Origin of the sequence: Pseudomonas sp. B7(2017) (assembly GCF_002112745.1) — a bacterium.
Taxonomy (GTDB): domain Bacteria; phylum Pseudomonadota; class Gammaproteobacteria; order Pseudomonadales; family Pseudomonadaceae; genus Aquipseudomonas; species Aquipseudomonas ekonensis.
In genome coordinates, this window is sequence record NZ_NEIP01000011.1 from 115,453 (window position 1) to 157,036 (window position 41,584).

Below are 41,584 nucleotides of genomic sequence, written 5' to 3' on the forward strand. Positions count from 1 at the left end.
CGCCATCGCCAGCAGGCTGGCTCCCACAAGGGATCCGGGGCAGCCACAAATGCACTGCACACCCCAAAAACCTGTGGGAGCTAGCTTGCTAGCGATGAGGCCCGAACTGTCGGCATCTCTGTTGCCTGCTCCACCGCCATCGCCAGCAGGCTGGCTCCCACAAGGGATCCGGGGCAGCCACAAATGCACTGCACACCCCAAAAACCTGTGGGAGCTAGCTTGCTAGCGATGAGGCCCGAACTGTCGGCATCTCTGTTGCCTGCTCCACCGCCATCGCCAGCAGGCTGGCTCCCACAAGGGATCCGGGGCAGCCACAAATGCACTGCACACCCCAAAAACCTGTGGGAGCTAGCTTGCTAGCGATGAGGCCCGAACTGTCGGCATCTCTGTTGCCTGCTCCACCGCCATCGCCAGCAGGCTGGCTCCCACAAGGGATCCGGGGCAGCCACAAATGCCCTGCACACCCCAAAACCTGTGGGAGCCAGCCTGCTGGCGATGAGGCCGGCACTGCCGACATCTACGATGCCGGCAGTGCGCGAATGAACGGTGACGCGCAGGTCAGGCCTGGTTCTGCTTGGCCTTCAGGTTGCGCGCATACCACGGCCGCTGCGGCACGCGCCGGAACAGTTCGGCGAGCTTCTTCTCGTCTTCGCCGAAGGTGATGCGCAGCGCCAGTTTCATGGTCTCCGGATCCATCTCCACCGACTTGCCCACCTGCAGCCCCGGCGTGGTGCTGCAGCCATGGGTGGTCGGCCCCAGCCACGGATCGGCCACCTCGACCCAACGCCCTTGCGCAAACCACTGCACACCGTTGACCTCAAGCCGCTCGACCTGGCCCGGATGGAAGCGCTCATGAGCCCGGAACCAATCCTCGACGCGGTCGTCGATCCAGCCGTGGAAATGCCAGAACACCGGGTTCACATGGGAAGAGAACGGATCGCCGAGGAAGTCGTTCTCCGGCGCGAACCAGCGGGCGGCGAAGTCGTCCAGGTCCCGGGCCAGCGGCACCGGCTGACCGTTGGACGGATCCCGCGGCACCGAGGCCCAGCGCATGTGCAGCCAGTCGTGCAGGCCCAGTTCCATCTCCGAGCCCAACTGGCCCAGGGTCAGCTTCGACAGGTACTGCGGATCGCGGTACTGCGATTCCCAGACCTCGAAATTGCTCTGGTACGTCTCGGCCGTCTTGATGTCGCTGACCCACTGGCTGTACTCGTCATCGCCTTCGGCCAGCCAGGTCGGCGGCAGCGCGGTGCCGTCGTGGTTGTCGAAGTAGCGGGCGAAGCCCTGGCGGTCACGCACCAGCTCCGGCTGCGGCAGCGGGAAGAATGCCCAAGACGGCAAATCCTGCATGGAGCGGGCCGTGCCGAGCATGTGCCGGTGCATGAAGAAGAAGTCGATCCCCGAGCCGTTGCGGTCCTTGCGGGTTCCGCGGGCGTCACGCTCGCGGTCACGCGGCCCGGGCTGCCAGCCGAGGCCGCGCAGGGCGTTGCGCTTGTCCTCGGACAAGGTGTGCCACTTGTCCCGGGTCGCATGCCAGACCTGATGGAACAGGCGATGCTCGGGCGACACCAGCCAGGCCAGCAGCGTCGGGTTCAGCGGCGTGCGCTGGCGCGCCTCCGGGAACAGGCACTTGACCGCGATGAAGCGGTGATCCTGGGCCGGCAGCGCCAGCGAACGGTCCAGCCGCTGCACCGTGCCGCTGAGGCTGCCGCTGCCGGCATTGCCGAAATCGGCCCAGACCTCGTCGAGCACCATGTTCAGTTCATAGTCGACTCGCCCGCCCGCGCCGATCAGGCGCCAGCTGAGCATCGAGGCGTCGGCCCCGGCCAGGTCGCCGAGAATTCGGTAACGGGGTGTTTCATCCGAGCGCAGACGCTCCGGCGTGTCGAGAAAGCCGCACACGCCCCGGCCTTTCTGGCCGATGTCCAGAAACACTTCGAGCCCCTTGGGCGGCAACCCTTCGAGGCCGGCGTCGGCCCCCGTGAAACGGATCTTCCAGACCCCGCGCAGCGCATTGGCCAGACGCTGCCCGGCCACGTCGGCCACGTCGAACGACGCCTCGCCGGGGGTGACCGTCGGATCCGGCTTCGTCCATTCGCGATGCCCGAAATAGGCCGCCGGTACGGCAGCGCCGGTCAGCGCCAGGCCTGCCATGAACCATCGTCGAGAAATTCTCATTGCCCTACCTGTGTCAGCCTTGAAGCAGGCCTTATCCCAGCAAGAACGTTTGCTGCGCGGACAAATTTACGGTGCGCGCGCGAATGGGCCGCCGCACCTCCCCCCCTGTGGGAGCGAGCCTGCTCGCGATGGCGATGCATCAGCCACCTCGATGTCACCGACAGACCCTCATCGCGAGCAGGCTCGCTCCCATAAGGACCACCGCGCCGGGCACTTCGCCGGCCGGCCTAAATTCCGTCGCCGACCGCTCGTTCTTCCCAGATAGCGAAGGCCTCTGCGCCTGCATCCCGACAGCGAACCTGACTGAGACGGCAATGACAAAACCACGTTCGAAAAAGGCTCTTTTCATCGGCCTGCCGCTGGCCCTGGCGGTTGCCGCCGGCGCCGGCTTCGCGGTCTGGGACACTTTCTTCAAGGACAATCCCGGCTACCCGCACAAAGTGATGCAACAGGCCGAGGCGCTGCACGAGCACATGCTGTCGTTCGACAGCCACATCACCATCACCCAGGGCTTCGGCACCACCGGCAACGAGATCGACAAGGACGGCAGCGAGCAGTTCGACCTGGTCAAGGCCAACCGCGGGCGGCTGTCGGGCGCGGCGCTGACCATCTTCGGCTGGCCGGAGATCTGGAACGGCGCCAACGCCCCGCACCGCCCCACCGCCGGCTTCGTCGACGAGGCGCGCAACCAGCAGGAAATCCGCTACAAGATCATTTCCGGCATGGTGCGCGACTTCCCCAACCAGGTCGGCATCGCCTACACCGCCAACGATTTCCGCCGCCTGCACGGCGAAGGCAAGTTCGCGATCTTCATCAGCATGCTCAACGCCTACCCGCTGGGCCACGACCTGAACCAGCTGGACCTGTGGACCGCCCGCGGCATGCGCATGTTCGGCTTCAGCTACATCGGCAACAACGACTGGGCCGACTCCTCGCGGCCGCTGCCGTTCTTCAACGACTCGCCCGACGCCCTCGACGGCCTCTCGGACCTGGGCAAGCAGGCGGTCAAGCGCCTGAACGACCTGGGCGTGATCATCGACGTCTCGCAAATGTCCACCAAGGCCCTGGAACAGGTCGCCCAACTGAGCCGTACGCCGCTGGTGGCGTCGCACTCGGCGCCGCGGGCCATGGTCGACATTCCGCGCAACCTCAGCGACAAGGAACTGCAACTGATCAAGAACAGCGGCGGCGTGGTGCAGATCGTCGGCTTCTCGCAGTACCTGCGCCCGCTGACCCAGCAGACCCAGGACAAGCTCAACGAACTGCGCAAGCGCTTCGACCTGCCGCCGCTGCCGAACCTGGCCGTGGCCCTGATGCCGGGCGACCCGATCATCGCCGCGTGGCCCGAACAACGCTTCGGCGAGTACGCCGGCCAGCTCTACGCGATCCTCGAAGAGGAACCCAAGGCCAGCCTCAAGGATCTGGGCGACGCCATCGACTACACCGTGCGCAAGATCGGCATCGACCACGTCGGCATCAGTTCCGACTTCAACGAGGGCGGCGGCGTCAAAGGCTGGGAGAACGTCGGCGAGATCCGCAACGTGACCGCCGAACTGCTGTCGCGCGGCTACTCCGAGGCGGACATCGCCAAACTGTGGGGCGGCAACTTCCTGCGGGTGTGGGATCAGGTCGAGAAATCCGCCAGGCCTGCGCTGGCCCAGAACCGGGAAGCCGCCAAGCCATGAGCAACCGTCGCGAATTCCTGAAACAGGCCGGGCTGCTGGCCGCCGCACTGCCGCTGGGCGCCGGCCTGCCGGAACTGGCCGCCGCTGCCCAGTCGCCGGCATCGGCACCGACATTGGGTGACAAGTGGACGCAGTTGCGGCAGCTGTTCGACCAGGATCCGGATTACCTGCACTTCTCCAACTTTCTGGTGACCACCCACCCGCGCCCGGTGCGCGATGCCATCGCCCTGCACCGGGCGGCGATCGACAAGAACCCCGGCCTGTCGATGGACTGGGACCTGGGCGTCACCGAGCAGCGCGAGGAAGAAGTCCGTGCCTGGGCCGGCAAGTACGTGCAGGCCGACGCCCGGCAGATCGCCCTGACCGGCAGCACCACCCAGGGGCTGGCGATGATCTACGGCGGCGTGCGGGTGCGCGCCGACCAGGAGATCCTCACCACCGAACACGAGCATTACGCCACCCACACCATCCTTGAGCTGCGCACCGAGCGCGAAGGCACCCGGGTGCGCAAGATCCGCCTGTTCGACGACCCGCAGAAAATCGACAAGGCACAGCTGCTGGCCACCATCGACCGCAGCATCCGCCCCGAAACCCGCGTGCTGGGCATGTGCTGGGTGCACTCGGGCAGCGGCGTGAAACTGCCGCTGCCCGACATCGGCGCCCTCGTCGACAAGCACAACCGTGGCCGCAGCGAGGCCGACCGCATCGTTTACGTGGTGGACGGCGTGCACGGCTTCGGCGTGGAAGACCTGAGCTTCCCGGCGATGAACTGCGACTTCTTCATCGCCGGCACCCACAAGTGGATGTTCGGCCCGCGCGGCACCGGGATCGTGGTCAGCCGCACGCCGGAGGTGAAGTACGTCACCCCGATCATTCCGACGTTTTCCGAAGCCGAGCATTTCTCCACCACCATGACCCCCGGCGGCTTCCACGCCTTCGAGCACCGCTGGGCCTTGAGCGAGGCGTTCAAGCTGCACCTGCGGCTGGGCAAGGCCGATGTGCAGGCGCGCATCCACGCCCTCAACAGCTACCTCAAGCAACGCCTGCTGCAGCGGCCGCAGATCGAACTGGTCACGCCGCTGAGCCCGGCGTTCTCCGCCGGCTTCACCTTCTTCCGGGTCAAGGGCAAGGACAGCGACAAGGTCGCCGCGCACCTGATGGCCAACCGGGTGGTGGCCGACGCCGTGCACCGTGACGTGGGCCCGGTGATCCGCACCGCGCCGGGGCTGCTCAACGACGAGGCGCAGATCGACCGCCTGCTGGCCGTGCTCGACCGGGCCCTGTGACCCCGCCCTTCCCGCTTCCTTTTGGCGATTTCCTTTTTTGAGAGGCATGAAATGAACCGCGAACCGCGACGTTTTTCCCTGAAGGCCCTGCCGGCCCTGGCGCTGACCGCCCTGGCCGCCGCCCTCCTGCCGGGCGCCGCCCAAGCCGCCACCCCGCCGGCGCCGGGCAAGGTGTTCAAGGACTGCAAGGACTGCCCGGAAATGGTCGTGCTGCCCACCGGCACTTTCACCATGGGCACCCCGGACGATGAGGTCGGCCGCGAACCCGACGAAGGCCCGATGCACGAGGTGACGTTCGCCAAGCCGCTGGCCATCAGCCGCTTCCAGGTGCTCAAGGGCGAATGGTTCGCCTACCTCCAAGAGACCGGCTACCGCATGCCCGACGGCGACGACCGCCCGGGCCGCGCATGCAAGGCCGGGATTCCGGACTACGCAGGCAGCGACCCGCGCAAGCAGTACACCGACCGCCACCCGGCGGTGTGCATGGACTTCGCCGAGGCCAACGCCTACGTGGCGTGGCTGTCGAAGAAGACCGGCAAGCAGTACCGCCTGGTCAGCGAGTCCCTGCGCGAATACGCCGCCCGCGGCGGCACCGCAGGACCGTTCCCGTTCCCGTTCGATGAAGGCAAGGAATACAGCATCGCCAAGCACGCCAACACCTACGGCGCGGCGGACGGCTACAACTTCACCGCCCCGGCCGGCAGCTTCCCGGCCAACGCCTTCGGCGTGTACGACATGCACGGCAACGTCTACGAGTGGACCGCCGACTGCTACAACGAGAACTACGTCGGCGCGCCGAACGACGGCAGCGCCTGGCAGACCGGCAAGTGCGAGTTCAAGCGCATCCGCGGCAACGACTGGGGCGAAGCGCCGGTGTTCTCCCGCTCCGGCAACCGCAACGCGCTGGTGCCGACCGAGCGCGGCGACTGGATCGGCTTCCGCGTCGCCCGGGACCTGTGAGCCCGCAGCACCGCTAAATTAACCCTCTCTCCAGTCGTTCTACAGGTGGGCGCGATCCGTTGCGGCGCGCCCCCGCCCTCTTCTACGTCACCCAGGCGAAGCCGCCACCGCTGTCGGCCTTCGCCGCTTTTTCAAGCAGGGAACCTCCATGAGCAAACCAACACGCGGGGTGATCAATGAATTGTTCGCCCTGCTCAAACCCTTTCGGCTGATCGTCGCCGGCTCGATCCTGCTCGGCATGGTCGGTGGCCTGAGCGTCACCGCCCTGCTGGCGACGATCAACGGCGCCCTGCACGACGAAGGCGGCCTGACCAGCACCGTGGTCGCCGCCTTCGCCGGCCTGTGCCTGCTGGCGCTGGCCAGCTCGATCTTCTCCGACATCGGCACCAACTTCGTCGGCCAGCACATCATCGCCAAGCTGCGCAAAGAGCTGGGCGAAAAGGTGCTGTCGGCGCCCATCGAGCAGATCGAACGCTACCGCAGCCATCGCCTGATCCCGGTGCTGACCCACGACGTCGACACCATCAGCGACTTCGCCTTCGCCTTCGCGCCGCTGGCCATTTCCCTGACCGTCACCCTCGGCTGCATGGGCTACCTGGCGATGCTGTCGTGGCCGATGTTCCTGTTGATGGCGGCGGCGATCCTGATCGGCACCGTCATCCAGTACATCGCCCGCGGGCGCGGCATGCAGGGCTTCATGAAGGCCCGCGACCACGAGGACGAGCTGCAGAAGCACTACAACGCCGTCGCCGAAGGCGCCAAGGAACTGCGCATCCACCGCCCGCGCCGGCACCGCATGTTCGTTTCCGGCATCAAGGCCACCGCCGACCGCATCTGCGACACCCAGGTGCGCTCGGTAAACATCTTCGTGGTCGCCAAGACCCTGGGCTCGATGCTGTTCTTCGTGGTGATCGGCCTGGCGCTGGCCCTGCAATCGCTGTGGCCGAGCGCCGACAAGGCCGTGATGAGCGGCTTCGTGCTGGTGCTGCTGTACATGAAAGGCCCGCTGGAGCACATCATCGGCACCTTGCCGATCGTCAGCCGCGCGCAGATCGCGTTCCGCCGCATCGCCGAACTGTCCGAGCAGTTCTCCTCGCCGGAGCCGCACCTGCTGCTCAGCGACCAAGGCAACCGCAAGACGCCGGTGCACAGCCTGGAGCTGTCCGACGTGTCGTACAGCTTCCCCACCGTGGAAGGCGCCGCGCCGTTCCGCCTGGGCCCCGTGAACCTGAAGATCGAACAGGGCGACATCATCTTCATCGTCGGCGAGAACGGCTGCGGCAAGACCACGCTGATCAAGCTGCTGCTGGGCCTGTACGCGCCGCAGCAAGGCGAGATCCGCCTCAACGGCCAACCGGTCACCGCCCTCACCCGCGACGACTACCGCCAACTGTTCACCACCATCTTCGCCGACTACTACCTGTTCGACGATGTGGTGCAGGGCGACACGCACATTCCCGACGACGCCAACAAATACCTGCAGCGCCTGGAGATCGCCCACAAGGTCAGCGTGCGCGACGGCTCGTTCACCACCACCGACCTGTCCACCGGCCAGCGCAAGCGCCTGGCGCTGATCAACGCCTGGCTCGAAGAGCGTCCGGTGCTGGTGTTCGACGAGTGGGCCGCCGACCAGGACCCGACCTTCCGCCGGATCTTCTACACGGAACTGCTGCCGGACCTGAAGCGCCTGGGCAAGACCATCATCGTCATCTCCCACGACGACCGTTACTTCGACATCGCCGACCAACTGGTGCGCATGAACGCCGGCAAAGTGGTCACCGAGCCGCAACCCGCCTGACTGTGAAACATTCGTAAAAAAAGTGCGTTGAGCCTTTCCGGTTTTCCGGAGGCTCAACGTCTTACTTACAGTTAATAGAAATAGTTCTCAGTCAACACTTTGAAGAGTAGAAGAACAATGCCCGCACCGCACGGACTCCACCCGCTCGCCAAGGCTCTGCTGATCCGCCGCTCCTTCCGCCCGACGCTTCCGGCACTTTGCGCGCTGGCCATGACCCTGCCGATGGCCGGCATGGCCCAGGCCGCCGCCGTGGCGATCGACATTCCTGCCCAGTCGCTGGGGAGCGCCTTGCAGGAATTCGGCCGCCAGACCAACCTGCAAGTGCTCTACAGCCCGGACGAAGTCAGTGGCCTGCGCAGCACCGCCGTCAGCGGCAACCTGGAACCGACCGCCGCCATGGCGCAACTGCTGCAAGGCACGGACATCGCCTACAGCGTCCAGGGCAACAGCGTCGCGTTGCGCGTGCGCAGCAGCGGCGCCAGCCTGGACCTGGCGCCGACCAGCATCACCGCCGTACAGGAATCGGCCTGGGGCCCGGTCGACGGGATCGTGGCCAAGCGCAGCGCCACCGGCACCAAGACCGACACTCCGCTCAACGAGATCCCGCAGACCATCAACGTCGTCACCCAGGACGAAATCAAGATGCGCGGCTCGCAGTCGGTCACCGAGGCCCTGCGCTACACCGCGGGCATGACCGGCGGCGGCTTCTCCGACCGGGTGAAGATCTTCGACGAACCGACCTCCCGCGGCTTCTCGCCGACCCCGCTGTACCTCGACGGCCTGCACCTGCCCTACGGCGGCGGCAGCACCGGCGGCTCGCTGCAGATCGACCCGTACACCCTGGAGCGCATCGAAGTGCTCAAGGGCCCGGCGTCGGTGCTGTACGGCCAGAACCAGCCCGGCGGCATCGTCAACATGGTCGGCAAGCGCCCGACCGCCACGCCGCTGCACGAAGTGATCATCGGCGGCGGCAGCTATGACCGCAAATACGGCGCCTTCGACCTCGGCGGCCCGATCGACGACCAGGGCGAGTTCCTCTACCGCCTCACCGGCGTGATCAACGACAGCAACTCGCAGATCGACCACGCCGACCAGAACCGCATGCTGCTCGCGCCGAGCCTGACCTGGCTGCCGAACGACAGCACCAGCCTCACCGTCTACGGCCAGTACCAGAAAGACCGCGACACCCCCGAGGCGCAAGGCCTGCCGGCCGACGGCACCGTGCACCGCAGCGCGAACGGCCGCATCAGCCGCAGCCTGTTCCTCGGCGAGCCGGGCCTGAACAAGTACGACCGCGAGCAGTTCGTGGTCGGCTACGAGCTGGCCCACGAGCTCAACGACGTCTGGACCCTCAAGCAGAACGCCCGCTACGCCGACCTCAACGACCGCTACGTCGCGCCGCTGCACGGCTACTCGTTCCTGCCCAACCCCAACACCGGCATCAATGACGGCAGCTACCAGACCCGCTACGGCGTGGACTGGGCCCAGCACAACACGGTCTACGGCATCGATAACATCGCCCAGGCCAAGTTCAAGACCGGCGACGTGGACCACACCCTGCTGCTGGGCGTGGACTACTACCACTTCAACTCCAAGTTCCTCGGCCGCTACGACCGCACCGGCCCCGCCATCGACCTGTACAACCCGGTCTACGGCAGCCAGTTCAACTTCCGCCAGCCGTACAAGTGGGACAACACCGTCAAGCAGACCGGCCTGTACACCCAGGACCAGATGCGCTGGAACCAGTGGTTCCTGACCCTGGGCGGCCGCTACGACTGGGCCGAGACCATCAACAAGGAACCGCTGGGCGGCAACCGTTCCAACATCAAGGACGAGAAGTTCACCGGCCGCGCCGGCTTCGGCTACGAATTCGAGAACGGCATGACGCCGTACGTGAGCTACGCCGAGTCGTTCCTGCCGCAGACCGGCGCCGACCTCAACGGCCGCGGGTTCGAACCGACCGAGGGCAAGCAGTACGAAGTCGGCATCAAGTACGAGCCGAAGTCCATCGACGGCTTCATCCAGCTGTCGGCGTACCAGATCGACCAGAACAACATGCTCACCAACGACCTGCTCAACCCTGGCTTCAGCATCCAGAGCGGTTCGGTGCGTTCGCGCGGCGTTGAGCTGGAAGGCAAGGTCAACGTGACCCAGAACGTGCGCGTGCTGGCGTCCGTGTCGCGCAACCAGATCAAATGGCGCAGCGTGAACGACGGCCGCGAAGGCCGCACCCTGGCCATGAGCCCGCCGCTGACCGCGTCGGCCTGGATCAACTACGACTTCGACCTCTCCACCTCGCTGGCCGGTCTGGGCATGGGCCTGGGCACCCGCTACGTGCGCAGCAGCTACGGCTCGGACTACGAAGAGGACTCCTTCCAGATCCCGTCGTACACCGTGTATGACGCCATGGTCTCCTACGACCTGGAAAAATCGCCGCTGCACATCAAAGGCGTGAAAGTGAAGATGAACCTGGAAAACCTCACCGACGAGAAATACGTCGCCAGCTGCAACAGCACGCTGGACTGCTACTACGGCGAAGGCCGCACCATGACCGCCGACGTGACCTACAACTGGTAACACGCCCCGCGTCATGCAAAACGCCGGCATCTGCCGGCGTTTTGCTGTCTGCGATTCCACCGGCCACAAAAGCCCCGCCCACAAAAAAGGCCGCTGTCAGCGGCCTTCTCCGTCCCTCAACATGCAGCCTACAGGCCGAATACCGCCCTCAACCGCTCGGCGATGTGCTGCTGCGCCTCTTCGGCCTCATCGACGATCGCGCCCATGCGCATGAAGTCGTGGGTCATGCCCTCGTAGACCTTCAGCTCCACCGCCACCCCCGCCGCCTGCAGATGACGGGCATACGCCACGCCCTCGTCGTGCAGCGGATCGCATTCGGCCAACACCAGCAGCACCGGCGCCACCTGCGCCGACGGCTCGCCCAAAAGCGGCGAGAAGCGCGGGTCGAGGCGGTCTTCGGCGCTGCGCTGGTAATGGCTGTAGAACCACTCCAGGGACGCCTTCTCCAGCAGATAGCCCTCGGCGTAACGCTCGATGGTCGGCGTGCTGCGGCTGGCGTCGGTGACCGGATAGATCAGCACCTGCAACAGGGGCCGCACCGGCGCCTGGGTCAGTTGCGCGGCCAGCACCGTCGCCAGGCTGCCGCCGACGCTGTCGCCGGCGATCGCCAGGCGGGCGGTGTCGATGCCCAGGTCCTGGGCGCTGCCCACCAGCCAGTCCCAGGCGTCCCGCGCATCGTCGGCGGCGGTCGGGAAACGGACCGCCGGCGCCAGCCGGTAAGCCACCGACAGCACCACGCAACCGGCCATCGACGCCAATGCCCGGCACAGCGAGTCATGGGAATCGAGACTGCCGACCACGTAGCCGCCGCCATGGAAGTACAGCAGCGCCGGGCGCTTGGCCCCAGGCTGTAGCGGTTGGTCGCTGTAGATCCGCGCATCCAGCAGCGCGCCGTCGCGCACCGGCAAGCGCAGCTCGTCGACGACGGCGAGGTCTTCGCCGCCGGCGTCCATCAGCAGCGACGATTGATCGAACTGCTCACGGGCCTGCTCCGGGGTCAGCTCATGCATGCCCACGCGCTTGCCGCTGGCCCGGCCGTTGCCGACCAGTTGCAGGAACGCGGCGATATCAGGATTCAACGACATTCAATTCTCCAAACCGAACGGGCGCCATGGGCGCCCGTTCGGTGTTTCCGGTTTCAGGACAGGTTTCAGGACATGACTACAGGTTCAACGATCTCACCGAGCATTTCTTCAGCCTCCGACAGGAAAGTTTCATGGCGCGGGATCTCGAAGTGCCCGCAATCGAGCCATTCCCCGCCCATGCCCGGCTGCTCCAGTTGCGCCGCCAGTTCCATGGCCTCCTCTTCCCGGCCCAGCGTCCACCAGCACACCGGCGAGACGGCCAGCGGCGGGCAGCGCTCCAGCTCCAGCGACAAGCGCTTGAGCCGGCGCGCGACGCTGAACACATGGGCCAGTTCATCGGCGCCCAGGGCCACGTAGGTCGATGCCCCACGCTCGGCCCCCAGGGCGGCCTCGAACACCGCCCGCACCGCCTGCGCCGACTCTTCGCCGTCGATGGCCGCGCCCGCAGCCGCCTGCGGCAGGGTCACCCGCAGGAAGTCGCGCAGGTCGGCCTGCCAGTCGTCCACCGCCCCGGCGTTCACGGCCGCCGACGGCACGAAGCTGTCCACCAGGCCGACGAACTCGACCTGCTGGCCGGCCTGCTCCAACTGCGCGGCCATCAGCATCGCCAGCGTCCCGCCCAGCGACCAGCCCAACAGGTGATACGGCCCCTGCGGCTGCTTCGCGCGGATCTGCGCCACGTAGTCGCTGGCCATGCGCTCCAGCGACACATCGCTGAAGGCCGGGTCCAGCAGCATCCGCGACTGGATCGCCAGCACCTGGCGCCGACCGCCCAGACGACGGGCCAACGGCTCGTAGTCGAACACCGTGCCGAAGCCTGCGTGAATGCAGAACAGCGGCACCCGGCCCTTGACCTCGGCGTTCATCGCCAGCAGCCCGGAGGCCTTTTCGGCGCTGCTCTGAACGCTGGCCACCAGTTCCGCGATGCTCGGCTTCTGCATCAGGTCGCGCAGCTTCAGGCTCAGGCCCTGGGCCTTCAGCACGCGGCTGCGCGCCACCACTTGCAGGCTCAGGATCGAATCGCCGCCCAGCTCGAAGAAGTTGTCGGTCAGGCCGACGCGTTCGATCTTCAGCACGTCCTGCCAGATGCCCGCCAAGGCCTTTTCCAGCTCGGTGCGCGGCGCCACGTAGTCCTGACGCTGTTCGGCGCCAGGATCCGGCAATGCCTTGCGGTCGAGCTTGCCGTTCGGGGTGAGCGGCATGCGTTCGAGCAGCATCAGGTGCGCAGGCACCATGTAGTCCGGCAGGCTGGCCTTGAGCTGTTCGCGCAGGCGTTCGCACAAACCGTCCGCCGGTGCATCGGCGGCGGCCAGCACATAGCCGAGCAATTGCTTGCCGCCGGCGCCTTCGCGGGCCACCACGGCGGCGTCGCGCACGCCCGGCAGTTGCTTGAGCCGCGCCTCGACCTCACCCAGCTCGATGCGGAAACCGCGGATCTTCACCTGATGGTCGATCCGGCCCAGGTAGTCGACGGTGCCGTCCGCCCGTTGGCGCACCAGGTCGCCGGTGCGGTACAGACGACTGCCGTCGGCGCTGAACGGGTTGGCCACGAAGCGCTCGGCGGTGCCGCCGGCGCGTCCCAGGTAACCCCGGGCCAACGCGCCGCCCAGGTACAGTTCGCCCGCCACCCCGACCGGCAAGCGGTTGAGGTCGCTGTCGAGCACATACCCGCTGCGCTCACCGACCACGCTGCCGATCGGCGCGTACGCCGCCCCGCACGCATCCTGCGCGCCGGCCTTCCAGATCAGCGGCGTGACCACGGTTTCGGTCGGGCCGTAGCCGTTGATGATGTACTGCGGCTTGAGCGCACGCTTGGCCAGTTCGAAGCTCGCCACCGGCACCGCGTCGCCGCCGAAGCAGTAGATGCGCACCGGCGGCGGGTTGCCGTCCTGCTCGGCGTGTTCGGCCAACTGCTGCAGGTAGACCGGCGGGAACGCCGCCACGGTCACGCCGTGCCGGTGCATCGCGTTGTAGGTCTGCTCGGCGGTCCACAGGCTGTCGTCCCGGATCAGCAGGCGCGCACCGTGGGTCAGCGTGGTCAGCCAGCGCTCATGGGCGCCGTCGAAGGCGAACGACATGAAGTGCAGCTCGCAGTCCGCTTCGCTCATTTCGTAGCGCTCGCCGATGGCCCGGCAATGCATCGCCAGCGGCCCATGGGCGACACCGACGCCCTTGGGCAGGCCGGTGGAGCCGGAGGTGTAGATCACGTAGGCCAGGTTGCCCGGCTGCACCGCGACCGTTGGCGCGCGGTCCGGCCGGTCGCCCAGCGCCAGGCGGTCCAGCTCCAGCACCCGCAGGCCGTCCTGCACCGGCATCACCTGCCGCAACCCCGAATCGCTGAGCAGCAACGCGATGCCCGAATCGCGCATCAGGTAGCTCAGGCGCTCACGCGGGTACGTCGCGTCCAGCGGCACATAGGCGCCACCGGCCTTGAGCACCGCCAGCAGGGCGACGATCATGTTTTCGCTGCGCGGCAGCGCCACGCCGACCCGCACTTCCGGGCCGACGCCTTCGGCGATCAGCGCATGGGCCAGGCGGTTGGCCCGGGCCTCGATCTGGCCGTAGCTGAAGGCCTGGTCATTGAACACCACGGCGGTCTGCTCGCTGCGCTGGATCGCCCACTGCGCGATGCGCTCATGCACCGCCGGTGCCGGCGGTTGTGGCGCGGCTTCGGCCGGCGCCACAGCCTGGGCGGTCGGCAGACCGATGCGGCCCAGCGGTTGCGCGGCGTCATGCGCCAACGCTTCCAGCAGCCCTTCCATGTCGCTGCGGATGCCTTCCACGGTCGCCCGGTCGAAGTGCTCGCGCAGGAACATGTATTCGATCACCAGACCGTCTTCGAGCGTGACCATCAGGTCCATCGGGAAGTTGGTCAGGCCGGCGCTGTCGCTCTCGCCGAACGTCAGCGAATCGTCGCGCCACTCGCGCAGCGCCTGGTCGATCGGATGGTTCTCGAACACGATGATGCTGTCGAACAGCGACTGCCCGGTGCGCCCGGCCCAACGCTGGACGTCGGACAGCGGCGTGTACTCGCGCTCGCGCATTTCAAGGTTGAAGTCCTGCAGATCGCGCAGCCACGGGCCCACCGCCTGTTCGGCCGGCACGTCCTTGATCACCGGCAAGGTGTTGATGAACAGGCCCAGGATCGACTCCGACGCCGGCAGGCTCGCCGGCCGTCCGGCCACGGTGGCGCCGAACGTCACGGTGCGCTGGCCGCTGTAGCGACTGAGCAGCATCAGCCACGCGCCCTGCACCAGGGTGTTGAGGGTGACCTGCTGGGCCTGGGCAAATGCCTTGAGCCGTTCGGTGCGGGCTTCACCCAGTCGGCTGTACAGCGCCTCGTGACCGCGCCCCTCGCCGGTGCGCGCCACGGTGTCGGCCAGGTACGTCGGTTCGTCGAGCAGGCTCAGGTGCCCGCGCCAGAAGCCTTCGCTGACGTTGGCGTCCTGCTGTTGCAGCCAGTTGATGTAGCGACGGTAAGGCACGGCCGCAGCCAGCGGCTGGCCGGAGTACTGGCTCAGCACCTCGCCGATCAGCTGCGAACTGCTCCAGCCGTCGATCAGGATGTGGTGATAGGTCCAGATCAGCTGATGGCTGTCCTCGCCCACCCGCACCAGCGTCAGGCGTTGCAGCGGCGGACGGTCGAGGTCGAAGCCCTTGGCCCGCTCGTCGGCGGCCAGCGCCTGCAAGGCCGCTTCAGAATGGTCCTGGTCGCGCCAATCGAGCAGGCTGATCGGCAACTGCGGATCGGCCAGCACGAACTGCAGCGGTTCGGCCATGTCCTGCCAGAGGAAACCGGTGCGCAGGATGTCGTGGCGGCGGCTCACCGCCTCCCACGCCGCCTTGAACCGCGCGGGCTCAAGGCCCTGCACCGGAATGCTCACCTGGTTGATGTACAGGTCGGCTTCCGGCGAGTTCAGGCCCAGGAACAGCATGCCCTGCTGCATCGGCGACAACCGGTACAGGCCGTCGAGCCGGCCTTGCGGCAACGGCAGCGCGGCGACCTGAGCCTCGCTCAGGCCATGCAGCGGCATGTCCACCAGCGCGGTCTGCGGCGCAGGTGTGCCTTCGGCGGCCTGGGCACGCAGGGCCAGTTGCTGAATGGTCGGCTGCTGGAACAGGTCTTTCGGGCTCAGTTCGATGCCCTGCTGACGGGCGCGGCTGACCACCTGGATCGAGACGATCGAATCGCCGCCCAAGGCGAAGAAACTGTCGGTGGTGCTGACCCGCTCAAGGCCCAGCACCTCTTTCCAGATGTCCACCAGCGCCTGCTCCACCGCACCGGACGGCTCGACGTGGTGCTGCGCCGCCGAGAACTCCAGGGCCGGCAGGCGTTTGCGGTCCAGCTTGCCGTTGGGGCTCAGCGGCATCTGCGCCAGCCAGACCCGGTGCGCCGGCACCATGTAGTCCGGCAGGCTCGCGCCCAGCCAGTCCGACAGGCTGTCGTGCAGCGCGTTGCGCACGGCCTCGGCGGCGTCCACGGTCGCCGGATCGCTCGGCACCAGGTAGGCCACCAGTTGCTGGCTGCCCAGCACGTCACGGGCGACCACCACGGCTTCGCGCACGGCGGCGTGCTCCACCAGCCGCGCCTCGATTTCGCCCAGCTCGATGCGCAGGCCGCGCAGCTTGACCTGATGGTCGATCCGGCCGACGTACTCGATCACGCCGTCGGCGCGGTAGCGCGCCAGGTCACCGGTGCGGTACAGGCGCTCGCCGGCACCGAACGGGCTGGCGACGAAACGCTCGGCGCTCAGCCCCGGCCGGCGGTGGTAGCCGCGGGCCAAGCCCACGCCGCCCAGGTACAGCTCGCCGGCCACGCCCGCCGGCAGCGGATTGAGCCCGCTGTCGAGGATGAAGGTCGACAGGTTGGCGATCGGCTGGCCGATCGGCACACCGTCGCGGCCCTCGTCGCGGCACGTCCAGTGGGTCACGTCGATGGCCGCCTCGGTCGGGCCGTACAGGTTGTACAGGCCGGCCTGCGGCAGCTTGGCGAACACCTGCACCTGCGCATCCACCGGCAGCGCTTCACCGCTGCACACGATGCGGGTCAGGCCGGTGCAGCTCGACACCCCGGCGTCCTGCAGGAAGGCCTGGAGCATCGACGGCACGAAGTGCAGCGTGGTGACGCGCTCGGCGTTGATCAGCGCGATCAGCTTCGCCGGATCGCGGTGGTCGCCCGGCGCGGCGACGACCAGCCGCGCACCGGTCATCAGCGGCCAGAAGAACTCCCACACCGACACGTCGAAGCTGAACGGGGTCTTTTGCAGCACGGTGTCGGCGGCGTCCAGGCCATAGGCCTGCTGCATCCACATCAGGCGGTTGGTCAGGGCCCGGTGCGAGTTGCCCGCGCCTTTCGGCATCCCGGTGGAACCGGAGGTGTAGATCACATAGGCCAGGTTGGCGGCGTCGTACGGCACCTGCGGGTTGTGGGTCGACAGGTCGGCGAAGTCCGCGCCCGTAGGCTCCAGGCACACGGTCTGCACGCCCTCGGGGATCGGCAGGCAGGCCAGCAAATGCGGCTGGGTCAGCAACAGGCCGATGCCGCTGTCGCCGATCATGTGGCTGAGGCGGTCGCGCGGGTATTCCGGATCCAGCGGCACGTAGGCGCCACCGGCCTTGAGGATCGCCAGCAGGCCGACGACCATTTCCAGGCTGCGCTCGACCGCGATGCCCACCAGCCCGTCCGGGCCGACGCCACGGGCGATCAGCCCGTGGGCCAACTGGTTGGCCCGGGCGTTGAGCTGGGCGTAGCTCAGGGTCCGGCCGGCGAACACCAGCGCCGGGGCGTCCGGGGTGCGCAGGGCCTGGGCTTCGATCAGGCTGTGCACGCCCTGCTCCAGCGGATAGTCGATGCCGGTGGCGTTCCACTGCTCGACCATCAAGCGGCGGTCGGCGGCGTCCAGCAGGTCCAGGGCGCCGAGGCGGGCGTCCCCCGACTGCACCATCTGCGACAGCAGGTTGTTCAGTTGCGCGCTCAGGCGTTCGATCACCGAATCGGTGAACGCGCCGCGTCGGTAGCTGTAGTGCAGCGACAGCTCATCGCTGACGTTCACCGCCAGCGTCAGCGGGTAGTTGGTCTGCTCGTGGTTGTCGACGCCGCCGAAGCGCAGCTCCTGCGGTGCGCCCTCCTCCAGCGCCTGGGACACCGGGTAGTTCTCGAACACCAGAATGTTGTCGAACAGCGCCTCGCCGCTCTGCCCGGCCCAACGCTGAATGTCGAACAGCGGCGTGTGCTCGTGCTCGCGCAGGGCGATGTTCTGCGCCTGCACGCTCTGCAGCCACTGGCCGACGCTGTGCTCGGAACGCGGGCTGGCGATCACCGGCAAGGTGTTGATGAACAGGCCGATCTGCTGCTCGACGCCCTTGAGCTCGGTCGGACGGCCGGCCACGGTGGCGCCGAACGCCACGCTTTCCTGCCCGGTCAGGCGTTGCAGCAGCAACAGCCACGCCGCCTGGATCAAGGTGTTGAGGGTGACCTTCTGCTGCCGGGCGAACTCGCCCAGGCGGCGGGTCTGCGCGGCGTCGATGAACACGTAGCGTTCGCCGTGACCGTCGCGCGGCTCGTCGCCATGCGCAGCGGTGATCGCCTGGGCCAGGCGCGTCGGCTCTTGCAGGTGGGCCAGTTGCGCCGTCCAGAACCGTTCGCTGACGGTGGCGTCCTGACGCTGCAGCCATTCGATGTAATCGCGGTAGCGCCCTGCCGGCGCCGGCAGCGTTTCGCCGGCGTAGCGCTGAAGCACTTCGCCGAGCAGCTGCGAGTTGCTCCAGCCGTCCATCAGGATGTGATGGTTGGTGTAGATCAGGTGGCAGCGCCGGTCATCCAGACGCACCACCGCCATGCGCAGCAGCGGCCCTTGGCCGAGGTCGAAGCCCTCGGCCTGCTCGTCGGCCGCCAGCGCGTCGAGCGCGGCTTCGGCGTCGTCGCGACTGCGCCAGTCGAGCACGCGGAACGGCATCGGCAGCTGCTTGTGCACCACCTGCACCGGCCTCGCCAGGTCACCTTGCCAGACAAACCCGGTGCGCAGGATGTCGTGGCTGTCCACCGCCGCCTGCCAGGCTTGGCAAAAGCGTTGCGGGTCGAGGCCTTCGACGTCCAGGCGCACCTGGTTGATGTAGTCGCCGGACGCTTGCTCGTAGAGGCTGTGGAACAGCATGCCTTGCTGCATCGCCGACAGCGGGTAGATGTCGGCGATCTGCTGGGCCGGCCACGGCAGGCTGTCGAGCTGCGCCTGGGTCAGCCCGGCCAGCGGGAAGTCCGACGGCGTCAGGCCTTCGGCGCCCGGCGTCACGCAATGGGCGATCAGCGCGGCGAGTTCGTCGGCGTAGTCCTGGGCCAGCCGTTCGATGATGGCGCTGTCGAAGCGCTCGCCGCTGAAGGTCCAGCCGACGCTCAGTTCGCCGCCGTACACCTGACCGTTGAGGGTCAGCCAGTTGCCCATCGGCGCATCGGGGCTCTGCTCCAGGCCGGCGTTGTCCGGAGCCGGCGCGAACAGCGCGCCGTCGTCGGCCTCGAAGCTGCCGTCGAACTGGCCCAGGTAGTTGAAGGTGATGCGCGGGCTCGGCAGCGCCCGCAGGCTGGCCTGGGCCTGGGCATCGCCCAAGTGGCGCAGGGCGCCGAAGCCGATGCCCTTGTTCGGGATCGCGCGCAGTTGCTCCTTGATGCGCTTGATCGACTCGCCCGCCCCTTCGGCCGGGGTCAGGCGCACCGGGAACAGGCTGGTGAACCAGCCCACGGTGCGGGTCAGGTCGACGCCGTCGAACAGCTCTTCACGGCCGTGGCCTTCCAGCTGGATCAGCGTCGACGGCTGGCCGCTCCAGCGTCCGATCACCCGCGCCAGCGCCGTCAGCAGCAGATCGTTGACCTGGGTGCGGTAGGCCGCCGGGGCTTCTTGCAGCAGTTGCCGGGTCAGCTCGGCGCTGAGGCGGGTCTGCACGGTCTGCGCCAGACGGTTCTGCTGGCCGGCGTCGAGACGCTTGCACGGCAGGTCGGTGGCGGCGCCGCAGAGGCAGGCCTGCCAGTAGGCCAGTTCCTGCTGCAGCACCGGGCCGTTGGCGTAGCGCTGCAAGTGCGCGCTCCAGTCCTTGAACGCCGTGGTCTTGGCCGGCAGTTCCGGCGTCTGGCCGTCGACCGCTTGCCGGTAGGCGTTCTGCAGGTCTTCCAACAGAATCCGCCACGACACGCCGTCCACCGCCAGGTGATGGATCACCAGCAACAGACGCTGGCTGCCGTCGGCCAGGGTGGCCAGCACCGCGCGCAGCAACGGGCCGTCTTGCAGGTCAAGACTGCGCTGGGCACGGTTGCCCAGGGCTTCGAGCGCCGCGATGTCGGCGATGTCTTCCTGCCAGAGCAAGGCTTGCGGCAGAGCCTCCACCGCCAGGTGCTCGGCCTGCCAGGCCTCGCCCTCCCGGCGGAAGCTCAGGCGCAGGGCATCGTGATGCACCGCCAGGGCCCGCAGCGCCTGCTCGACCTTGTCGGCCTGAAGCGGCTGACGCGGCTTGAGCAGCACCGACTGGTTCCAGTGGTGACGCTCGGGGATGTCATCCTCGAAGAACTGCTGCTGGATCGGCAGCAGCGACGCTGCACCGGTGACCGCTTGCTGGTCGATGCCGGACACGTCCTCGCCGATCTGCGCCACCAGGGCCAGACGCTGCACGGTCTGGTGCTGGAACAGGTCTTTGGGGTTGAGGCGGATGCCGGCCTGACGGGCGCGGCTGACCACCTGGATCGAGATGATCGAATCGCCGCCCAGTTCAAAGAAGTTGTCGTTCAGGCCCACTTGCTCAAGCTTGAGCACGTCCTGCCAGATGTCGGCCAGACGCCGCTCCAGCTCGCTTTGCGGGGCCTGGTAGGCTTGCTGCGCCTGGCTCGCGTCCGGCGACGGCAGGCTACTGCGGTTGAGCTTGCCGTTGGCGGTCAGCGGCAGCTGCGCCAGCAGCAACAGGTGCGCCGGGATCATGTGGTCCGGCAGGTTTTCCTTGAGCGCGGCGCGCACGTCGTCACGCCAGCGGGCTTGCTCCGTCGCGTCGGCGTCCAGCAGCGCGGCATCGGCCGGCACCAGGTACGCCACCAGTTGCTGGCCGCTCGGGCCTGGCTGCGCCAGCACCACGGCCTGGGTGATCGCCGCCTGCTCCAGCAGTTGTGCTTCGATCTCGCCCAGCTCGATGCGGAAGCCGCGGATCTTCACCTGATGGTCGATCCGCCCGATGTATTCGATCACGCCGTCGGCGCGGTAGCGAGCCAGGTCGCCGGTGCGGTACAGGCGACCGCCGTCGGCGGCGAACGGGTCGGGAATGAAGCGCAGCGTGGTCAGGTCAGGCCGGTTCAGGTAGCCCCGGGCCAGGCCCGCTCGACCCACGTACAGCTCGCCGATGCAGCCCTTGGCCACCGGGTTGAGGTCGCCGTCGAGCAAGTACCACGACAGATCCGGGATCGGCTCGCCGATCGGGCTGCTGGCGTCACGCGAAAGATCCGCCAACGAGATCGGCCGGTAGGTCACGTGCACCGTGGTTTCGGTGATGCCGTACATGTTGATCAGTTGCGGGGCGCGGTCGCCGAAGCGGTCGAACCACGGCCGCAGGCTCTTGACCTCCAGCGCCTCGCCGCCGAACACCACGTAGCGCAGCGCCGGTTGCAGCGCCGCGTGTTCCGGGGCGCACGCCACTTGCATCAGCTGCTTGAACGCCGACGGGGTCTGGTTGAGCACGGTGATGCCTTCGCGGCACAGCAAGGCGTAGAAGTCTTCCGGCGAACGGCTGACCTCGTAAGGCACCACCACCAGTTTGCCGCCGTACAGCAGCGCGCCGAAGATCTCCCACACGGAGAAGTCGAAGGCGTAGGAATGGAACAGGCTCCAGGCGTCCTGGGCACCGAAGCCGAACCAGGCGTCGGTGGCCTCGAACAGACGCAGCACGTTGCGGTGCGCGAGCAAGGTGCCCTTCGGCTGGCCGGTGGAGCCGGAGGTGTAGATCACGTAGGCCAGGTTGTCCGGGCTCATGTCCACGTTCGGGTTGGCGTCGCTGTAGCCTTCCAGGCCGTCGCGCTCTTGGTCGAGCATCAGGCTGCGCACCGATTCCGGCACCGGCAGTTGGCCGAGCAGATGGCTCTGGGTCAGCAGCAGGCCGATGCCGCTGTCGCCGATCATGTAGGCCAGGCGATCCTGCGGATAGGTCGGGTCGAGCGGCACGTAGGCGCCGCCGGCCTTGAGGATCGCCAGCAGGCCGACGAGCATGTCGAGGCTGCGCTCCACCGCCAGGCCGACGCGCACGTCTGGCCCCACGCCGCTGGCGATCAGCTTGTGCGCCAGCGGGTTGGCGCGGGCGTTGAGCTCGCCGTAGGTCAGGGCCTGTCCGTCGCAGGTCACGGCCACCGCGTGCGGGGCCCGCTCGGCTTGGTCTTCGATCAGGCGGTGCAGGCAGCGCTCGCCCGGGAACGCGGTCAGCGCCGGGTTCCATTGCGCCAGGGTGGCCTGACGCTCAGCGGCGTCCTGCACCGGCAGGTCGGCGATGCGCTGGCCGCAGTCGGCGACGATGCCGTGCAGCAGCGTCGTCCAGTGCTGCGCGAAGCGCGCCATGGTGGCGGCATCGAACAGGTCGGTGGCGTAGGTCAATTCGGCCCAGACGTTGTCCACCGATTCGAACGTGTCCAGGGTCAGGTCGAACTGGGCGGTGTGCGACGCCCAGCCCAGGCCTTCGATCTCGACCTTCGCCAGGCGCGTGGCACCCGAGGCGCGGCGGGCCTGGCTCTGGTGGTTGTGCAGCACCTGGAACAGCGGGCTGTGGCTGAGGCTGCGCTCCGGTTGCAGGGCGTCCACCAGTTGCTCGAACGGCAGGTCCTGGTGGGCCTGGGCGCCGAGCACGGTGTTCTTCACCTGCTGCAGCAGGCTGCGGAAGGTCTGCTGGCTGTCGAATTCAGCCTTCAGCACCTGGGTGTTGACGAAGAAGCCGATCAGGCCTTCGGTCTCGACCCGGTTGCGGTTGGCCACCGGCACGCCGACGCGGATGTCGGCCTGGCCGCTGTAGCGGTGCAGCAAGGTCTGGAACGAGGCCAGCAGCAGCGCGAACAGGGTGACGTTCTCCCGTTGCGCCACCTGCTTGAGGCCGGCGGCCAGTTCCGCGCTGAGCGGGATGTCCTGACGCGCGCCGCGGTGGCTTTGCTCCGGCGGACGCGGACGGTCGGTCGGCAACTCCAGCAGCGGCTGTTCGCCGTCGCCCAGTTGCGCGGTCCAGTAGTCCAGTTGGCGCTCGCGTTCGCCGGCGTCCATCCACTGGCGTTGCCAAACGGCGTAGTCGGCGTACTGCACCGGCAACGCCGGCAGTTCGACGTTTTGGCCCTGGCTGTAGGCGGCGTACAGCGCCACCAGCTCATCGACCATGATGCCCATCGACCAGCCGTCGGAGACGATGTGGTGCAAGGTGATGATCAGCGCATGGTCATCGGCGGCCAGGCGCAGCAGCTTGACCCGCAGCAGCGGGCCCTTCTGCAGGTCGAACAGGTGCAGGGTCTCGGCGGCGACCAACGCTTGCAGCGCGGCGTCGTCCAGGCCGCCGTCGATCACCTCGACCGGCAGCTCCAGCGCCCTCTGCGCCTGGATCACTTGCAGGGTCTGGCCCTGCTCCTCCACAAAGCAGGTGCGCAGGGATTCGTGGCGGGCGATCAGTGCATCGAAGCTGCGCCGCAACGCCGCCAGATCCAGCTCGCCGCGCAGGCGCAGCGCCGCCGGCACGTGGTAGGCGGTGCTGGTCGGCTCCAGTTGCCAGAGGAACCACTGACGCTCCTGGGCGTAGGACAGCGCCAGCGGTTGCAGGCGCGGCAACGCCACGATCGGCGGCTCCTGACGGGCCTGATCGACCCCGAGCGCGGCGACGAAGTCCGCCAGGGTGCTGTGCTCGAACAGGGTGCGCAGCGGCACCTGCACGTTCAGCGCCTGACGCACCCGCGACACCACCTGGGTCACCAGCAGCGAGTGCCCGCCCAGCTCGAAGAAGTTGTCGCCAAGGCCCACTTGCTCAAGCTTCAGCACCGCTTGCCAGATGCCGGCCACGGTGTGCTGGGTGGCGGTCTGCGGCGCGATGTAGGCCGATTGCCGTTGGCTGGCGTCAGGCGCCGGCAGTGCCTTGCGGTCCACCTTGCCGTTGGGCGTCAGCGGCAGTTGCGCGAGGAACAGCAGATGCGCCGGCACCATGTACTCCGGCAGTTCGGCCTTGAGGCTGGCCTTGAGCGCGGCGCGCAACGCGGCCTCGCCGTCGGCGTCCAGGCTTGCGCCGTCGGCCGGCACCACGTAGCCCACCAGTTGCGGGCCGGTCGGGCCGTCCTGGGCCACGACCACGGTTTCGCGCACGCTATCGAGGGCCAGCAGGCGCGCTTCGATTTCCCCCAGTTCGATGCGGAAGCCGCGGATCTTCACCTGATGGTCGATCCGCCCGATGTACTCGATCACGCCTTCGGCGCGGTAGCGGGTCAGGTCGCCGGTGCGGTACAGGCGTTCGCCGGTGCCGGAGAACGGATCCGGCACGAAGCGTTCGGCGGTCAGGGCCGGACGCTGGAAGTAGCCGCGGGCCAGGCCGTCGCCGCCGATCAGCAGTTCGCCCGGCGCGCCGAGGGGGTTCAGTTCCAGGTCGCTGCCCAAGATGTACAGCGCGGTGTTGTCGATGGGCTTGCCGAGGAACGGACGGCTGCTGTCCGGGCTCAGCGGATGCAGCGCCGACCAGATGGTGGTTTCGGTCGGGCCGTACAGGTTCCAGACCTTCGCCGAGCGCGCCAGCATGCGCTGCGCCAGCTCCTGAGGCAGCGCCTCGCCGCCGCAGAGGAAGGTGCGGCCGTCGAGGATGGCGGCGTGTTCGTTGTCCAGCAGCATGCGCCAGGTGGACGGAGTGGCTTGCAGCATGCTCACGCCGTGGCGGGCGATCAGCTCCAGCACCGCCTGCGGGTCCTGGTGCACGTCCTTGCCGGTCAGCACCACGGCGGCGCCGGCCAGCAGCGGGCCGTAGATCTCAAGGCCGAAGATGTCGAACGAGAACGTGGTCAGCGACAGCATGCGGTCGGCAGCGGCGATCCCCGGTTGCCCGACCATGCTGACGACGAAGTTGCTCAGGGCGCCGTGGCGCACCATCACGCCCTTCGGTTTGCCGGTGGAGCCGGAGGTGTAGATCGTGTAGGCCAGGTGTTCGGCGTCCGGCGCCACGGCAGGGGCCGATGTCGGGTAATCCGCCAGCCAGTCCTGCGGCCCATCCAGCAGCACGGTGGCCAGGCCGGCCGGGATCGGCAGCAGCGTCTGCAGGTGGGATTGGGTCAGCAGCAGCTCAAGGCCGCTGTCCTCGATCATGTAGGCCAGGCGATCTTCCGGGTAGGCCGGGTCCAGCGGCACGTAGGCGCCGCCGGCCTTGAGGATCGCCAGCAGGCCGACGATCATTTCGACGCTGCGCTCGACCGCGATGCCCACCAGCCGGTCCGGGCTGACGCCCAGCTCGATCAGCTTGTGCGCGAGGCGGTTGGCGCGGTTGTCCAGTTCGGCGTAGGTCAGCTGCGCGTCGCCGACGATCAGGGCGACGGCGTCAGGCGTCTGCCGGGCCTGCAAGGCGATGCGCTGGTGCACGCACGGCGCCGGCGCGGCGTGGTCGACCACGCGGTTCCAGTCCTGCAGCAGCACTTTGTGTTCGCTGTCGTCCAGCAGCGGCAGTTCGCCGACACGCTGGTTTGGCGCGGCGACGATGCCGCGCAACAGGTTGAGCCAGTGACGGGCCAGGCGCTCGATGGTTTCAGGCTTGAACAGGTCGGTGGCGTAGGTCAGTTCCGCCGCCACGCCCTCGCTGGACTCGTAGGTGCCCAGGGTCAGGTCGAACTGCGCGGTGCGGCCCTCCCAGACGATGTCCTCGACACTCAGTTGCGGCAGCTGCACCTGGCTCTGACGCTGGGCCCGGTCGTTGACCGCCTGGTGGTTGTACATCACCTGGAACACCGGGCTGTGGCTGAGGCTGCGCTCCGGTTGCAGGGCTTCGATCAGTTGCTCGAACGGCAGGTCCTGATGGGCCTGGGCCTCCATCGCCGCTTGCTTGACCTCGGCCAGCAGACGGTTGAACGGCAGTTGCCCGTGCACCTGGGCGCTGAGCACCTGGGTGTTGACGAAGAAGCCGATCAGGCCTTCGGTCTCGACCCGGTTGCGGTTGGCGGTCGGCACACCGACGCGGATCTGCGGCTGGCCGCTGTAGCGGTGCAGCAAGGCCTGGAACGAGGCCAGCAGCACCATGAACAGGCTGGCGCCTTCGCGCTGCGCCAGGTGCTTGAGCCCGTCGGCCAGGTCCGTCGGCAGGTTCAGGTCCAGGCGCGCGCCACGGAAGCTCTGCACCGCCGGGCGCGGATGGTCGATCGGCAGTTCCAGCACCGGCTGCTCGCCGCCCAGGGTCTTGACCCAGTACGCCAGTTGCCGCTCACGTTCGCCGGCCTCCAACCAGTGCCGTTGCCAGATCGCGTAGTCGGCGTACTGCACCGCCAGCGGCGGCAGGGTCAGCGGTTGGCCGGCGGTGTCGGCGGCGTACAGCTTGATCAGTTCGCCGACCAGCACCTGCATCGACCAGCCATCGGAAATGATGTGGTGCTGGATTAACGCCATGACATGGTCGTCGTCCGCCACCTTGAGCAGCGCGACCCGCAGCAGCGGGCCCTGCTGGAGGTTGAACGGGCGCGCGGTCTCGCCTTCGACGAACGCCTTGACGGCGGCGTCCACCGCCGCCGCGTCCAGCCCCGGCGCCAACGGCTGCACCGACACGCTCAACGGCATGTGCGGGTGGATCACCTGGCAGGTCTTTTCATCGTGCTCGACGAAGGTGGTGCGCAAGCTCTCGTGGCGCGCCACCAGGACATTGAAGCTGCGCTCCAGCGCCGCGACGTCCAGCGCGCCCTTCAGGCGCAGGGCGCTGGGGATGTGGTACGCGGTGCTGTGCGGGTCCATCTGCCACAGGAACAACTGGCGTTCCTGGGCATACGACAGCGGGATCGCCTCGAAGCCTGTACGGGTTTCCGGAATCGGCAGGTTGGCCGGCGAGACGCCCTCTTCGAGCATCTTTTCCAGGTACAGCTTACGTTTGTCCAGCGGCAGAGTGATAAAGCGCTTGGCAATCCTCAAAGCAACACTCGTGTCCATCAGACCTCCTCCATATCGTCAAGCAGGGCTTCCAGCTTGCTCAGTTTCTGTTCATTGATAGCCCCGCCTCCTGTATTGAGGTGAGCGACGAAGTCGCCCAGGACGGGGTGCTGGAATAGCAGTTGCGGAGTCAGGCTCAGCCCCAGTTCAAGGGCCATTCGCGACACGACATTCACCGCCAGCAGCGAGTGCCCGCCCAGTTCGAAGAAGTGATCGTTCAGACCGATCCGTCCGACGGACAGCACCTGCTGCCAGATCGCCGCGACCTGCTGCTCAAGCTCCGACTGCGGCGCGACGTACGCGGCCTGCATCTGGCTGGCGTCCACCGCCGGCAGCGCCTTGCGGTCGAGCTTGCCGTTGGGGGTCAGGGGCAGCTGTTCGAGGAACAACAGGTGCGCGGGAATCATGTAGTCAGGTAACGAAGACTTGAGGCCAGTCTTTAGTCCCTCGCGCAGTCGGCGTTGCGCCTCGCCGTCGGACAGATCCAGTTGCGCGGCGGCCACGTACGCCGCCAGTTGCGCGCCGCCCTCGCCGTCCACCGCCAGCACCGCCGCTTCGCGCACGCCCGGCTGGGCCAGCAGGCGCGCCTCGATTTCGCCCAGCTCGATGCGGTAGCCGCGGATTTTCACTTGGTGGTCGATCCGGCCCATGTACTCAAGCTCGCCGTCCTCGCGCAGGCGGATCAGGTCGCCGGTGCGGTACAGGCGCTCGCCGTCGCCGGCGAACGGATTGGGCACGAACTTCTCGGCGGTCATCGCCGCACGGCCCAGGTAGCCCCGGGTGACGCCGGCACCGGACAGGTACAGTTCCGCCGACACGCCCTGGGGCACCGCTTGCAGATCGGCGTCCAGCAGATGGCTGGCGGAGTGGTCGAGCGCCCGGCCGATGCGCGCCTGGCCACCGGCGCGGCGGCGGGTCCAGGTTGAGTAGGTGGTGTCTTCCGACGGCCCGTAGAGGTCGTAGACGTGCTCGATGCCCGGCGTTTGGTACAGCGCCTCCACCAGCGCCTGCTTCAGCGGCTCGCCGGCCAGGTTGACGATCCGCACGCCCGGCGGGATCTGCCCGGCACGCTGCAGCGCGGCGATGGCCGACGGCACGGTGTTGATCAGGCGCACCTGGTCCCGCGCCGGCAAGTGCGGCAGCTCCAGGGCATTGCGGGCGATGATCAGCGACCCGCCGTTGGCCAGGGTCACGAACAGCTCCCACACCGACAGGTCGAAGCACACCGACGTGGACGCCAGCACGCCCTGGATGTCCTCGCGGCGGTACACCTGCGCCGACCAGTCGATCAGCGCCATGACGTTGCGGTGGGCGATCGCCACCCCTTTCGGCTTGCCGGTGGATCCGGAGGTGTAGATCACGTAGGCCAGGTTGTCCGGCGTCACCTGCGTACGCGGCGTCTCCCGGGCATAGCCGTCCAGCGCGACCTCGTCCATCAGCACCACGTCGGTGCCGGCGCCCACGGTCAGGGTGGCGGCGATGTCCCGCTCGGTCAGCAGCACCCGCGCGCGGCTGTCTTCGAGCATGTAGGCCACGCGGTCGGCCGGGTAGTCCGGATCCAGCGGCACGTAGGCGCCGCCGGCCTTGAGCACCGCCAGCAACGCCACCAGCAAGTGCTCGGAACGCGGCATCGCCACGCCCACCCGCACTTCCGGGCCGACGCCCAGTTCGATCAGCTTGTGCGCCAGGCGGTTGGCTCGGGCGTCCAGCTCGGCGTAGCTCAGTTGCCGTTCGGCGAAGGTCACGGCCAGCGCGTCCGGGGTGGCGGCCACCTGACGGCCGACGGCCTGGTGGATGCACCGGTCGGTGACGAAGCGGTTGTCCGCAGGCTCGACATCGCACAGCGTCAGTTCGCTCAACGAGCGCTCGCCCGCATCGGTCATCTGGCTGAGCAGACGCTGCAGGTGCGCACCCAACTGCGCCACGCCGGCACTGGCGAAGCGGCCGTTCTGGTAGCTGAAGTGCACCGACAGCTCGCTGCCCAGGTGCACCAGCAGGGTCAACGGGTAGTTGGTCTGCTCATGGTTGACCACCGGGCCGAACCGCAGGCCCTGGGGCGCGCCCTGCTCCAGCGCCTCGGCGATCGGGTAGTTCTCGAACACCATCAGGCTGTCGAACAGGGCCTCGCCGCCCTGCCCGGCCCAGCGCTGGATCTGCGCCAGCGGCGTGTGCTCGAACTCGCGCAGCGCCAGGTTCTGCGCCTGCACGGCGGCCAGCCAATCGGCCAGGCTCTGCTGCGCACGCGGCGCGGCGATCACCGGCAGGCTGTTGATGAACAGGCCGATCTGCTGCTCGGCCCCCGGCAGATCCGCCGGACGCCCGGCGACCGTGGCGCCGAACGCCACGCAGTCCTTGCCGGTGTAGCGCTGCAACAGCAGCAGCCACGCCGCTTGCACCACGGTGTTGACGGTGACTTTCGAGGCGCGGGCGAACTCGCCCAGACGCTGGGTCAGCCCGGCGTCCAGCACCTGGTAGTGATCGCCGTAACCGGTGGCCGGCAACCCCGCCGCCGGACGCGCCATGGCATCGGCCAGGCGGGTCGGCTCTTGCAGGTCGTCCAGCGCCGCCCGCCACCAGGCTTCGGCCGCTGCGGCGTCCTGGCGCTGCAGCCAGGCGATGTAGTCGCGGTAACGGCCCGCCGGACGCGGCACCGCGTCGCCGCTGTAATGCTGCAGCACTTCGCCGAGCAACTGCGCGCTGCTCCAGCCGTCCATCAGGATGTGATGGTTGGTGTAGATCAGGTGATGGCGCCCGGCCCCGGTGCGCACCAGCACCAGACGCAGCAGCGGTGCGCGGGTCAGGTCGAGGCCTTGGGCACGCTCTTCGTCGGCGAGCGATTGCAGGGCCGTGTCGAGGTCGTCCCGGCCGTTCCAGTCGAGCACGCGGAACGGCACCGCCACCTGGCGCTGCACCACTTGCACCGGCTGTTCCAGGTCGCCCTGCCAGACGAACCCGGTGCGCAGGATGTCGTGGGCATCCATCGCCGCCTGCCACGCGGCACGGAAACGCTCGGGATCGACGCCGTCGACGTCCAGGCGCATCTGGTTGATGTAGTCGCCGTTGCCGTGTTCGAGCAGGGTGTGGAACAGCATGCCCTGCTGCATCGGCGACAGCGGGTAGATGTCGTCGATGGCCTGCGGCTGCGGCGCCAGCACGTCGAGCTGGGCCTGGGTCAGCGAGGCCAGCGGGAAGTCCGACGGCGTCACCCCACGGTTAGAGCTGTCGCAGCAATGGGCGATCAGCGCGGTCAGTTCTTGCAGGTAGTCGTCGGCCAGGCGCTGGATGGTCGCCGGCTCGAACATCTCGCGGCTGAACGTCCAGCTCAGGTCCAGTTCGCCGCCGAACACTTTGCCGTCCAGGGCCAGCGGGCTGCCCAGCGGGCCCTGCATGTTCACCTCTTCGCCGCCGGATTCGGCGGTCGGCGCGAACAGCGCATCGCCTTCGGCCTCGAAACCGCCGTCGAACTGGCCCAGGTAGTTGAAGGTCAGGCGTGACGTCGGCAAGGCTTGCAGGGTCTGGCGCGCGTGGTCGTCGCCCAGGTGCGCGAGGGCGCCGAAGCCGATGCCCTTGTTCGGGATCGCCCGCAGTTGCTCCTTGATCTGCTTGAGCGAGGCCCCCAGGTCTGCGGCCGGCGTCAGGCGCGCCGGGAACAGGCTGGTGAACCAGCCGACGGTGCGGGTCAGATCGACCGTGTCGAACAGGTCTTCACGGCCATGCCCTTCCAGTTGCACCAGCACGCTGTCATCGCCGGTCCAGCGCACCATCACCCGCGCCAGCGCGGTCAGCAGCAGGTCGTTGACCTGGGTGCGGTAGGCCGCCGGGGCCTCCTGCAACAGTTGGCGGGTCAGCTCTTTGCTCAGCGGCGTGCGGATCGCCTGCGCCTGACAGTGCTGCTGGCCGCCCTCAGGGTTGTCGCACGGCAGCGCCACCGACGCGCCTTGCAACTGCTGCTGCCAGAAGCCCAGCTCGGCCTGCAACGGCTCGCTGGCGGCATAGCCCTGCAACGCTTCGGCCCAGGCCTTGACCGAGCTGGTCCTGGCCGGCAACTGCACGGCGGCGCCGGCCAGGATCTGCCGGTAAGCGCTTTGCAGGTCTTCGAACAGGATCCGCCACGACACACCGTCGACCACTAGGTGATGGACGATCAGCAACAGGCGCTGGCTGCCGTCGGCCAGATCCGCCAGCACGGCGCGGATCAGCGAGCCGCCGTTCAGCTTCAGGCTGCGCTGGGCCTGGTTGCCCAAGGCCTCCAGCGCCGCAAGGTCAGCGACCTCGGCCGGGATGAGGATGGCTTCGCCCGCCTGCGCCTGCGCGCTGCGGTACTGCGCCGACCAGGCGTCGGCCTGCTCGGTGAATGCCAGGCGCAGGCTGTCGTGGTGCGCCACCAAGGCCTGCAACGCTTGCTCCAGCACCTGCCCGTCCAGCGGCTGGCGGGCCTTGAGCATCACCGACTGGTTCCAGTGGTGCCGGTCCGGGATCGGTTGGGCGAAGAACCACTGATGGATCGGCAGCAGCGCGGTCGCACCGCTGGCCGGCCGCTGGTCGATCGCCTGCAACGGTTCGCCGGTCTGCACCACGGCCGCCAGCGCCTGGACGGTCTGGTGCTGGAACAGGTCTTTGGGCGTGAAGCGCAGCCCGGCCTGGCGGGCGCGGCTGACCACCTGGATCGAGATGATCGAGTCGCCGCCCAGTTCGAAGAAGTTGTCGCCGAGGCCGACCCGCTCAAGCTTGAGCACGTCCTGCCAGATCGTCGCCAGTTGCTGCTCCAGCGCCGTCTGCGGCGCCACGTAAGCCTGCTGCAATTGGCTGACGTCAGGCTTGGGCAGGTTCTTGCGGTCGAGCTTGCCGTTGGGCGTCAGCGGCATGCGTTCGAGGGTCAGCACGTAGGCCGGCACCATGTGCGCCGGCATCGTCGCCTTCAACTGCTCGCGCAGGCCCTCGGCGAAGTCCGCCCGCTGCGCGTCGCCGACCACGTAGGCCACCAGGCGCTTGCTGCCGCCGCTTTCCTGGGCCACCACCACCGCTTCGCGCACGCCCTCCAGGGCTTGCAGGCGCGCCTCGATTTCCCCCAGCTCGATGCGGAAGCCGCGGATCTTCACCTGGTTGTCGATGCGTTGCAGGTAGTCGAAGGTGCCGTCGGCGCGCTGGCGCACCAGGTCGCCGGTGCGGTACAGCACGCCGCCGGCCTGGCCGAACGGGTCGGCAACGAAACGCTCGGCGGTCATCGCCGCCCGGTTCAGGTAGCCGCGGGCCACGCCGCTGCCGCCCAGGTACAGCTCGCCGGCCATGCCTTGGGGCAACAGGTTCAGGTCGGCGTCGAGCACATAGGCGCTGCGGTCGCCGATGCGGCTGCCGATCGGCGCATAGGCGGCGCCGCACGGTTCATCGCGGCCGGCCTTCCAGATCAGCGGGGTGACCACGGTCTCGGTCGGGCCGTAGCCGTTGATGATGTACTCCGGCTTCAGCGCACGCTTGACCCGTTCGAAGCTGGCGTTCGGCACCGCGTCGCCGCCGAAGCAGTAGATGCGCACCTTCGGCGGGTTGCCCACGCGCTCGGCGTGTTCGGCCAGCTGTTGCAGGTACACCGGCGGGAACGCGACCACGGTCACGCCGTGTTCGAGCATCGCGTTGTAGGTCTGCTCCGGCGTCCACAGGCTGTCGTCGCGGATCAGCAGCGAGCCGCCGTGGGTCAGGCTGGTCAGCCAGCGTTCGTGGGCGCCGTCGAAGGCGAACGACATGAAGTGGAATTCGCAGTCGGTGTCGCGCATCTCGTAGCGCTCGCCGATGGCCAGGCAATGCATCGACAGCGGGCCGTGGGTGACGCTCACGCCTTTGGGGTTGCCGGTGGAGCCGGAGGTGTAGATCACGTAGGCGAGGTTGTCCGGATCCAGCGCCACGTCCGGCGCCTGGGCCGGACGGTCGCTGAGGTCGAGGCGGTCCAGTTCCAGCACGCTCAGCGCCTCGCCGACCGGCAGCTGCGCCGACACCCGCGAATCGGTCAGCAGCAGCGCCAGCCCGGCGTCCTGCATCAGGTACGCCAGGCGCTCGCGCGGGTAGCTGGTGTCCAGCGGCACATAGGCGCCGCCGGCCTTGAGCACCGCCAGCAGCGCGACGATCAGGCCTTCGCTGCGCGGCATGGCCACGCCGACCCGCACTTCGGCGCCCACGCCACGGGCCACCAGCTCATGGGCCAGGCGGTTGGCCCGGGCATCCAGTTCGCCATAGCTGTAGTGCTGGCCGTCGAAGATCACGGCGGTGCGTTCAGGCTGCTGCGCCGCCAGTCGGGCGTAGCGCTGATGCACGGCGATGTCCATCGGGTAGGCCTGCGGCCGGTTCTCGGCCTGTTGCCGGGCGTGTTCCTCGGCAGTGGCCAGGGCGATCTCGCCGAGGCGGCGCTCGCCGGATTCGGCGAACCGCTCCAGCAGGTGCAGCAGTTGCGCGCTGAGGCGCTCGACGGTGGCGGCGCTGAAGTGCGCCCGGTCGACGCTCATGTGCAGCGCCAGGGTGTCGCCCAGGGTGACGCCCAAGGTCAGCGGGTAGTGGGTCTGATCCTGGTTGGCCACAGGACCGAACACCACACCTTCGGCGGTGCCGTGCTGCAGCGCTTCGGAGATCGGGAAGTTCTCGAACACCAGCAAGGTGTCGAACAGCGACTCGCCGCCCTGCCCGGCCCAGCGCTGGATGTTCGCCAGCGGCGTGTGTTCGAACTCACGCAGCGCCAGGTTCTGCGCCTGCACGGCGGCCAGCCACGCGGCCACAGTCTGGTCCGGACGGCTGGCGGCGATCACCGGCAAGGTGTTGATGAACAGGCCCACCTGTTGCTCGATGCCGGCAATCTCCGCCGGACGCCCGGCCACGGTGGTGCCGAACGCCACGCAGGCGCTGCCGGTGTAGCGCTGCAACAGCAGCAGCCAGGCGGCCTGCACCAGCGTGTTGACAGTGACTTTCTGTTCACGGGCGAACGCGTTCAGGCGCCGGGTGCGCGCCGCGTCGAGGTCGTGATGCGTGAGGGCATGACCGCTTACGGTGCGCACCTCGCCGCCGGCCGCCGCAGCCTGCGCCAGCACGGTCGGCTCCTGGAAGTCCGCCAGTTGCGCCAGCCAGAACGCTTCGCTGACGGCGGCGTCCTGACGTTGCAGCCACTGGATGTAATCGGCGTAGCGGCTCACCGGACGCGCCGGCTCAAGCCCCGCGTAACGCTGCAGCACCTCGCCGAGCATCTGCGCGCTGCTCCAGCCGTCCATCAGGATGTGGTGGTTGGTGAAGATCAGGTGATGGCGGTGTAAAGCAACGCGGATCAGGGTCACGCGCAGCAGCCCGGCCCGGGTCAGGTCGAAGCCTTGGGCCAGGTCGGCGGCGGTGAAGTCCTTGAGCGCCTGGGCGACGTCGTCGCGTTCGCGCCAGTCGAGCAGCGTGTACGGCAGTTCGAGGCGGCGGTGGATGATCTGCAGTTGCTCCTGCAGTTCGCCCTGCCAGATGAAGCCGCTGCGCAGGATGTCGTGGGCATCCATCGTCGCCTGCCACGCGGCGCGGAAGCGCTCGGGGTCGAGGCCGTCGACGTCCACGCACAGCTGGTTGATGTAGGTGCCGGTGCCTTGCTCGTACAGGGTGTGGAACAACATGCCCTGCTGCATCGGCGACAGCGGATAGAGGTCTTCGATGGCGGCGGCCGGCACCGGGATCGCGTCCAACTGCGCCTGGCCGATGTGCGCCAGCGGGAAGTCCGACGGCGTCACGCCCATCGATTCCGGCAGGCAGCAGTGGCGGATCAGGGCCTGGAGCTCGGTTTCGTATTCGGCGGCCAGACGGGCGATGGTCGCCTCGTTGAACTGCTCGCGGCTGAAGGTCCAGCGCAGGTCGAGCTCGCCGTCGTAGACCTGGCCTTCTACGCCCAGCCAGTTGTCCAGCGGCGCGTCCGGGCTCTGCTCGCCGCCGGCGCCCTCGCCGGCCGGGCTGAACAGCGCGCCCTCTTCGGCATCGAAACTGCCGTCGAACTGGCCGAGGTAGTTGAAGGTGATGCGCGGCATCGGCAGCGCTTTCAGGCTGGCCTGCACAGAAGGCTCGCCCAGGTGGCGCAGCACGCCGAAGCCGATGCCTTTGTTGGGGATCGCGCGCAGCTGTTCCTTGACCTGCTTGATCGCCGCCGCGACGGATTGCGCCGGGGTCAGGCGCACCGGGAACAGGCTGGTGAACCAGCCCACGGTGCGGGTCAGGTCGATGTCGTCGAACAGGTCTTCGCGGCCGTGGCCTTCCAGTTGGATCAGGGTGTCGGCGTGGCCGGTCCAGCGGCAGATCACCCGCGCCAGGGCGGTCAGCAGCAGGTCGTTGACCTGGGTGCGGTAGGCCGCCGGGGCCTGTTGCAGCAGCTGTTGGGTGAGGCGCTTGTCGAGGCGGCTGTGGACAACCTTGGCGTGACGGCTCTGGCGGCTGCCCTGTGGGTTGTCGCACGGCAGCGCCAGCTCGGCGCCGTCGAGCTGACGTTGCCAGAAGCCCAGTTCGGCCTGCACCGCGTCGGTTGCGGCGTAGGCCTGCAGGTGCTCGCCCCAGGCCTTGTACGGGCTGGTCTTGGCCGGCAGCTGGATGCCCGTGCCTTGCGCCGCTTGCTGATAGGCCTGTTGCAGGTCCTCCAGCAGGATCCGCCACGACACGCCGTCCACCGCCAGGTGATGCACCGCCAGCAACAGGCGCTGGCTGCCGTCGGCGACGGTGGCCAGCACCGCACGCAGCAGCGGGCCGTGTTGCAGGCTCAGGCTCTGCTGGGCCTTGCCGTACAGCGCTTGCAGGTCGGCATCGGTCAGGCCGTCCGCCGTCCACAGCAGTTCAGGGTCGGCCGCCACCGGCGCCACGTCGGCGCGCCAACCGTCGGTGCCCTCGACGAAGCGCGAACGCAGGCCGTCGTGGTGCGCCGCCAGCCCGTTGAGCGCTTGCAGCAGCGCGTCGGCATTCAGGGCCTGATGGCTGCGCAGCAGCACCGCCTGGTTCCAGTGGTGACGCTGGGGAATGTCGTCTTCGAAGAAGGTGTGCTGGATCGGCAGCAACGGCAGCTCGCCGGTCACCGGCCCCTGATCGATGCTCACCCCGCCGCGGCCCTGCTGCGCCACCGCCGCCAGCGCCTGCACGGTCTGGTGCTGGAACAGGTCGCGCGGACTGAAGTGAATCCCGGCCTGACGCGAGCGGCTGACCACCTGAATGGAAATGATCGAGTCGCCGCCCAGTTCGAAGAAGTTGTCGGTCAGGCCGACCTGGTCGAGCTTGAGCACCTCCTGCCAGATCGCCGCGATCTTCTGCTCCAGTTCGCTGCGCGGCGCGACGAACGCCTGCTGCATCTGGCTGGCGTCCGGCGCCGGCAACGCCTTGCGGTCGAGCTTGCCGTTGGGGCTCAGGGGCAGCGCGGCCAGGAACACCATCTGGGTCGGCACCATGTAGTCCGGCAGGCTGTCCTTGAGCTGCGCCTTGATCGCCTCGCGGGCTGCGCCCTGGCCGTCGGCCGAGGCGTCGACCACGGCGGCGTCCGCCGGCACCACGTAGGCGACCAGTTGCAGGCTGCTGCCGCCCTGCACCGCGAGCACCACAGTCTCGCTGACCGCGTCCAGCGCCAGCAGGCGCGCCTCCACCTCGCCCAGCTCGATCCGGAAGCCGCGGATCTTCACTTGATGGTCGACCCGGCCGACGTACTCGATCTGGCCAAGGGCGTTGTAGCGCGCCAGGTCGCCGGTGCGGTACAGGCGCGCGCCATCGGCGGAGAACGGATCGGGGATGAAGCGCTCGGCGGTCAGGTCGGCGCGCTGGAAGTAACCCCGCGCCAGCAGTTCGCCGCCGAGCATCAGTTCGCCGACCACGCCGACCGGGGTCGGCTGGCCCTCGGCGTCCAGCAGGTAGGCATGGCGGCCCGGCAGCGGCCGGCCGATGGGCATCGTCAGCGGCAGCGGCTGCTGCCCGCTGACGTAGTCGCTGCAATCGAGGGTGGTGGCGGTGACGGTGGCCTCGGTCGGGCCGTAGGTGTTGAGCAGCCTCACGTGCCCCAGGCCCGCCTCGCGCCAGGCCTGCACGCCTTCCGGCGGCATCGCCTCGCCGCCGCTGTGCACCTGGCGCAGCGCGGCGTAGTCGCGCGGGCCTGCGGCGGCGAACTCCTTGGCGATCATGTTCCAGTAGGCGGTGGTCAGGTCCATCACCGTGATGCCCTGCCCGACGATCTGGCGGTACAGGGTTTCGCTGTCCCACACCTCGTTGCCGCGCAGCAGCACGCGGGCGCCGCAAGTCAGCGGGCCGAACAGTTGCTCGCCGAACGCATCGAAGTTGAACGTGGCGAACTGCAGCGCGCAATCGGCGGCGCTCAGGCCGTAGTAGTGCTGCGAAGCGAAGGCGTGCTTGCTCAGGGCGCCATGGCTGATGCCGACGCCTTTCGGGCGCCCGGTGGAGCCGGAGGTGAACATCACATAGGCCAGGTTGTCGGCCCAGACGGTGCGTTGCGGGTTGCCGTCCTCGTCGTGCAGCCAGGCTTCGGCCTGGTCCAGGCACAGGCTCCGGACGTTCTCGGGCACCGGCAGACGCCCGAGCAGATGGCTTTGGGTCAGCAGCAGGCGGCTGCCGCTGTCTTCGATCATGCACAGCAGGCGGTCGCGCGGGTATTGCGGATCCAGCGGCACATAGGCGCCGCCGGCCTTGAGCACGGCGAGGATGGCGACGATCAGCTCCAGCCCCCGGTCGACCGCGATGCCCACCAACACCTCCGGGCCGACCCCTTCGGCCAGCAGCGTGCGGGCCAGGCGGTTGGCCCGGGCGTTGAGCTGGGCATAGGTCAGTTGCTCGCCGTCGAAGATCAGGGCGACCGCGTCCGGCGTCTTCGCCACTTCGGCCTCGAACAGCTCATGCACCGGGCGCTCGCTCGGCCATGCGGCGTCATGACGGCCCCACTGGCGGATCAACTGCTCGTGTTCCTGCGCCTGCATCAGGCCGATGTCGCCGACCCGCTGCTGCGGATCGGCGGCGACGCTGCGCAGCAGCTCGCTCCAGTGCCGCGCCATGCGTTCAATGGTCTGCGCATCGAACAGGTCGCTGGCGTAGGTGAACGCCGCGTGCAGCTGGCCGCCCTTCTCGTAGGTGTCCAGGCTCAAGTCGAACTGGGTGCTGCGGCTTTCCCACTCGATGACGCCCAGCTCCAGGCCGTTGCCGACCTTGAGCGCGGTGACGTCGGCGACTTCCGGCTGGTGGTTGTACATCACCTGGAACAGCGGGTTGTAGCTCAGGCTGCGCTCCAGCTTCAGCGCCTCGACCAGGCGCTCGAACGGCAAGTCCTGGTGGGCCTGGGCGCCGAGGGCGGTTTCCTTGAGGTCGCGCAGCAGGTCGGCGAAGCGGGTCTGGCCGTCCAGTTGCGCACGCAACACCTGGGTGTTGACGAAGAAGCCGATCAGCCCTTCGATCTCGCGGCGGTTGCGGTTGGCGATGGGCACGCCGACGCGCAGGTCGGTCTGCCCGGTGTAGCGGTGCAGCAGCACATTGAAGGTGCCCAGCAACAGCATGAACAGGGTGACGCCGTGCTGGCGGGCCACGCCGCGCAACTGCTCGACCAGCCCGGCCTCGACGACGTGCTCCAGGCGCCGGCCCAGGTTACTCGGCAGCACCGGGCGCGGACGGTCCAGCGGCAGTTCCAGCACCGGGTGTTCGTCGCCCATCTGCGCCAGCCAGTAGTCGAGCTGGCGCTGCTGCTCGCCGGCCTCCAGCCAGCGGCGCTGCCACAGTGCGTAGTCGCTGTACTGCACCGGCAACGGCGGCAGTTCGGCGACGATGCCCTGGTCGTGAGCGTCGTAGAAGCGGCAGAACTCGTCGATCAGCACGTTCATCGACCAACCGTCGGACACGATGTGGTGCAAGGTCAGCAGCAGCACGTGTTCCTGCTCGCCCAGTTGCAGCAGCACCACCCGCAGCAGCGGACCGTTGGCCAGATCGAACGGCAGCAGCGATTGTTCCTGGGCGGCGGCCGCCACCTGTACCTCACGCTCGTCCGCCGGCAGGGCCGACAGGTCGATGCGGCGGATCTCCAGCGGCTGTTGCAGCGGCACTTGCAGCAGGCTGTCGTCGGCCTGCTGGCGGAACACGGTGCGCAGGGTCTCGTGACGCTCGATGAGGCTGGCGAAGGCCTGCTCCAGCGCTGGCCGGTTCAGGCGCCCGGTCAGGCGCACCGCCGCCGGCAGGTTGTAGGCGCCGCTCTGCGGATCCAGGTGCCAGAGAAACCACATGCGCTGCTGGGCGTAGGAGAGCGCCTGGCGATCCTCGGCCTCGACCCCGGCCGGAATCGGAAACCTTGAAAAGTCCACGCCTTCGCGTTGCAGGGCGGCGAGGAACATCTGGCGCTTTTCCAGCGGCAACCCGATAAACCGGCGAGCGAGTTTCAAGGAGTCATCAGCATTCATTTCTTGGGATCCGGATTCAGTAGGCAAGAAGCACAAAGGCACGTCGTCCCTATAAAACGAACCCAGACCTGAAAAATTAGCGATTGAGAACAACTGTCAGCGGGGAGGTAAAGCGGGGGCGCAGGAGGGAATTCTTGAAGGTGGGAGGGGTTGTCTTGGCCTTGCTCGGCGGCGCCCGGGCTGACGCCATCGCCAGCAGGCTGGCTCCCACCGGGCTGCGGTGGCCGCAGATTTTGCATTCACCCGGCACTCTGCGGGAGCCAGCCTGCTGGCGATGGCTTCAGTGAGGGCACCGCCTGCCGGACTGGAGGGGAATGTCAGGCGCTCACGGCCAGGGCATGCCGCCGGTGATGGATCTCCAGTTGGTCCTTGATCACCTTCAGCACCTTGGCCTCGTGCTCATGGATGAAGAAGTGCCCGCCGGCCAGCATGTCCACCGAGAAGCTGCCGCGGGTCTCCTTGCTCCAGCCGATCAGCTGTTCGGTGGTGGCGCGGTCAGCCTTGCCGCCCAGCACGTGCACCGGGCAGTTGAGCAAGGGGCGCTGCATAGGCTCGAAGGTGCCGCAGAGCAGGAAATCGGCGCGCAGGATCGGCAGGGTCAGGCTCATCAACTCTTTGTTGGCCAACACCTCTTCGCTGGTGCCGTTGAGCGTGCGCAGCTGCTCGATCAGTTCGGCATCGGTCTTGGGGTCGGCGAAGCCGCGGTCGTAGTCGGCCCGCAGGGTCGGCGCCGCCGTGCCGGAGGCGAACAGCGCCACCGGTTCCGGGCAGCCCAAGGCGCGCAGGGCATGGGCCAGTTCGCAGGCCAGCAACGCGCCCAGGCTGTGGCCGAACAACGCGTACGGGGTCTTGAGCGTCGGGCGCAATTCTTTGGCCAACTGCATCGCCAGCCCCCGCATGTCGGTGTGCAGCGGCTCGTCGAACCGGGCGCCGCGCCCCGGCAGTTCCACCGGCTGCAATTGCAGCCATTGCGGCAGCTTGGGCCGCCAGCGGCTGTAGACCATGGCACTGGCGCCGGAATACGGCAGGCACAGCAGGGTCAACTTGGTCACCACGCTTCCCTCTCATGAACGTCTCTATAGAGGGGGGACGGATGGCCCGCCCGGCAAATTAGTCGGCGCCCGGTAAATTCCCCCGACAAGCGCTCGTTAACCGTTCAGACCAAAACAACAACGTCACAGCGGGGAATCACCGTGGATCTGCACAGCATTCTGGGCAAACTGTTCGCCAATGCCGGCGCCGTCGGCATCGAAGGCGTGTTCCAATTCGTGTTCGGCCCGCAGGCGGCGTACTGGGCCGAGGTCGGAACCACCAGCCGCACCGGGCCCGGGCGCCATGCCAGCCCCGATGTGACCATCGAGGTGGCGCAGCAGGATTTCCTCGGGATCATGGGCGGCACGGCCAACGTCGAGGAACTGTTCGCCAGCGGTCGCCTGAAGATCGGCGGCAACATGGGCCTGGCCACGCTGCTGCCGCAAATCATCGACCAAGCCATGCACGGCGGCGCCCCGACCGAAAAGGTCGACATGAACAAACGTTACCCGACGCCGGCGCGCGTAAGCGAGCGACTCACCGCGGGGCTGCCGGTGCAGACCCAGATCGAACGGCGCCCGCGCAGCGAATTGCCGGTGGACGAATTCAGGCGCCGCTACCTGCCCCAGGGCATTCCCGTGGTGATCAGCAATGCATTGCACGACTGGCCGCTGTTCAACCTCAGCCGTGAAGAATCGCTGGAGCACTTCGCCGAGCTGCAAGGCATCACCCGCCACGGCGACTACGTGAAGAAGACGTTCTCCACGGAGCGGGACTTTCGCTCCACGTCCATGGCCGAGTTCATCGCCTCCCTCGACAGCCCGGCGGTCAAGGGCGAAAACGGCGAACCGCCGGCCTACATGGGCAACAACATCCTGCCGGCCAAGCTGATGGAACAAATCCGCCTGCCGGCCTACTTCGACGCCGGGCTGTTCATCCCGCCCCGGATCTGGATCGGCCCCAAAGGCACCCTCACGCCGCTGCACCGCGACGACACCGACAACCTGTTCGCCCAGGTCTGGGGCCAGAAGCGGTTCACCCTCGCCGCGCCCCATCACCGCGAAGCGCTGGGCACCTGGTCCACCGCGCCGGAAGGCGGCCTGGACGGCTGCGACTTCAACCCGGACGCGCCGGACTACGGGCGCTTCCCCGCCGCCCGCGACGTGACGTTCCTGCGGGTGGTGCTGGAGGCCGGGGATCTGCTGTTCCTGCCTGAGGGCTGGTTCCATCAGGTGGAGTCGGTCTCGACGTCGCTGTCGGTGAACTTCTGGGTGAATTCCGGCCGGGGCTGGTGAAGCGGCAGCCTTGCCCCTGCCCGGCGGCGCCCTCGCTGACGCCATCGCCAGCAGGCTGGCTTGTATGCTGGTACTTGAAGGGAGGAGGAGGGACTAGGCTGGATTCTGACTGTTGACGCAGTACAGACCGTGGGAGATTTC

At 68.0% G+C, this 41,584-nt stretch carries 11 protein-coding genes; 6 read left to right on the forward strand and 5 right to left on the reverse strand.

What is annotated here, in order from left to right:
- Positions 1–558: 558 nt before the first annotated feature.
- The gene (locus CAG29_RS20265; RefSeq protein ID WP_085695039.1) at positions 559–2,178 is read right to left on the reverse strand and encodes a PvdJ/PvdD/PvdP-like protein; all 1,620 of its coding nucleotides are present in this window, start codon (positions 2,176–2,178) and stop codon (positions 559–561) included.
- Positions 2,179–2,492: 314 nt separating this feature from the next.
- On the opposite strand from CAG29_RS20265, the gene pvdM reads away from it, so the two are divergent.
- The 5 genes from pvdM (at position 2,493) to CAG29_RS20290 (ending at position 10,484) form a co-directional block, all read left to right on the forward strand.
- Positions 2,493–3,863 (forward strand): pyoverdine-tailoring dipeptidase-like protein PvdM, encoded by a 1,371-nt coding sequence (pvdM, locus tag CAG29_RS20270; protein WP_085695040.1) that lies wholly within the window; start codon positions 2,493–2,495, stop codon positions 3,861–3,863.
- The gene (locus tag CAG29_RS20275) at positions 3,860–5,149 is read left to right on the forward strand and encodes an aminotransferase class V-fold PLP-dependent enzyme (RefSeq protein ID WP_085695041.1); all 1,290 of its coding nucleotides are present in this window, start codon (positions 3,860–3,862) and stop codon (positions 5,147–5,149) included. Before pvdM ends, CAG29_RS20275 begins: the two co-directional genes overlap by 4 nt.
- A gap of 51 nt (positions 5,150–5,200) precedes the next feature.
- Positions 5,201–6,109, forward strand: coding sequence for a formylglycine-generating enzyme family protein (locus tag CAG29_RS20280; protein ID WP_085577535.1), 909 nt, complete (start codon positions 5,201–5,203; stop codon positions 6,107–6,109).
- Positions 6,110–6,257: 148 nt separating this feature from the next.
- A complete protein-coding gene (locus CAG29_RS20285; RefSeq protein WP_085638143.1) occupies positions 6,258–7,907 on the forward strand; it encodes a cyclic peptide export ABC transporter in 1,650 nt (549 codons plus the stop codon).
- A 117-nt stretch (positions 7,908–8,024) separates the two neighbouring features.
- The gene (locus tag CAG29_RS20290; protein WP_085695042.1) at positions 8,025–10,484 is read left to right on the forward strand and encodes a TonB-dependent siderophore receptor; all 2,460 of its coding nucleotides are present in this window, start codon (positions 8,025–8,027) and stop codon (positions 10,482–10,484) included.
- A 128-nt stretch (positions 10,485–10,612) separates the two neighbouring features.
- On the opposite strand, the gene CAG29_RS20295 is transcribed toward CAG29_RS20290, so the two are convergent.
- The 4 genes from CAG29_RS20295 to CAG29_RS20310 all read right to left on the reverse strand — a co-directional run bounded on the left by CAG29_RS20295 (position 10,613) and on the right by CAG29_RS20310 (position 40,171).
- Positions 10,613–11,569 carry an alpha/beta hydrolase gene (locus CAG29_RS20295; RefSeq protein WP_085695043.1) on the reverse strand — a complete coding sequence of 319 codons (957 nt, stop codon included), beginning with the start codon at positions 11,567–11,569 and terminating at the stop codon, positions 10,613–10,615.
- Between the two features lie 65 nt (positions 11,570–11,634).
- The gene (locus tag CAG29_RS28915) at positions 11,635–26,706 is read right to left on the reverse strand and encodes a non-ribosomal peptide synthetase (RefSeq protein WP_085695044.1); all 15,072 of its coding nucleotides are present in this window, start codon (positions 26,704–26,706) and stop codon (positions 11,635–11,637) included.
- On the reverse strand, positions 26,706–39,116 hold the full coding sequence (locus tag CAG29_RS20305) for a non-ribosomal peptide synthetase (protein ID WP_085695045.1): 12,411 nt from the start codon (positions 39,114–39,116) through the stop codon (positions 26,706–26,708). Before CAG29_RS20305 ends, CAG29_RS28915 begins: the two co-directional genes overlap by 1 nt.
- Before the next feature lie 317 nt (positions 39,117–39,433).
- Complete coding sequence (locus CAG29_RS20310; RefSeq protein ID WP_085638158.1) at positions 39,434–40,171, reverse strand: thioesterase II family protein; 738 nt, start codon at positions 40,169–40,171, stop codon at positions 39,434–39,436.
- A gap of 138 nt (positions 40,172–40,309) precedes the next feature.
- Between CAG29_RS20310 and CAG29_RS20315 the strand changes: the two genes are divergently transcribed.
- A complete protein-coding gene (locus CAG29_RS20315) occupies positions 40,310–41,443 on the forward strand; it encodes a cupin-like domain-containing protein (RefSeq protein ID WP_085577542.1) in 1,134 nt (377 codons plus the stop codon).
- Positions 41,444–41,584: the final 141 nt, after the last annotated feature.

Excerpts from the sequence above, each read along its gene's own strand:
- CAG29_RS20280 (WP_085577535.1), top strand. The coding sequence starts at position 5,201 with ATGAACCGCGAACCGCGACGTTTTTCCCTGAAGGCCCTGCCGGCCCTG.
- CAG29_RS20265 (WP_085695039.1), bottom strand. The coding sequence starts at position 2,178 with ATGAGAATTTCTCGACGATGGTTCATGGCAGGCCTGGCGCTGACCGGC.
- CAG29_RS20285 (WP_085638143.1), top strand. The coding sequence starts at position 6,258 with ATGAGCAAACCAACACGCGGGGTGATCAATGAATTGTTCGCCCTGCTC.
- CAG29_RS20290 (WP_085695042.1), top strand. The coding sequence starts at position 8,025 with ATGCCCGCACCGCACGGACTCCACCCGCTCGCCAAGGCTCTGCTGATC.
- CAG29_RS20305 (WP_085695045.1), bottom strand. The coding sequence starts at position 39,116 with ATGAATGCTGATGACTCCTTGAAACTCGCTCGCCGGTTTATCGGGTTG.
- CAG29_RS28915 (WP_085695044.1), bottom strand. The coding sequence starts at position 26,706 with ATGGACACGAGTGTTGCTTTGAGGATTGCCAAGCGCTTTATCACTCTG.
- CAG29_RS20275 (WP_085695041.1), top strand. The coding sequence starts at position 3,860 with ATGAGCAACCGTCGCGAATTCCTGAAACAGGCCGGGCTGCTGGCCGCC.
- CAG29_RS20295 (WP_085695043.1), bottom strand. The coding sequence starts at position 11,569 with ATGTCGTTGAATCCTGATATCGCCGCGTTCCTGCAACTGGTCGGCAAC.
- pvdM (WP_085695040.1), top strand. The coding sequence starts at position 2,493 with ATGACAAAACCACGTTCGAAAAAGGCTCTTTTCATCGGCCTGCCGCTG.